We start from the raw sequence: 56,153 nt of genomic DNA, 5'->3' as shown, positions 1-56,153 counted from the left end.
GCCATCGCGGCCGCCTGACCATCGAGAGCGTCGTCGGCCAGGGCGCGACCTTCCGGGCGATCCTGCCGCGCCTGCCCGACGCGGTCCGTTAACGATTTGTGACGAAGGCGGGTCCGCTTTCATGACTGTCTGTCATGCAGCTGTCATATAGCCGGTGTTCTAGCAGGGCCGCTGCTCTTGCGACCCAGAGAGGACATCTCATGCGCAAAATTCTCATTCTCGCGGCCGCTGCCGTCGGCCTGTCGGGCGTTGCCCAGGCTGCCGACATCACCGGCGCCGGCGCGACCTTCCCCTTCCCGATCTACTCCAAATGGGCCGAGGCCTATAAGAAGGAGACCAATATCGGGCTCAACTACCAGTCGATCGGCTCGGGTGGCGGCATCCGCCAGATCAAGGCGAAGACCGTCGCCTTCGGCGCCACCGACGCCCCGCTCAAGGGCGAGGAGCTCACCAAGGAAGGCCTGATCCAGTTCCCGACCGTGATGGGCGGCGTCGTCCCGGCGATCAACATCGCTGGCGTCGAGGCCGGCAAGCTGAAGCTGACCGGCCCGGTCCTAGCCGCGATCTATCTCGGCGACATCAAGAAGTGGAACGATCCAAAGATCGCCGCCCTCAATGCCGGCGTCACCCTGCCGGATGCCAACATCAACCCGGTCTACCGTTCGGACGGCTCGGGCACGACCTTCGTGTTCACCGACTACCTCTCGAAGGTTTCGCCCGACTGGAAGTCGAAGCTCGGCACCAACACCGCCGTGCAGTGGCCGGTCGGCATCGGTGGCAAGGGCAATGAGGGCGTCTCGGCCTCGGTCAAGCAGGTCGCCAACTCGATCGGCTATGTCGAGTACGCCTACGCCAAGCAGAACAAGCTCTCCTTCGCCCTGATCCAGAACGCCGACGGCAACTTCCCGGCCCCGGACGACAAGGCCTTCCAGGCCGCTGCCGCCAACGCCAACTGGAACGAGGCTCCCGGCTTCGGCATCTCGCTGAACAACCAGAAGGGCGCCGAGGCCTGGCCGATCACCGCCGCGACCTTCCTGCTGATCCATGCCAAGCCGGAGAAGCCGGAAGAGACCCAGGCCGCGCTGAAGTTCGTCGACTGGGCCTTCAAGAACGGCGACAAGCTCGCCCTCGACCTCGACTACGTGCCGCTGCCGGCGGGCGTCAAGGACCAGGTGCGCAACGCCTGGAAGGGCGCCACCGACCCGGCGGGCAAGCCGATCTTCTGATCGCTCCCGCGCACGAAAACGGAACGGGGGCCGGCCACGGCCCCCGCTTCGCGACGACAAGAGCCTCGTTTCGCCCCGATAGTCGCCTTTCGAGACCGGAGTAACCACGGATGGTTGCCGTGACCGATCAGTTCGCCGCGCCGAGTGCGCCGGTGCGCAAGACCCCCAAGGGGACCTTCGATCTCATCTTCCGCAATGCCAGCTTCCTGGCGGCCCTGTTCGTGCTGGTGCTGCTCGCCGGCATCATGGTCTCGATGGTGATCGGCGGCTGGCCCGCCTTCAGCAAATTCGGCTTCGGCTTCCTGACCTCCAGCGTCTGGGATACGCAGAACGACCAGTATGGCGCCTGGCCGGCGATTGTAGGCACGCTCTCCACCGCCCTGATCGCCCTCGTTATCGGCGTGCCGCTCTCGCTCGGCATCGCCGTCTTCCTGACCCAGCTCGCGCCGCCCTGGTTCAAGCAGCCGGTCTCGACCGCGATCGAGCTGCTCGCCGCCGTGCCCTCGATCATCTACGGCATGTGGGGGCTGTTCGTCTTCGCGCCGCTCTTTGCCGCCTATGTCCAGATCCCGCTCTCGAACATCGTCGAGGGTATGCCGGTCGTCGGGACGATCCTCTATTCGCGCTCACCTTCGGGACTCGGAATCCTGACCGCCGGCATCATCCTGGCGTTCATGATCATCCCGTTCATCGCCTCGATCACCCGCGACATGCTCGATCAGATCCCGTCGGTGCTGCGCGAGAGCGCCTATGGCATCGGGGCGACGACCTGGGAGGTCGTGCGCCATGTGCTGGTGCCGCAGGCCGGTGTCTCGATCATCGGCGCGATCATGCTCGGCCTTGGCCGCGCGCTCGGCGAGACGATGGCGGTGACCTTCGTCGTCGGCAACGCCAACCGGCTTTCCGGCTCGATCATGGACCCCGGCTCGACCATCGCCTCGCGCATCGCCAACGAATTCAACGAGGCGCTCGGCCTGCAGCTCAATTCACTGATCGCGCTTGGCTGCATCCTGTTCTTCGTCACCTTCGTCGTCCTCGTCATCGCGCGCATCCTCGTCTCGCGCGTCAAGTCGTTCTGAGCGGGAGCCGATCATGAGCCTGACGACCCCCTCCACCGTCCGCCCGTTGCCCGAGGTCACCTGGGGCCGCGTTCGCCAGTCGCGTCGCACCGCCGACCGGCTGATGAAGGTCACGGCCACGACCTTCACCCTGCTCGCCATCTTCGTGCTGTTCTGGATCCTCGGCATGCTGGTCGTGAAGGGCCTTGGCGGGCTCTCCGCCGCGACCTTCACGCAGATCACGCCGGGGCCGGGCACGGAGGGCGGCGGCCTTGCCAACGCCATCGTCGGCTCGGTCGTGCTGACCTTCCTCGGCATCGTCGTTGCGACGCCGATCGGCGTGCTCGCCGGCACCTATCTCGCCGAATACGGCAAGGGCTCGAAGCTCGCCGACCTGATCCGCTTCATCAACGACATCCTGCTCTCGGCGCCCTCGATTCTGATCGGCCTGTTCGTCTACGTCATCATGGTCGAGCCGTTCCGCGGCTATTCCGGCTGGGCCGGCGGCGTCGCGCTCGGCATCATCGCGATCCCGGTGATCGTGCGCACCACCGAGGACATGCTGCGCCTCGTGCCCGGCCCGCTCCGCGAGGCCGGCTCGGCGCTCGGCGCCCCGCCTTCCGTGGTCATCACCTCGATCACCTGGCGGGCGGCGAAGTCCGGCATGGTCACCGGCATCCTGCTGGCGCTCGCCCGCATCGCCGGCGAGACCGCGCCGCTGATCTTCACCGCGCTGAACAACAATTTCTGGTTCTCGCCGAACCTGCTCGGCGGCGTCTCCAACCTGCCGGTGACGATCTACCAGTTCGCCTCTGCCCCTTACGAGAACTGGCAGCAGCTCGCCTGGGCGGGGTCGCTGATCATCACCGTCTCAATCCTCGTGCTTTCCATCATCGCCCGGCGCATCGTGCGCGGCGGCAAGTAATCAGCGTCCGATCGGAAGGACCATGCAGATGCTCTCGACCCTGGAACTGAGCCCGCAAACGCTGGACGCCGACGCTCCCGTCCGCATCGCCGTCAAAAACCTCGATTTCTACTACGGCGAGCACAAGGCGCTGAAGAACATCAACCTCGACTTCCGTGACCGCCACGTCACGGCGCTGATCGGCCCCTCGGGCTGCGGCAAGTCGACCCTGCTGCGCATCTTCAACCGCATCTATTCGCTCTATCCCGAGCAGCGCGCCACCGGCGAGATCATCCTCGACGGCCGCAACGTCATCTCGAACGATATCGACGTGAACGAGCTGCGTTCGCGCATCGGCATGGTCTTCCAGAAGCCGACGCCGTTCCCGATGTCGATCTACGACAATGTCGCCTTCGGCATCCGCCTCTACGAGAAGCCGCCGAAGTCGGAGCTCGACGACCGCGTCGAGGGCGCGCTGCGGCGCGCCGCCCTCTGGGACGAGGTCAAGGACAAGCTGAAGAGCTCCGGCATGGGTCTGTCCGGCGGCCAGCAGCAGCGCCTCTGCATCGCACGCACCATCGCGCAGAAGCCCGAGGTCATCCTGTTCGACGAGCCGACCTCGGCGCTCGACCCGATCTCGACCGGCAAGATCGAGGATCTGCTCGAGCAGCTCAAGACGGACTTCACCATCGTCATCGTCACCCACAACATGCAGCAGGCGGCCCGCATCTCGCAGTACACCGCCTTCATGTATCTGGGAGAGGTGATCGAGTTCGACGCCACCAACACCATCTTCATGAACCCGCACAAGAAGCAGACGCAGGACTACGTCACCGGCCGTTTCGGCTGAAGTTCTGAAGCGTCGGCCAGCCCCGAAGGATACGCCCCGATGTCCGACCATATCGTCCGCTCCTACGATGCCGATCTCGAGGGCCTGCGCCGCAGCCTCGCCGAGATGGGCGGCATGTCCGAGCGTATGCTCGGCGACTCGACCGTGGCGCTGGTGCGCCGCGACACCGCGCTCGCCCAGAAGATCATCAGCGCCGACCAGCGCCTCGACAATCTCCAGCGCGAGGTCGAGGAGAAGGCGGTGCTGACCATCGCCCGGCGCCAGCCGCTCGCCAACGACCTGCGCGAGCTGATCTCCGCGATCCGCATCGCCGCCGATATCGAGCGCGTCGGCGACCTCGCCAAGAACATCGCCAAGCGCGCCGTCGCGATCTCCGGCCAGTTCTCGCCGCCGCATCGTGCCGTGGTAGGCCTCGAGCATATGAGCCGCCTGGTCCAGGCTCAGCTCAAGGACGTGCTCGATGCCTACGCCGCCAGCAACGAGCAGAAGGCGATGGAGGTCTGGCGCCGCGACGACGAGATCGACGCGCTCTACACCTCGCTGTTCCGCGAGCTCCTGACCTACATGATGGAGGATCCGCGCAACATCACCTTCTGCACGCACCTCCTCTTCTGCGCCAAGAATGTCGAGCGCATCGGCGACCACACCACCAACATCGCCGAGACCATCCATTACCTCGTCACCGGTCAGTCAATCGACGAGACCCGGCCCAAGCTCGACACCACCAACATCCTCGTCGACCTGCCGGCAGCCAATGGCTGACCGGCGGACGTTTTGAACGGACGCTGACATGCCTGCACGCATCCTGATCGTCGAGGACGAGGAGCCGCTGACCCTGCTGCTGCGCTATAATCTCGAGGCCGAGGGCTTCGAGGTCGACAGCGTGGCGCGCGGCGACGATGCCGAGCTGCATCTGCGTGACCACACGCCGGATCTCGTCCTGCTCGACTGGATGCTGCCCGGTCTCTCCGGCATCGAGCTCTGCCGGCGCCTGCGCACAAGGCGCGATACCGAGCGCGTGCCGATCATCATGCTGACCGCCCGCGGCGAAGAGACCGAGCGTGTGCGCGGCCTTGCCACCGGCGCCGACGACTATGTCGTCAAGCCGTTCTCGCTGCCCGAGCTGATCGCCCGCATCCAGGCGCTGCTGCGCCGTGCCAAGCCCGGCCATGTCGCCGGATTGCTCGCGGCCGGTGATCTCGAGCTCGACCGCACGACGCGACGCGTCCGACGCTCCGGCATGGAACTGCATCTCGGCCCGACCGAGTTCCGCCTGCTCGAATTCCTGATGCAGGCGCCGGGCCGGGTCTATTCCCGCGCGCAACTGCTCGACGCTGTCTGGGGTCGCGACGTCTATATCGACGAGCGCACCGTCGACGTCCATGTCGGGCGCCTGCGCAAGGCGATCACGCCGGCCAACGCCAAGGATCCTCTGCGCACCGTGCGCGGCGCCGGCTATGCCTTCGACGAGACCTTTGCGCGCGGCTGATGGTTCTGGTCAGCGCGGCGCGGCGATGATGACAGCCGCACCGGCGAGGCAAAGTGCGGCGCCGGCGAGATCGTAGCGGTCCGGCGCGATCTTCTCGACCAGCGCCATCCACGCCAGCACGCAACGATGTAGATGCCGCCATAGGCGGCGTATGCGCGGCCGGCCGCGGGACTATCGACCAGCGTCAGCAGCCAGCCGAAGGCTGCGAGCGCCACCAGACCGGCTTGTCCAGCTTCAGCCAGGCCCAGAAGGCGAAGCAGCCGGCGATCTCGGCCAACGCCGCGCCTGCATAGATTGCGATCATAGCCAATACGTGCCCGGCCCTAAGGCTGCGGTGAGCCGGGCGAAGACAGGGCGGTAAGCCTCGGACGCCAGCGGTGTCAGCGATGGGGCCTCGCCGAACGTGAACCAGCGGATCTCGCTGTGTTCGTCATTACTGATCGTGGGATCGCCGCCCGCCCATTTGCTCACTGTGAACAGATGCCAGAGCGCGGGGGTGACGCCGTCCGTCTCCGTCGTCTCGATGGCCTCGAAGCGGCGGAAATCTGTCGGAGTGATGCCGGTCTCCTCCTGGAGCTCGCGGATAAGGGCGGACTCGGCGGTCTCGCCCGCCTCAAGGTGGCCGCCGATCGTGTCCCAGCAGGATGGGCGGTTCCGGCGATGCGGCGACCTCAGTCCCAGCAGGAGCCGCCCATCCCTGATCGGTAGGGCACAAGCATACTCAATCGGGCGAGGTCTGGGGGCGTTCATGCATGCCTCCTGCATCGAGCCGGGCTATCGACAAAAAAGCCGGCCTTTCGGCCGGCTTTTCGCATTCTGGAAGTCTCGCGTCGCTCGCTCAGGCGCGAATGATCTTGCGGTCGCGGCGGCGGTCGGCGGCCGGCTGGTAGGCGATGCGGGCATGATACGCGCAATAGGGCATTCCGGTCGCCGAGCGTCCGCCGCAGAAGCGGAACTCCGGCGTGGTCGGGTCGCCCATCGGCCAGCGGCACATATACTCGCGCAGCTCCATGATCGTGACCCGCTCGGAGAACGGCACGACCACGTCCTCGGACGGAGCCGGCTCGCGCGCGACCTGCGTCTCGGCCTCGATCTCCGGCGCGAACTGGGGAGCGAGCGCGGTATTGCCGCGGGTCAGCCCGGCGCTGCCGCTGCTGTGATGGCCGGCCGGATGGCTCGGCGGGCGAGCCACCGGCTTGCGCGGGCGAGGCGTGGCTGAACCCGGGCTCTTGGCGCGGCCTGACAGCCCAAGGCGATGCACCTTGCCGATGACGGCGTTGCGCGTGACGTTGCCGAGCTCGGCGGCGATCTGGCTCGCGCTCAGGCCGTCGTTCCAGAGCTTCTTCAGCAGTTCGACGCGTTCCTCGATCCAGGCTCCGGCTTCGGTCATGGAGTTGCACCTGTCTTCGTCATGTCCCGCCGGCTGGCCGGCGAGGCATAGGGAAAGATCATGGCGGAATCCGATACCGGCAGCGTCCGTCGCTGAACGGAAGCCGTTACGCCCGGAACTGACGATACTGGAGACGCCGCACGAGATGTCGTATCTGACGAGAGAGACCATACAAGATGGCCTGACTCGGCCACAAGAGTCGCCGAATCCTAATTCGGCTTTTCCCCAGCCAATCACTGCAGAGAGCTGCCCAGTGAGTCCAATTGGCAACGCTGCCGCGAGGTCAGCTGCGATTGACAGGGCAAGGACGGTTTTGCATAGTTGCTTCACGCAGCCGCCCCTATCGGGCGGCGCTTATGTTTTTGAGCGATCGGGACTTTCCATCGATGCGGCTTGACGCGCGACGAGACGGCGGGAACGGCCAGCGACGATAATGTCGCCGGCGGGTCGTATCATGCCGGCATCATGCCGCAAGCGCCCTGCATCTCCGTTCCCGACTTGAGGTTCCGCGCTTCCTCCCTGTTTCGCCGCAAGGATTTCGCTCCATGAGCACCGCTCCTGTTTCTGCCGCTTCCTCCGTTCTCCTGCCGACCTATGCCCGCGCTCCGATCGCTCTCGAGCGTGGCGAGGGTCCCTGGGCGATCACCGCCGATGGCCAGCGTTTTCTCGATTTCGGTGCCGGCATCGCCGTCAATTCGCTTGGCCACGCCCATCCGCATCTGGTCGAGGCGTTGACCCAGCAGGCTCAGCGCATCTGGCACACCTCGAACCTCTACACGATGCCCGAGGGCGAGAAGCTGGCGCGCCGGCTCTGCGAGGCGACCTTCGCCGAGCGCGTCTTCTTCACCAATTCGGGGGCCGAGGCGAACGAGTGCGCGATCAAGATGGCGCGCAAGTATCACGCTGCGAAGGGCCATCCCGAGCGCTACCGCATCATCACATTTGAAGGCGCCTTCCATGGCCGCACGCTCGCGACCATCGCGGCCGGCGGCCAGCAGAAATACATCGACGGCTTCGGCCCGAAGGTCGACGGCTTCGACCAGGTGCCCTTCGACGATGAGAAGGTGCTGAAGGCCGCGATCGGCCCGGAGACCGCGGCCCTGATGATCGAGCCGATCCAGGGCGAGGGCGGCCTGCGCTCGGTGCCGATGCGTGTCCTCAAGCAGCTGCGCGAGCTCTGCGACGAGCATGGTCTGATGCTGATCTTCGACGAGATCCAGACCGGTGTCGGCCGCACCGGCAAGTTCTTCGCTTATGAGCATTACGGTGTCGCCCCCGACATCATGTCGATCGCCAAGGGCATCGGCGGCGGCTTCCCGATGGGCGCCTGCCTCGCCACCGAGGAGGCGGCCTCCGGCATGACGCTCGGCACGCACGGCACCACCTTCGGCGGCAACCCGCTCGCCATGGCGGTCGGCAATGCCGTGCTCGACGTCATCCTGGCGCCGGGCTTCCTCGATCAGGTCCAGAAGACGGCGCTGCGCCTGCGCCAGTCGCTGGCCCAGCTCAAGGACCATCACCCCGCCGTGATCGAGGAGATCCGCGGCGAGGGACTGATGCTCGGCCTCAAGCTCAAGACCCCGAACACCGATTTCGTCGCCCAGGCCCGGGCCGCCGGCCTGCTCGTGGTCGCAGCCGGCGACAATGTCGTGCGCCTGCTGCCGCCGCTGATCATCGGCGAGAACGAAGTGGCCGAGGCGGTGGCACGGTTGGACAAGACTGCGGGCGCGGTCGAGGCCGAGCTCGCCCGGCCGGCGGCGGAATGAGCATGGGATCTCCAGTGCGTCACTTTCTCGATCTCTCGGATTTCTCCGCCGGGGAGCTCCGCTCCATCCTCAAGGCCGGCGAGGAGATCAAGACCCGCCGGCGCACCCCGGCGGCTGCCGGCGACCGCCTGCTCGAGGGCAAGGTCATCGCCATGATCTTCGAGCAGCCATCGCTGCGGACCCGCGTCTCCTTCGATGTCGGCATCCGCGAGCTCGGCGGCTCGCCGATGATGGTGACCGGCCAGGAGATCGAGCTCGGCGAGCGCGAGACCATTGCCGACACGGCGCGCGTGCTCTCGCGCTATGTCGACGCGATCATGATCCGCATGCTTGACCATGATGCCGTGGTCGAGATGGCGAAATACGCCACCGTGCCGGTGATCAACGGCCTGACCAAACGCCAGCATCCCTGCCAGGTCATGGCCGATGTCATGACCTTCGAGGAGCGCAAGGGCTCGATCAAGGGCAGGCGCATTGCCTGGACCGGTGACACCAACAACGTCCTGACCTCCTGGGTCCATGCCGCCGGCCGGCTCGATTTCGAGCTCGCCATCGCGACGCCCGAGGAGCTTGCGCCGCCGCCGGCCCTGCTCGACTGGGCCCGCAAGCAGGGCGCGAAGCTGCAACTGACCACCCGCCCCGAGGCGGCGGTCGAGGGCGCCGACTGCGTCATCACCGATTGCTGGGTCTCGATGGGCGACCAGGAAGGCACGCGCCACAACCTGCTGCGTCCCTATCAGGTCGACGAGCGCCTGCTCGGCCGCGCCGAAAAGGATGCGATCTTCATGCACTGCCTGCCGGCTTCGCGTGGCGAGGAAGTAACCGATCAGGTCATGGATGGCCCGCAATCGGCGGTATTCGACGAGGCTGAGAACCGGCTGCATGCCCAGAAGGGCATCCTGGCCTGGTGCTTCGGCGCGGTGGCGGCCTGATGGCCGAAGCCTCGCCAACGGGCGCACCCGATGACCGGGTGCTGCCCTTCGCCGTGCCGGAGCTCGATGTGCGCGGCCGGGTCGTCAGGCTCGGCCCCTCGCTCGACCAGGTCCTCGAACGGCACCACTACCCCGAGCCCGTCGCGCGCGTCCTCGCCGAGGCCGCGGCGCTGACCGTCATGCTCGGCACCACGCTGAAGGGCGAAGGCCGTTTCCAGCTGCAGACCAAGAGCGACGGGCCGATCTCGATGCTGGTCGTCGATTTCAATGCGCCCGACTGCTACCGGGCCATGGCCCGCTACGATGCCGACCAACTGGCGGCGGCGATCGACGCGAACGCGATCTCGACCGGCGAATTGCTCGGCAAGGGGCATCTTGCCATGACCGTCGACCAAGGTACGGAGGCGACGCGCTATCAGGGCGTGGTCGCGCTCGACGGACAGAGCCTGGAAGAGGCCGGCCACCAGTATTTCCGCCAGTCGGAGCAGATTCCGAGCCGCATCCGCCTCGGTGTCGGCACGGTCCTGACCGGCAGCGGTCTCGCCTGGCGCGCCGGCGGTCTGATCGTCCAGTTCATGCCGAACTCGCCGGAGCGCCTGCGCGCCGCCGATCTCCATCCCGGCGATGCGCCGGAAGGGCACGAGATCCTCGCCGCCGACAATGATGACGGCATCAGCGACGACGCCTGGGCCGAGACACGCTCGCTGGTCGGGACGGTCGAGCATCACGAATTGCTCGACCCGCTTCTGGAGAGCGAGCGCCTGCTCTACCGGCTCTTCCATGAGCGCGGCGCCCATGTCTTCGAGCCGGTCGCGGTGCACGAGGCCTGCCGCTGCTCGCGCGAGCGCGTGCTCGGCATGCTCAAGGGCTTCTCGGCCGATGATCGCAAGGCAATGATCGCCGATGACGGCACGCTCGGCGTCACCTGCGAGTTCTGCTCGCGCCGCTACAGCTTCGACCCGGCCGAGGTCGAGGTGGAGATTTCGGCTGGAGATTAGGGCGCGAGGAACCCCTCTCCTGGAAGGAGAGGGGCAGGGGTGAGGTGTTCGGACTGGAAACGCTGGCTTGAACCCGGCTGCGCGGTCAGGCCTCTCGCAACTGGTCAAACAGCCTACACCTCACCCTGCCCTCTCCTTACAGGAGAGGGTTCCCCACGCTTTTCCGTTGAACGGCGCAATCTATGCCCGGCACTCCGCCAGCAGCCGGCGCATGAAGGCCTCGCCCGCGGCGAACTGCTCCAGGGTGATGTACTCGTCCGGCTGATGCGCCTGGTCGATCGAGCCCGGGCCGCAGACGATCGTCGGCAGTCCCGCGCGCTGGAAATGCCCGGCCTCGGTGGCGTAGGCGACGGCGATGGTGCGGTTGCGCCCAGCAAGCCGCATCACCAGGGTCTCGGCCTCGGAGCCCGGATCGGGCGCCAGGCCCGGCACGTCCGAGCTCATCACCGTCTCGATCGCCGCCGACGGCGCGGTCTTGCGCATCCGTGCCAGCACCTCCTGCGACAATGCAGCGAAACGAGCCGGCACCGCCTCGGGGTCCGAGCCCGGCAGGGTGCGAACCTCCCAGGCGAGATCGCAGCGATCGGCCAGGATGTTGCGGGCGATGCCGCCATGGAACTTGCCGATATGGACGGTGTCGTAGGGTGGATCGAAGCGGCCGCTTTCGTCGATGCGGCCCTCGCGCTCATCGGCCATGGCGACGAGGCCGGCGGCGAGCCGGGTGCCGGCATGGACCGCGCTGGCGCCGAGATGCGGCTTCGAGGAATGCGCGGCGAAGCCGGTGATCGCGGTGAAGAAGGTGCGGATGCCCTTATGCGCGTCGGCGAGTTCGAGCGAGGTCGGCTCGCCGACGATGACGGCGCGCGGCCGCGGCAGGCTCTTGCCCATGGCGGCGATGCCATCGACGACGCCGAGGCAGGTTACCTCTTCATCATAGGAGAAGAACAGGTGGATCGGTGTCTTGAGGTCGGCGGCGAGGAAATCCGGCACGAGCGCCAGCGCGAGCGCGACGAAGCCCTTCATGTCGACCGAGCCGCGGCCATAGGCCCGGCCGTCCTCGACATGCAGCGTGAACGGATCGCGCGACCAGGCCTGGCCCTCGACCGGTACGACATCGGTATGGCCGGAGAGGACGATGCCGCCCTTGTCCTGCGGGCCGATCGTGGCGAAGAGCGCGGCCTTGTCGCCGGTCTCGTTCGGGAAGCGCACGCAGGGCACGCCCCAGCCCGTGAGATAGTCCTCGACGAAGGCGATCAGCTCGAGATTGGATTTGTGGCTCACCGTGTCGAAGGCGACGAGGCGGGCGAGCATGTCGAGCGGCTGGTAGCGCTGCCCGGTCGGGGTCGTGGTGTTCAATGCAGGACCTTCTTCACATAGGGCGAGTCGAGCGGGAAAAGCGGCACCTCGACATCGAAGATCACGCCGTCCTCGCCGAGCATGGCGTAGAAGCCGCGCATGCTGCCATCGGGGGTCATCAGCGGGCAGCCGGAGGTATAGCTGAAGCGCTCGCCCGGTTGCAGCACCGGCTGCTGGCCGATCACGCCGTCGCCGCGGACCTCGTGCATCTCGCCGCGCCCGTCGGTGATGAACCAGTGGCGCGTCATCAATTGCACGGTGCGCGGCGAGAAATTCTCGATCTCGATCGTGTAGGCCCAGAAATAGCGGCTCTGATTGGGCGTGGACTCGCTGTCCATGAACTTGGGCGAGGCGGTAACGCGCACGCCATGCGTTTCGGCTTGGTACATGATCGCGGCTCCGTGCCGCCGCGCGGCGGGAAGGCCTTGTTATGACTTGCTTCGGCGCAGCGTCAATGCCGCCCAGCGGTTGTACTTGCGCGCCAGTCCGGGTGCGAGCGGGCATGTGGACAACCCGCTGTCGGACTCGCCAGCAGCGTGCCGGCGCGGCAAGAAGAACGATCAATCTCGCGGCGGGCCGGCTTTGCGCCGCACTTCACAAGGTGGTCTGATAGCGCCATGGCGACATCGCCCGACATGCTAGCCGAGGTCGCGACCGCGCCGGCTTCGCTCGCCGGCCCTTCCGGCGTGCTGCCGCGCCAGGATATCCGCAAGCTCGTCCATCGCGGCATGGTTCGCTCGACCTCGGGTGCCTTCGCCGAGAGCCAGTACCAGCCGGCGAGCCTCGACCTGCGCCTCGGCCACAAGGCCTATCGCGTCCGCGCCAGCTTCCTGCCCGGGCCGAACAAGAGCGTCGCGCAGATGCTGGCCGATTTGACCCAGGACGAGGTCTCGCTTGAGGAGGGCGCGATCCTCGAGAAGAACTGCGTCTACGTCGTCGAGCTGATGGAGTCGCTGCATGAATTGCCGGCGACGATCTCCGCCTTCGCCAACCCGAAGAGCTCCACCGGCCGGCTCGACGTCTTCACCCGCCTGATCGCCGATCGCAGCGAGGCTTTCGACAGCGTCGCCGGCGGCTATTCCGGCAAGCTCTACACCGAGATCTCGCCGTCGAGCTTCTCGATCAAGGTACGCAAGGGCAGCCGCCTCAACCAATTGCGCTTCCGCCGTCGTAGCTCCGGCCAGGACGAGGCGGAGGGTTTCCGCGTCTCTGATCGCGAGCTGCGCGAGGTCCATCGCCGCACGGCGCTGGTCGATGGGCCGGCGACGATCCGCAACGGCCTGCTGTTCAGCATCCATCTCGGCGACGCCGAGGGCGAGATCATCGGCTACCAGGCCCAGCGCTTCACCGATGTCATCGATGTCGACCGGGTCGGCGGCTACGAGATCGACGATTTCTGGACGCCGATCCCGGCCAAGCGCAAGCGGCTGATCCTCGATCCGCACCAGTTCTACATCCTGGCCTCCAAGGAGAGGCTGCATATCCCGCCGGCTTTCGCTGCCGAGATGGCGCCGATCGACCCCGCCATGGGCGAGTTCCGCGTGCACTATGCCGGCTTCTTCGATCCAGGCTTCGGCGTCGGCACGGACGGCATGCCAGGCAGTCGTGGCGTGCTCGAGGTCAGGAGCCACGAGGTGCCCTTCCTGCTCGAGGACGGGCAGGTGGTCGGGCGCCTCGCCTTCGAGCGCATGGCGGCCGAGCCGGACGCCCTCTACGGGGCGATCGGCACCTCGAACTACCAGGGCCAGGCGCTGAAGCTCTCCAAGCATTTTCGCAGCTAGCCCGGCCGCAAAGATCCGCTCGCTCTGCGCGGCCGGCTCAAGTCTTCGTTAGCCGCAGATTCCTGTTTTGCCAGTGAATGTTACCCGAGCGGCAACCTTCGGGGCGACATGGTGGCGATTCCGTGTCAGATGGCTGCAAGCGCGGAGGACGCCGCCGGCCGCTGGCCTGCGGCGTGTTCATGCTTGTGTCACCGGCGGGGCGCAGTTGACGGCCTCCCGCTCAATGGCTTTTGTGGCCAAACGTCTACAGGGAAAGGATTTCTCATGCGCGCCCTCATCATTGCCGGCGTTCTTGCCGCCGGTCTGGCCGGCTGCCAGTCCGTCGAGCAATCGGCGGCCGAGTCCGACCAGGTCTGCCTCGATGCCGGCCATCGCCCCGGCACCCGCGCCTTCGAGCGCTGCCGCAGCGAAGTGTTCCAGAGCTTCCGCCGCTCCAACGCCCAGGCCAGCAACGCGGTCGCGGCCGGCGTCGTCGCCGGCGCGGTCGGCGGTGCGGTCATCGCGGCTTCGTCGCGCCGTAGCTACGGCTACTACGGCTACGGCGGCTGTGGCTATTACGGCTGCTGGTAAGGCGTTCCGCGTCTGAACCAAACCGCGCTGGGCGACAGGGGCTCGGCGCGGTTTTCTGTTCCACGGTCGGAAATCTCCGATCGGCCGGCTTGCGGTCGGCAGCCCGGCCCGGCTATACGGGCAGGAGTGCGGGTGTAGTTCAGTGGTAGAACGTCAGCTTCCCAAGCTGAATGTCGTCGGTTCGATCCCGATCGCCCGCTCCAAAAACCTCTTGGAACGTCAGCAGGTTACGACGGCCTACCGTTGAGCTCGCGTTCCTCACGTTCACCATGGGCTGTTCAGGCCCCGTTCTCACCGTTGCGGCGAGCGATTCTCTTGATCGCTACCATCCGGCTTTTCCCGATCGCACCGCGACTGTAGCGGGCGATCGTGGAAATCTGCATGTGGCCGAACTGAGCCACGAATCGTATCGAGATCTGCTCCGGCATCCTCGGCTTCCGTGATTGCATCGGCGTGGGCGTCGCTATTCGAGACCGCATCGGGCATAGGCGAATTCGGCATAGGGCCGTCCAGCTGTCTCGTCGACAATCAGCGCACCGATGCGCTGCTCAACTGGGATTTTCGCCAGCAGGTCCATGGTCAGCGAGAGCAGCTTCAGGTCGTGTGAGACAAGCGCGCCCGTCTTCGTCATCTCCTTCGAGATGACGAGGTCCTTGCCGAGACTGGCCCAGGTCAGCCCGTTGTTCCGCCGCCAGCTCTGCCGCGCCGATGATCATATTCCAGTGCAGCTTCCGTCCCTTCGGCTGGCTCGCGCTAGATCAAGAAATCGTCCGCGGTGAGGTTGGCCTTGGCGAAGCCCACGAGGGTGAGGGAAGCGGTTTCGCCGAACGAGATCACCGTGTTGGCCCCAACTTGGGTGGCCAATGCCATGACTTGAGCGAAGCTCGATGCCAGCGCGGGGTCGAGCGCTATGATGTCGCCAATTCCGGGGCCGCCCTGGAAATCGTCGATGACATCGTGACCGTACCCAGTCCGGAACACGAAGGTGTCGTTGCCGCCGCCGCCGAACAGCTCATCGTTGCCGGCTCCCCCCGACAGGACATTTCCCAAAGCATTGCCGATGAGCGTATCGTTGCCGGCATTGCCGATTGCAGTCTGGGCGCCGCCCTGGAGAATCAGGACCTCGACATTGTCCGGCAAGGTGAAGCTCGCTGTTGCAAAGACGCGGTCGGTGCCCTCGCCGGGGTTTTCAACCAGCGTGTCGTAGCGGCTGTCGACATAGTAGAAGTCGTGCCCTCGCCCGCCGAACATGGTGTCATTTCCACCGGCGCCGATGAGTTCGTCGATGCCGTCTCCCCCCGACAGGATGTTGTCGTCTACGTTCCCGATCAGAGCGTTGTTCTCGGTGTTGCCGATGCCGCTGGTCGCGCCGGCCAGCAGATAGAGATGCTCGACGTTATCAGGCAGCACGTAATTGATCGTGCTGTGCACCCAGTCGACGCCTTCGGCCGCGTCCTCGAAAATCTGGTCGCCGATATCGTTGACGCCGAAGGTATCATTGCCGGCTCGTCCCCTGAGGGTGTCGGCATCGAGCCCGCCGAGCAGGAAGTCGTTGCCGATCCCTCCGACCAGAATGTCTTCGCCGCGCCCGCCATCGACCACGACGCCGGCACCATCGGCGCCGATCTTCACGAGCACGAGGTCGGCACCATCGGCCGCGTTGATGACCTTCGCCCCGAGACCGAGGAAGATCGTATCGGCAAGGTTCGAGCCCAGGATCGTCTGGGCGCCATTCCCGACATCGAACGCGTCATAGCTGGTGTCCACGGATTGCGTTGCACCGGCAACGGGCCCCTGTATCCGCGCAGCCGGCGCATTCGGCCGGAAGATCACACCGTCACCCGCAATGATTTCTTCGATGCCACGCACAGTGCCGACCAACTGCTCCTCACGGTCAGCCTGAGTTTTGTAAGTGAGCTTGCTATCGTTGGCGTTCAGGGCTGTAAGCTGGATGGCAAATCCCCAAAGGCCAGGTAGAAGGAGTTTGTCTTTCAGCCCGGCGCCGCCGTCGAGCGTGCGAGCTCCAGATGCGAGCCAATTTTCGTCGACTAGAGTGATAGTATCGTTGCCATGCCCGGCGAGAACGAAATCGTCTCGGGAAAGGGCCTTCATTTGATCGTCGTTTGTCGTGCCGAGCATGACCTGAACATCTGTGCCGACATAAGCATGCCCGCTGCGAAGGCTGCTAGCGAGCGAAGATACATAAAACGAACTCGCGATATCGTTGGCGTGCTCAAGCAGGAGAATAGTATCTCTGACGTAAAATTCCTTCGAGTGCCCTTCGAAATCAAACCTTCCCTTGTCAACTACAGTATGAATGAAAACATCACTACCGGCCCTTACATTGTCGAAAGCGACACCCGCCCACGGTACTAGATCGTTGATATCCATAAAGTTGACGAACATGGGGTTACGCGGCAATAATTCGGCACCGGGCGAGCCCCACGTGAAGGCTTGGGCAGGCTTTGCGAGCGGCTCAGCCAGGAAGTATTGAGCCATGGCTCCCCCGAGGCTGTGCCCCGAAACGAGCACCTGCTCGATTCCATTGTACGGGTCGGCGATATACACCTTTATTCCGTCTATGAGCGGTTTATACTTGATATAATGAGTCAAAAACAACAGATAATCAGCGTAATCATCGTAGTTGTCAGTACCACGGAACGACACCGCAAGCGTCCGCTTGCCTCCCACTACGCCGGTCAGCACCAGCGCGTCCGCCTCGCCCGGCGTTACGCCCTTCGCTTGATACAAACCGTTTACGAACCTATGGCCAAAGACCCCGTTGACCGCGGGAGCAATCCCGAGCTCGATCGCCGCGACCGCGTGCCAACTACGGGAGACTGCGGCGCTCGCATCTACATAGCTCTCCAGCGCAAGCTGGGCGGCTTCGCCGACAATCCCGCCGGGACTCAGCATGACCTGCTTGTACACAGGCGCTGCGAAGCTGACCCGCTCGATGCCGCTCGTCCGCAGCGTGGCCAGCGTCGTTTCAATCTGAACTGTCGTCTCCTCCCAGCTGGGCGCCAACGGCTCCCAGCTGGACTTCACCCCGACCCTGATCAAATAGTCGGACGGAGAGCCCGGCAGCAGGAGCCGGTCTCCATTGATCGCGACCGGCTGATTTTCCGACGCCTCATCCTTCTGGCCGTAGACGTGCTGGACCGTACCGGGAGAGAAGCCCACGAATCCGTTGGTCCAATAGTCGAAGATGTCGCTGCCGTCGCCGCCATAGGTCGTATCCTGGCCCGGCGAGCCGTAGATTCGATCGTTGCCGGCTTGGCCCCACACGGTGTCGTCACCCTGCCCGCCGATGATCTGGTCGTTGCCATCACCTCCCACGATGACGTCCTTGCCGGGGCCGCCGTCGAACAACTGGTTGGGATCCCAGACGATTCCCGGAGCGAGCGTGTATCCTCCGAGCGAAGGCAAGTAGACTGTGTCGTCGCCAGCTAGCCCGTTGTATAGCGGCGCGAGGGAAGAGCCCGACTCGGGCAGGTCAAGACGCTGGGCCGGTGTCAGATTCGCGAAGTTGACGATATCATTGCCGCCGGTGAACAGGCGCGCCTCAGCTTCAATCGCGAGCCAATCCGCCCCCCAGAGGCTCGACCTGAGCCCGGTCGTATCCGTCCTGTTGGTCACGATGAACCGACCCATATCGATGTCGTCGGTCAGCCCCTCTTCCGGTTCATAGTCTCCGTAATTGCCGGACAGCGATAATACGGTATAATAACCTCGATCGACGACATCATAGCGAACATATTCGCTGTCCTGGTATTGAAAATCACTCCCAGTGCTGCTAATTACCGAACTGATTTTGGGATTTAATACAGGAGCCTTTGGATTTTTTAGGTTTTCCTGCGATGAATTCCAGATAGAAATTGCCTCAAAATCACCTGATTTTGTCATAACTAAATTTATTGATGAAATATCAACGGTATATTTCGGTTGACTGACGACCCACGGCGTATAAGAGCCATCCGGATTATATGATCTTGTAAATCGAGTTACATCCACATAATGGTATAAATGCATATTAACGTTGTAATTATAATTGTCGCGTAGTGTCGGCTCGTTAGCCGACTGAACAGATTGTCTAGAGAATCTATATTGATTCCACAGAACTCCATCTACATAACGATTGATATCCGAATCGAAGAACGAAAAACTCACATCTGGCAAAATTTTGAGATTTGCTATCTGCTGCTTGCTCTGAAGCTTCAGAATGACATTGCCAACTGAAGATTGAACGCTTCCGGGCAGCTGCAGATCCAGAGATCCTGTGAAATCGATCGCAGCCGCCATGAACGTTTCGGGGTTCCTATACAGAGCCTCGAATTCGAACGGGGTAAGCACTTTGCCGGCCACTCAAACTCTCCCCGCGCCCGCCATGGTTGCACAAACACTAGTGATGGTGATTGTGAAGCGCAACGCGCAGGTGGCAAGCTTTAGAATAATTTTCAGCAGGTCGAATATTCCAGAACCGTACGGAAGCTAGCCTTTCTTTGAAGCAACAATACCTCACGACCGAACCCGGCGCGGCCGGCCTAGCAACAAAGTGTCGTCACAGCGACAAGAAATGTTACGCAGCAGCCTCGTAGACGCCGCTCAGTGACCGGACAGGACCGTTTTCACCACGCTCGAGGGCGACCGACCTCAAGGACGCGTCATGACGCCGTGGCGTGACCAGGCCGCGATATCGCCGAGCTCTATTGGTTGCGCTCAGCGGGTGCAGCAGTGGCTGGTCGAGCGCTGACCATGCTTATCTCCATCGCTCGTTTTATCAAACTGTAGTATTTAAAAGCTTGTTCTCCCTGAGGCGCTCGCGCATCATTATGCTCTACGCAAATTCTTCCAAATGAAACGGTGCTTCGGAATTTAAGGGGGACGTATGTTCTATCTCTCAAAATACCTTCCGGAACTCTATTTGAGCACACCCTCCCTAACCGTGGGACGGCCCAAATACCAGACCATATCTGATAGCACCTACTTGGCGGGCGGTGCTTTCGTCGTCGCTTGGAAAGATACCCAGAGCGAAAGCGGCGTCACGAGATCGGAGGGCGCTGGCGCGACCATTTTCGATAGTTTCGGCAAAGTAATTGCAAGTCAGATTCTGGACCCCGGCTCACCGAATTTTTTCTCGGGAGAGCACAAGCCGTCGCTGACGACCTTGTCCAGCGGCAATTGGCTAGCGGCCTGGAGCCACACCGACAGCACTATGGGAGGTGCCCTGACCAGCGCGGCCTACGCTGCCATTTTCACACCGACGGGGCAGTTGCTCGGCTCGCAAATCATGATTCGACCGCAGACCAGTTCCCTCGGGGCCGCAGATCTTTCCTCCGTCGTCGTCACGGCGTTGTCGGGGGACCGTTTCGTGGCCACGTGGACGCAGCGTGAAGCGCTTGGCTTTCCGTTCACGTTCGAGATCCGCGGCCAGATCTATTCGGGTACAGGGCAAGCCATCGGTCCTCAGTTCTCCGTCGAGACAGGAAGTCCCACCGTGACGCCGATCATCGCGCTCTTGGCGAATGATCGATTCATATCGGCGTGGACCTACACGGACCAAAGTCAGCATACTCAGATCAAGGCGCAGATTTTCGACGCGTCCGGCGGCAAGGTCGGCTCGACGCTCTCGCTCGCTGTCACATCCCAGATGAGTGCGACCGCCAAAGCCAGCATTGCCGGCCTGGCTAACGGCACGTTCGTCCTTGTCTGGAACGACTCGTCCGGCGACTCTGATATCCGTGGACAAATATTCAATGCGGCCGGGCAAGCGATCGGCGCGCAGTTCACGGTCAACGCCACTCTGAGCGGCGACCAGACTGCGCCGCAGATCGTCGTGCTCCCGGATGATTCGTTCGTCATAAGCTGGACGGATACGAGCCACGTGGGAGGTGACAATAGTCAATCGGCTATCAAGCTCCGGCACTTCGATTCTACTGGCGCGGCTTTGGGGACGGATGTCCTGGTCAATACCTTCATTGCCGGGGGCCAGTCGGATTCATCTCTGACGCTGCTTTCCGACGGAAAGCTGTTCGTGTCCTGGACGGATTCCAATAGAGCTGCGTCGGACACCACGATAGCGCCAGGCATCAATGGTCAGATTTTCACGTTGTCGTCGGATGCTCCGTCGCCGCGACAGCTACACAACGACATCAATCGTGACGGCAACAGCGACATTCTGTTCTTTCGGGCGGGTGGATTGGCCGCCGCTTGGGAAACGGATGGCTCGCACATCAGAAAGGCGTCCGCGATCGGGGCACTCGATCCCGGCATGACCATCGTCGGCACCGGCGATTTCGACGGCGACCGGCAGTGCGATTTTGTCCTGCGGGCCAGTGACGGCACCATCGCCCTTTGGGAGATGAACGGCACGCGCATCAAGCTGGCCGCCGGTGTCGGCACTCCGGCAGAGGGCTTCGCGGTTGCCGGAACAGGCGATTTCAACGGAGATTACAAATCGGACGTCCTGCTGGAGCGAAGCGACGGATTCCTTGCGCTGTGGGAAATGAATGGAGCGACGGTCACAAGAGAGGCCGGGATCGGCTCGCTTCCTTCGACGTTCAAGGTTGCGGATATCGGCGATTTCAATGGTGACATGCACTCGGACATCCTGATGTTGAGCGCTAGCGGCGACCTGGCGATCTGGCAAATGGACGGCTCGACCATCAATCTGGCGGCCGGTATTGGCGCTTTACCCTCGGGCAACACGATTGCAGGGATCGGTGATTTCGATGGCGATGGCAAAGCCGACATCCTGTTTCAGGATGGTGCCGGTGTCGTATCCATGTGGGAAATGGATGGCTCGACCATCAAGCTCGCAGCCGGCGTGGGAGTATTGCCGTCCGGATTTGAGATTGCAGGGAGCGGCGACTTCAACGGTGACGGCAGGGCCGATATCCTGCTCAGGAACGGCGCCGGGTTTGTGGCCACTTGGGAAATGGACGGAGCGACGGTCAAGATGGAAGCGGGAGTCGGCGCGCTTGGTACGGACTGGTTTCTGCTTTGAGTGGAAGGCAATGTGAAGCTACGCCGGTCGTGTGTAGAGGGGTTTCCATGGCTTCCGTAGAGGCGACCTTCCACGAGCCGTTTCGCTATCGAGCCGGCGCGCAATTTTCAATGCGGTGGGCTCTTGCTCTTCAGGTGTTCGCTTCTTCAATTCGCGTTCCTTCCGTTACTAGCAACGGAGAACGTTGAGACGCTATTGCAAGGGACGGCTAGCGCTTCCCAAGCTGAATGTCGTCGGTTCGATCCCGATCGCCCGCTCCAAATTTCCGACATTGTCGAGCGTTCCGCTTCCGCGGTGTGCCCCTGCGGCATGAACGCCGCTTTCGGCTGAGCCTCCGCAGCGCTAGATTGCGCATATGAGCGCATCTCCGCAGATCGATACTCAGGATGCAGCCCCGGCGCATCGCGTCGGCCTTTGGCTTCTCGGCGGCGGCTTCGGCCTGTTGCTGTTGGCAGGCCTGCTGCTCTGGTGGCGCGAGGGTGATCGTCTGTTCACCGACTGGCTGATCGCCGCGCTTCTCGCCTGCTTCTGAGCGGCGCTTCGCCCGCATTCGAGGATGTCCCCCGTGAATCGCCGCCTGCTCCTGCCCTTGCTAGTCTTCGTGCTCGGCGCCGCCGCGCTCGCCGCAGCCGCCTTCATCACCTTCGCGCCCGGCTCCCGTCAGGGCGGACAGAGCCTTGCTTCGAGCGTCGGCGGACCGTTCGCGCTCACCAGCGGCGAGGGCAAGACGCTGACCGACAAGGATCTGCGCGGCGCGCCTTTCCTGGTCTTCTTTGGCTTCACCCATTGCCCCGACATCTGCCCGACCAAGCTGTTTGAGATCTCGGAGGTGCTGCGGGCGGCCGGAGCCAAGGGCGAAAAGCTCAAAGCGCTTTTCGTCACGGTCGATCCGGAGCGCGACACGGCCGAAACGATGAAGAGCTATCTCGGCTCCTTCGACCCGCGCATCGTCGGGCTGACGGGCGAGCGCGCCGCGATAGACGCGACGATCAAGGCCTACCGCGCCTATGCCCGCAAAGTGCCGCTCAAGGACGGCGACTACACCATGGACCATACCGCCCTGGTCTATCTGATGGACAAGAATGGCGGTTTCGTCGGCGCCTTCAATATCGAGCGCCCACCGGCGGAGGCGGCCCAGGAATGGCTGCGCCATCTCTAGGCACGGCAGGCTAGGTCCGATTGCGATAGCGCGAGGAGCGCGCGAGGCCGTGCGCCGTCTTGTGCCAGCCGAACCGGTCGTGAAAATAGTCATAGAGTGCGAGCCAGGCGGCCAGCGAGGCGAAGAGATAGTAGATCGGCAGGGCCGGAAGGCAGCGCCATAGATCGGCCGCGCCGCGCCGCCAGGCGCCGAGCGCGGGCACGAGGAAAGCTGCACAGATTCCGCTTCCGGCGAGTCCCAGCGCGAGTGCTGAAAGCACGAGTTCGAGTGGATTGCCTGGCGAGAACAGGGAGCCGTCGAGCACCGCCACCACCGTCGTCGCGACGAACAGCGGGTAGAGCAGCGTGCCGAGCAGGGTGCCCAGCACCAGCGACAGAAAGGTCAGCGCGGCAGTCAAACCGGCTTCGCGCAGGAGGCGGCTGGGCCGCAACAGGTGGCTGATCAGCGTCTGCAGATGGCCCTTGAGCCAGCGCCGGCGCTGCTTCAGCCAGGCTGGCAGGCGGTGCGGGGCCTCTTCGAGCGTTCGGCAGGGCAGGTCGGCCGTGTAGCCACCGGCGCGGACAAGGCGAAAGCCGATATCGGCATCCTCGGTGACATTCCAGGGGTCCCAGCCGCCGACACGCCGCAGCGCTTCGGTCCGGAAATGGTTCGAGGTGCCGCCGAGCATGATCGGCAGACCCGATTGCAGCAGGCCGGGGTTGAGCACGTCGAACAGCCCGGCATACTCGAGCGCAAAACAGCCGCTGAGCCAGTTGTCGTCTGGATTGTCGATGACGAGATGGGCTTGCAGGCAGACCAGCGCGGCTTCCGAGCGCAGGAAGCGGGCTGCCGCCAGGCGCAACTGCCGTGGGTCGGGAATGTCCTCGGCGTCGAAGATGGTGAACAGCTCGCCGCGTGCTTCGGCCAGTGCCAGGTTGAGGGCGCGGGGCTTGGTTTGCGGAAGCCCGCGTGGGACGATCACGACCTGCATGAAGGGTGGAACCACACGCGCTGCAAGGGCGCGACGCAGGCCCCAGTCGACCTCCTCGACGAGAATACGAATGTCGAGCTTGGCGGCAGGGTAGTCGATAGCCGCCAGAGCTCCGATCAACTGATCGAGCACGGCTTCTTCGCCGAAGATCGGGACGGCGATAGTGTAGACCGGCAACCGGCTATCATCGATCTGCCAGCAGGCTTCGCGCCCGAGATTCACGGGGGGCCTCTCCATTAGGGCGGCGATCCGCAGGACCACGGTAGCGAAGAAGAGCGGACCCAACGCCAATGCCGCGCCGGTCACCGTCGTGACCGGTGCCAGCATGCCGATCGCGCCAAGGAAGCCGGTAAGGAAAATGGCCAGAACCTTCTGGCCCCAGCTCATACCGGTTCTGGCACTGAAGCGCTGTAGCCCCGCTTCATCCACCCAAGCCACTTCGCGGGCTAGTTGTTCGGCATTGACGCGCCGCAACTCGGCCGCCAGCGTCGAGGGGGTCATGACTACAATATCCTTGCGGCCATGGGGTTTCGCCGCGAGGAAGCGGCGTAGCGCTGGCCCAGGTGGAGGCGCGGCGACAAAGCGCATCGGGCTTTCCGAGTGAGCGCTGACGACAGCCATGCCCTCGCGCAGGGTTGCCGAGACGTTGCCGCCGGGCTGCAAGGGAGGTGGGCGCGATTGGAAACGCAGTCCGAGATCGGCGGCCAGCGCCCGGTAGAACAGCTCTTCGCTGACGAGACCGGATGCGATCACCTGCCTGCTGGGAGAGACAGCGATCCGCTCTGCCAGCTGGGCGCTCCTCAGCAGCTGTGCGGGGGGTACGCCATAATCGGCCAGAAATGCGATCTCGGCCGGCAGGCCGAGCGCGCGCGCCTGGTCTGTGTCGGCTTGCGGCCAAGCTTGAGCCCTCATGCCCGCCCCCCAGCCGCGGCTGGCGGCTCATCCAACCGACGGCAACTTATGGTTGCTTATCGTAACGTCAGAGTCGAGTCTGGGGCGGTCGGATCAGCAACGAGACTTGCTCCTGAAATCCGCCGCGGATGGTGCGAGCGGCGGGGGGTGGAAAACGCTCGGTAATAATTTGCATACAAATGAGGCGCGGCTGCCAATCCAGGCGGCGGCGGTCGATCCCCCGCAGATGTTGGCAGTCGGGGGTGGAGCGCCTTGTGCTCCATGCCTCGACGCAGGTGGTCCAGTACTTGCTCCAAGCCTTTCATTCTACGCCGAATCTGCGCCGCATGCGGCGATTAGGGGTCGACCTCACTTCGCAGTTGCGAACGAGTTTGTGCGCGATAGTCTCGCTTCCCTGCTGCGGTCTGCAGTTTGCAATTCGTCGGTCTCAAATCGCTTGACAAGCTTCAGATCCGTTGAGATCGTTGTTTGCATACAAATGAAATTTGAACGTGAACGCCCGGCCTGCTGCAACGATAACGATCGGCGGCGTGCCTCAATGGGAGAGTGACATGACCGCTTGGCTTGGCCTGACTTCATTCAACCGTCTCGCGGCCCTGGCCGCTGCGGCCGTGCTCACTTGGCAGGCGCCGGCGCGCGCCGAGGAGATTTCCGTCACCCAATGGGGCGCGAGCCTCTATGGCGCGCCCTATGCGGTGGCGATGGAGAAGGGTCTGTTCAAGCAGGCCGGCATCGACATCACCGGCATCATCGGCTCGGGCGGCGGCGGCACCACGGTGCGCAACATTCTCGCCAGCGCGACGCCTTATGGCGAGGTCGCGGTCTCCGCCGCGCTCGCCGCCAAGGCGCAAGGCCTCGACCTGATCATCGTCAACACCGGCACGCGCAGCGTCGCCGAGGCCTCGATGGTCGTCATGCCGAGCTCCGAGCTCAAGAGCGTCGAGGACCTCGCCGGCAAGAAGGTGGCGATCACCTCGCCGAAATCGGTCTCGGAAATGCTGCTGCTGATGGTGCTGCGCGAGAAGGGCGTCGACCAAAGCAAGGTCCAGCGCGTCGCCGCTGGCGGCTATGTGCCGGCCCTCACCATGCTCGAGCAGAACGCGGTCGTCGGCTCGGTGCTGATCGAGCCGCTCTCAATCATCCGCAAGGACAAGTATCGCACGCTCTACAAGGCCGGTGACATCCTGAAGCCGATGACCACCTCGGTCGGCATCACCACGCGCAAGTTCGCGCAGGAGAATCCCGAGAAGCTCAAGGCAATCATCGCCGGCCGCCGCGCGGGCGTGCAGGCGATCTACAAGGACCCGGCCGAGACCGCCAAGATCATCGAGAAGCTCTACAAGCTTGAGCCGGCGATCGCCAAGGAAGCGGTCGACAACATGATCCCGCCGAAGATGTGGAGCGAGGGCGAGTTCAGCGTCGCCGAGCTCAACCGCATGGTCGAGGGTCTCAAGCTGATCGGCGAGGTCAAGGCCGATGTTGACTGGTCGACCGTCCTCGACAAGTCCTATCTGCCCGCCGACCTCCAGGCGAAGCAATGAGCGCGGCATCAGGGGCCAAGATCGTGACGCTCGCCCCCCACGCCGCGGCTATCGAGGCTCACGCCAGGCTGCGCGGCGTCACCCGGGTATTCCAGCTGCCCAAATCGACCTTGCATGCGCTCGGCCCGGTCGATCTCGACCTGGCCAAGGGCGAGTTCTTCTCGGTGGTCGGCCCGTCCGGCTGCGGCAAGTCGACCCTGCTCGACATCCTTGCCGGCCTGAGCGAGCCGCAAGCCGGCACGGCCGAATTCGAGGGCAAGCCGATCAGGGGCGTGCCTGACGGTGTCGGCGTCGTCTTCCAGGAGGACGCGTCGTTTCCCTGGCTCAATGTCCGCGACAATGTCGCCTTCGGTTTGCGGCGCGCCGGCATGGATCCGGCCGAGATCACCCGGCGCGTCGACTACGCGGTCGGCTTCATGGGGTTGAAGGACTTCGCCGGCTCCTATCCGGCGCAGCTCTCCGGCGGCATGCGCCAGCGCGTCTGCATTGCGCGGACTCTGGTCCTGCAGCCGCGATTGATCCTGCTCGACGAGCCTTTCGGCGCGCTCGACCAGCAGACCCGCCTGTTGATGGGCGACGAACTGCTCCGGCTTTGGCGCGAGACCTCCGCCACCGTGCTGCTCATCACCCACGCGCTCGACGAGGCGGCGATGCTGTCGGACCGCGTCGGCGTGATGTCGACGAGGCCCGGCACCTTCATCGATTTCGTCGAGACCGGCTGGGAACGGGATCGCGACAGCCGCGTCGTCTCGACCCCGCATTTCGGCGACATCACCGCCCGGCTCTGGGAAAAGCTGCGCATCGAGGCGCTGAAGATCATGTCGGCCGGAAAGGCCTGAGTCATGTCCGAGAAATGGCTGCGTGTTGCGGTCGTCACCGCGATGATCCTGCTGGTCGAGGCGCTCTGCCGGGTCGGCGTCATCCCGCGCATGGTGATGATCGCCCCCTCCGATATGGTCGTCGAACTCGGCAAGATCCTCGCCTCCGGGCAGTTCTCGGCCGATATCAGGATCACCTTCACCAATATCGCGATCTCGACCGTGCTCTCGGTCCTGCTCGGCTTCGCGGCTGGCGTGATCATCTACTCGCTGCCGAGCCTGCGCGATGCGATCGAGCCGCTGCTGGCGAGTTACTACGCCGTCCCGACCTTCGTCTTCTATCCGATCTTCATCACCCTGTTCGGCGTCGGCTCGGCCTCGATCATCGCGATCGCTGTGCTGCTCGCCGTGGTCTCGATGGTGACTGCGACATTGAACGGGCTCGACCGCATCCCGCGCGTGCTGCGCAAGACCGGCCAGATCTACCGGATGTCGCGGACCAAGACCGCACTGCTGATCGAGCTGCCGGCAGCGATGCCCTATCTTTTCACCGGGGTGAAGCTTTCGGTCGCCTATTCTTTCATCGGCGTCATCGCCTCGGAGTTCATCCTGTCCGGCGCCGGCCTCGGCTACGCCATCGCCTACGCCTACAACCTGTTCGAGAACGGGCACATGTACGCGCTGATGCTGCTCGTCCTCATCGCAGTGACCGTCGTCAACACCCTCCTCAACATTGTCGATCGGCGCCTCCAGGCGCGCCGGCAGCGGTGACGTCATGACAGCTCTCATGCCACGGTCGGCCGGCACGCTCCTCGTTCTCCTCGCCCTCATCGTTCTCTGGCAGGGGCTGCACCTCCTGGTCGGCGCCTCCTCGCTAGCCTCGCCCGTGCAGACGGTCGCGAAGCTCGCTGCCCTGCTCGCGACCGGAGAGTTCTGGCTCAACGTCTCCGAGACGATGCGCGCCTTCGTCGCCGCCTTCGCGATCTCGCTCGCCGGCGGCATCACGCTCGGCATCGTGCTCGGGGTCCGCAAGCTCGCCGGCAACGTCGCCGAGCCGATCCTGACAACGCTCTATTCGATCCCCAAGGTCGTGCTCTACCCGCTGGTGCTGCTCTGCTTCGGCCTTGGCATCTCCGCCAAGATCGCCTTCGGCGTAATGCACGGCCTCATCCCGATCACGCTGTTCTCGATGAACGCGATTCGCCAGATGAAGCCGGTCTACCGCCGGACCTCGCAGGTGATGCGGCTGTCGCCTTCGCAGAACGCCTTCACCGTGATCATGCCGGCGATTTTGCCCGAGATTATCTCTGGCGTCAGGCTCGGCTTCTCGCTGACGTTGCTCGGCGTCCTGATCGGCGAGATGTTCGCCTCGCAGCGCGGCCTCGGCTTCATGCTGACGAGCGCGATCAATATCGGCCAGATCGACACGATCATGGCAATCGCGCTGCTGCTGACCATCTTTGCCGTCACCTGCAACGCCTTGATGATGCGCTTCGACCGGCGTCTGACGCACCGCTAAAGCGCCTTCCGGCGGCTTGCGCCGGCCGGGCCAGTCATGCAGGTTGCGGCTGACTCGTCCCGCTCGCCGCGGACTGCGCCCTGCACTGGAAAAACCATGAGCCTCCATCATTTTGGCGCCGCCGCCGTTCTCGTCGCCCTGCTGGGCGGCTGCGTCTCGCGCGAGGAGCCTGTCGGTGTCTCGGAACCGGCCCCGGTGCGGACGCGCGTCGTGCGGTCCGCGCCGCCGCCGGATGGTGGCACTCTTGATCTTGGCCTGCCCCCGGCCCGTGAGGGCGGGCCGGCCTATGTCCGCTCCGGCATCAGCAGCTCGCCTCGGCAAGGCGAGCTTTATGGGGCCGGCACGCTGCCGCAGGGCTTCTGAGGCAGGCCCGCCCCGCAGCCAACGGCTGCCGGGTCGGCCGGAAGACGATCTCGTTGACGTCGACATCGTCGGGTTGGCTCATGGGGCGATGCGCCGCCCGTCTCCAGCAGGAGGCTGGCGATCGCCTCGGGCCGCAAGGTGTAGCCCAGCCCTAGGAAGGGCGCTTCCCCGGTCGCTTCGCCGAGATGCGCGTCCAGCGGCAGGTCGACCGAGACGATGAGATACTGACCTCTACCGTAGTCGAAGCTCTGCCCCCCGAGGCCGGTCCGCTTGGCGCCAGCCCTTTTCGTCTCAGCGAGGGCTGCTTGAAACCCGGCCCTGATGCCCACTGGAAAGGAACTGCATGAAAGCCGGCGGGATCTCAATGAAGCCGAGAGCTTCCTGGCGGATATCGAAATCCGCGATAGCCTCGGTCAGCATCTCGAATTCCCGCTCACCGTCAGAGCCCCTCGAGGATGAGATCAGCTGTGCAGCTCGCAGCACAGCAGCCTTTCGCTGTTCATAAGACGAGATCACCACGGCGTCGGCGTTGGGCATGACACCACCTCATCGCTACGCAACTCACGCCCGCTACGCTAGCGACCCAATCGCTGGAATACGAGTCGCTTGTACAAGATTGCTCGGTATGTGGTCCCAGGCGCCCAGAATGGAGTTAGCTTCCGGCCTGCGCTCGGAGACATGGGCCGTCGTAACGCGCCAGGAGCGGAACCTGGAGTATTGGCCGCAAGCTGACATTGCCGAGTGGTGGCCTGACTTCTGTTCCCGACCCATCTCGGAGATTTGCTTCGATGAAAAAGCCCAGCTCGCCGAAGCGAGACCGGGCTTCCGTCATGCGACAACAGATTGTCGGTATCGTTCAATAGCTCGCCTCGTCAGATCATCTTCGTCTACAGCGACGATCACCAGCGCAGCTACGATGTAAGCTAGCCGGGTTCGCTCCGTTCATCAGACGCATCGGGAATGTTCGATCTGACTTCATCCCATGCGGCTTCCAACGCCGCCTGCGCACGAGCGAGGTCAACTGGATCATTCAGCGATGAGAATGGCATGACTCCTTTCCTCCGCAAGGATTCTGCGAGGAGAAATTTAGGCAATCAGCATCCAGCGGCAAGGGGTTTCAAACCCCAGAAGCTCAGCCTCGCTCGAACGATGCCGGGCCAGCATATTTCTGCTTCCCAGCCTGAGCGGAAGTCAGCTGGGTTGGCTTGCCCACTAGGTGCGGTGCCTCCAAACCTTCCCGAAGACACTAGCAGGATGCCTACCGGAAAGCGGACATGATCACTCCATGAGCCGCTACCGTATTAATTAGCAAGGCTTATCAGCCCTATTGAATCCAGATGGCTAATCGAAGAGTGGGGAGGTGACTAGGTTCCTCGCGAGCTGATGCTGCGACCGAGGGGCGAATGCCTGCTATCGATACCAAATTCCTTATTCCGCCCTTCCTTTTCGCTGCGGGTTTCATCGGCTCAGCGCCGGTGCCCGCGCAACAGGCGGCCAAGCCTGCGCCTTTTACGATCCAGGAGCAGGGTAGTTTCGCTGTCGGCGGGACGGTGGCGAAGACCCCCGGAACCTACGATAACAACAAGCCGACTGTCGCCGGGCAAAGCCTGCACGGCGACCACCTCTACGCCTTCTATCAGGTTCCGCAGACCCCCAAGGCGCTGCCGATCGTCATGCTGCACGGCGCTTTCCAGTCGGCGCGGAGCTGGGAGACCACCTCGGACGGGCGCGAAGGCTTCCAGACCCTCTTCCTGCGCCGCGGCTTCCCGGTCTATCTCGTCGATCAGCCGCGTCGCGGGCGCGCCGGCAACAGCACCGTCGCGACGACGATCGAGCCCACTCCCTACGATCAGCTGTTCTTCGATCAGTTCCGGCTCGGCAAGTGGCCCAACTACTTCGACAACGTCCAGTTCGACCGCAAACCTGAGACGCTGGACCAGTTTTTCCGCTCGGTCACGCCGAACACTGGAGCATACGACGCCGGCGTCGTTTCCAACGCGATGACGGCGCTGTTCGCAAAGACCGGCCCAGCCATCCTGTTCACCCACTCGCAGGGCGGTGGTCCGGGCTGGCTGACCGCGATCAAGAGCCGCAACGTCAAGGCGATCGTCGCCTTCGAGCCGGGCAGCGGCTTCATCTTCCCGGAGGGCGAACTGCCCCCGGCCATGCCGAGCGCGGCCGGCACTTTGTCGCCCGAGGCGGTGCCGCCGGCGGATTTCCAGCAGCTCACCCGCATCCCGATCGTCATCTATTACGGCGACAATTTTCCGGTCGAGCCGACCACGGAGCGCGGGCAGGACAACTGGCGGGTAAGGCTCGCCATGGCCAAGCTCTGGGTCGCCGCCGTCAACAAGCATGGCGGTAACGCGCGCCTCGTGCACCTCCCCGAGATCGGCATCAAGGGCAACACGCACTTCCCCTTCTCCGACCTGAACAATGTCGAGATCGCCGATCTGGTCTCGAAGTTCCTGGCCGAGAAGAAGCTGGATTGAGCCGCCTGCGGGCGTCGGCGCTGCGGGCAGCGCGCTCCCCACAGATCAAGGTTTGGAGGTCGAAATGACCAACGCAGTCATCAACACGAACAGACGTGAGTTCCTCGGAGCCTCCGGGCTGGTTCTCACAGGCGCAATCTTAGGAGTTCCTGCAATGACCAGTGCCACCGCTGTCGCAGCCGACTACAAGCAAAATCCGTTTGGCTTGGTCTATGGCGGCGCCATCACGCAGAACGAGCCGGGCAAGGTCAATATCCACCCGGTCACCTACAAGCTGGGCGGCCTGGACATCGTCGCCAACGTCTACACCCCGGCGAACTACGATCCGAAGCAGACATATCCCGCGATCGTCGTGGCGCATCCCAATGGCGGCATCAAAGAGCAGGTCGCAGGCCTCTATGCCCAGCGCCTGGCCGAACAGGGCTACATCACGATCACCATGGATGCGGCCTATCAGGGCGGCAGCGGCGGCCAGCCGCGCAGCATCGACAAGTCCCAGTTCCGCATCGAGGACATCCACGGTGCGGCGGACTTCATCACCCGCTACGCGGGCGTCGATGCCGGGCGTCTCGGCCTGCTCGGCATCTGCGGCGGTGGCGGCTACGCGTTGTCCGCGGCGAAAGCTGACAAGCGCTTCAAGACGATCGCGACCTTGAGCATGTTCAACTCCGGACGGGTTCGTCGCAACGGCTTCGCAGACTCGCAACTGAAGACGATCCAGGAGCGCCTGCAACAGGTTTCAAAGGCCCGCGCCCAGGAGATGCGCGGCGGCGAAATTCTCTATGCCGGCGATGCCAACCTGACCGACGAGCAAATCGCCAAGCTGCCGTTCGAAATGTACCGGCAGGGTTACGAGTACTACTGGAAGACGCACGCTCATCCAAACTCGACCTTCAAGTATACGATGAGCAGCCTGCTCGACCTGATGCGCTGGGACGCCACCGACCAGCTCGAGCTGATCGACCAGCCGTTGCTGATGATCGCCGGCAGCAAGGCCGACAGCCTGTACATGACCGAGGATGCCTTCCCCAGGGCCACCGGCACCAAGGACAAGGAACTCTTCAAGATCGAGGGCGCGACGCATATCGAGACCTATTGGGTTCCCAAATATGTCGACGCCGCGCTGGGCAAGCTGACGCCGTTCTTCGTCCGAACCCTTGTTTCCGGCCGCTCATAGCCTGCGTCCCGAGCCTTTCCCGACGCGCCACATTCTCCCCGTGAGGAGTCACGCATCTTGAAGACGCTCACCAGACATCTGCTCGCCGCAGCCGGCCTGCTTCTCTCCGGAGGATTTTCCCCCATGGCGATCGCCCAAAGCCAGCCCCCTGCCCCGTCCACCGCGGCTCCTGCCAAGCCGCCCTCCCGGGCCCAGCAACTGATGGGCGACATCGCCCCCAAGCTGGCCGAGCTCACCGACGAGGTGCTGTTCGGGGATGTCTGGGCGCGGCCCGGCCTCTCCCAGCGCGACCGCAGCCTCGTCACCGTCAGCGCGCTGATCGCCATGAACCGGCCCGACCAGCTCCGCTCGCATATCGCTCGGGCGCGGCAGAACGGCGTGACCGAGACGGAGATCGTCGAAGCGATCACGCAGCTCGCCTTCTACGCGGGCTGGCCGAACGCCATCGCGGCGGTCGGCGTCGCGCGCGAGGTTTTCAAGCCGAAATGATGGCCAGGATGTTCACGCCAGCACTCACACTCATCGCAATGCTGACGCCCGTGGCTTCGGCCCTCGCCCAGACCGGCCAGGAGGTCGTCGTCCAGCGCGCCGACTCCCAGAAGCCCAGCGTCGGCGCCGCCCAGAACTTCACTGGCGCTGTCCGTGTCGACGGCCGCTTCCAGGGCAGCGCGCCGGCGCGGGTCAGTGGCGGCACGGTGACCTTCGAACCCGGAGCGCGTACCGCCTGGCACACCCATCCGCTCGGCCAGACGCTCATCGTCACGGCCGGCACCGGACTGGTGCAGCACTGGGGCGGTGCGATCCACGAGATCCGCCCCGGCGACGTCGTCTGGATTCCGCCCAGTGTGAAGCATTGGCACGGCGCAGCGCCGACCACTGGCATGACGCACGTCGCCATCTCGGAGGCACAGGACGGCAAGACCGTCGACTGGCTGGAGCGCGTCTCGGACGAGCAGTACCGGCGCTAGAAGCGAGACGAAGATGAAAATCCCTGCATTCCAGATTGCCCTGGCGAGCCTGTCCATGGCGGCCGTTCTCACCGTCGGCTGGCAGGTTCATGCCGAGGCGACGCGGGCCACGTTCCCGCAGCTCGACAAGCTCGTGCACTACACCACCGTGCGGCGCGGCAACGTCATGGAGCACATCATGACGACGCCCGAGGCGATCAAGGCGATCAAGGACCGCCAGCCCGTGCCCGCCGGCACGCATTTCGTGCTTGTCGACCACCGCGACGGCAAGCTCTTCCGCTATTTCGTCATGGAGAAGGGCCAGGGCTGGGGCGCGGACTACGACGAACGCCGCCGCACCGGCGACTGGCAGTTCCAGTGGTTCTGGCCCGACAAGACGATCAATACCGCGGAGAACACCGCGCGCTGCCAGTCCTGCCACAGCAGCCAGTCGGGAGCGGAGTATCTTTTCACCGGCTCCCGGATTCCCCGCTTCAACGGCACGCCGATCGAGTAGGCGGGGGAATCGCGAGGTGAGCCGTCTTTTTCTCTCCCGGTTGTGGCTCGATGGCCTGACCGCGGCGCTACTGCTGCTCGGCTTCGCCTATTGGTGGCTGGGCAACGCGGTCCATGAGCTGGCGGGAACGGCGATGTTCCTGCTCCTCTTCGCGCACAATCTCTTCAATCGGCGCTGGTGGGGCGGGATTGCGCGGACACGGCGCGAGCCCCGCAGCCTGTTCAATGTGGGAGTGACCTTCGCGCTCCTGATTGCCATGCTGGCGCTGCTCATCACCAGCGTGCTGATCTCGAATGCGCTGGCGCCATACCTGCCGCCCTGGGGTGGCTTCACCGTGCGGCAGATCCACACCCTCGCCGCCTATTGGGTTCTGGTGATCGTCGCGGTCCATCTCGGCCTGCGCTGGCCGATGCTGATGGGGGTGGCGCGCAATCTGTTTGGAATCTCCGGTCCCAACATCGCTCGGACGATCACTCTTCGGGTTATCGCAGCAGCAATCGCGGTTCTGGGGATATGGAGTTCGTTTCAGCTCGGCATCGGCGGCAAGCTTTCGATGCAGATGACGCTCGACTGGTGGAATTTCGAGGAATCAGTCGCGGGCTTCTTCATCCACTGCATCGCGATCGCCGGGCTCGTGATGGTCGTCACTTATTACGGGCTCAGGCGCGATAGCGCAGGACGTCGACGAGCACCGACAGGGCCGGCGAGAAATGCCGCCGGCTTGGATAGTAGAGATGGTAGCCGGGAAATGGCGGACACCAATCCTCTAGCACCCTTATGAGCCTGCCCGCGCGGGCATGCGGGATCGCTTGGTCCTCCGGCAGATAGGCAAGGCCGAGACCGTCAAGCGCCGAATTCAGGCGCAGCGCGAGGCTGTTGAACACGAGTTGCCCCTCACCACGCACCTTGACCTCGCGACCATCTTTTTCGAGACCCCAGGGAAACAGCCCGCCATAGGTCGGGAGACGTGACGCGATGCAGTTGTGGGACGTCAGGTCCTGCGGCGTTTCCGGAAGGCCATAGCGCTTGAAATAGGCCGGCGATCCGACCACGGCCATGCGCATCTCGGGGCCGATCCGGACGGCGATCATGTCCTTCGCGACCTGCTCGCCCAAGCGCACCCCCGCATCGTAACCCGCCGCCACGATGTCGACGAGGCCATAGTCGACGATGATCTCGACCTTGATATCGGGATGATCTGGTAGGAAGCGCCTCAGGGCGGGCTGCAAGGCCGAGATCGCAGCATGTTCTCCGGCCGTGATGCGGACCGTCCCGGCCGGCTTGCCCCGCAATTCGCCAAGCGCCGCGATCTCCGCCTCGATCTCGTCGAAGCGCGGCGCGACGGCTTCGAGAAGTCGCACGCCGGCTTCGGTGGGGGCGACACTTCGAGTCGTACGCGTCAGAAGCCGCAGCTTCAGACGTTCCTCGAGAGCCTTGATGGTCTGGCTCAGTGCGGACTGCGAGACCCCCAGCTTGGCCCCAGCCTTGGTGAAGCTGCGCTCCTTTGCGACCATGGCGAAGGCGGCGAGGTCATTGAAGTTCGGCTGCGCCATTGATTAGGGTGCCTTATGAGCTTAGGCGAATTATAGCTCATGATCCTTAGGATCGGCACTCGCTGGCTATGCCTCATCAACATGCCAATTCAATATCCTGACGACCGGGGCTGAGTCGCGCCAAGTGCAGACATTGGATAACCACCCGGAAGCAGACATGGCGGGTGCGATGCGCAAAGCTTCGTCAAACTCGACGCTACACCAATAACTGGCTCAGTTGACCAACATACGCGCTCAGGAGGTTTGACGCGCGACACCAAGGCTCCAAAATGTCGCGCACCTGCCCGCGCGGAGCGCGCACCAACCACATAAAGGTTCTCTTTCGCGCGCGTGGTCGCGGCGTTGAAAAGATTCGGCGCCGCCGCTCAGGGCGACGCCTGCGCCTGCCGCGTCGCGCGCAGCACCTCGCGCGGCAGCGCGCCGGTCTGGCGCTCGACCATGCGGTGCACGACCGGCGGCTCGGGCCCGATATGCAGATCCCTGACCCGGTCGCCGATTTCGGCGTCAGCCTGGGTGACGCGCTGGGCCTGGCGGACATATTCGACCCAGGTCGGGCTGTCGTAGCGCTCGATCCAGAGCTCGGCATCGGTCAGGTCGCGCAGCAGCGACCAGTGGCGAGCACCGTCGCGGCGGCGGATGCGCCGGCGTTCCTCCATCGCCTTCAGGAACTCGACCACGTCCTCCTGCCGGATCCGCCATTCGATGGTGACGAAGACCGGGCCGCTGCGCGGCTCGATATCGACCGCGACCTCGGGCTTTCGCCAGCGGCCGAGCGGATCGAGATTGAGCGCCTCGAGCGGCGGCAGCTGATACCGCAGCCCGGCGGCCGCGCCGAAGACGAGTGCGACCGCTGCCGCGATGAGGCCGCCGGCCGGGCCGGAATGGAGGGTGACCCAGCCCCAGGCCCAGCTGCCCGCGGCCATGCCGCCGAAGGCCGCCATCTGGTAGAGCGCAAGCGCGCGTCCCACCACCCAGCGTGGCGCCGACAGCTGCACCGTCGAATTGAAGGTCGAGAGCGCCAGCACCCAGCAGGCGCCGTCGACGGCAAGCGCCGGCATGGTGAGCCATAGGGTCGGGCTCAGCCCTACCACCAGGGCCGCGGCCGCATAGGCCAGGAAGGTCAGGCGCACGAGGGTCTCGGTGCTGAAACGACGGCGCAGCCGGGCGCTGACGAAGGCCCCGGCGACGGCGCCGGCGCCGAAGGCTCCCAGCAGGATGCCGTATGTCAGCGGGCCGCCGCGCACGAGATCGCGCGCGACCAGCGGCATCAAAGCGAGACCGACGACGCCGCCGAAGCCGAAGAGGAAGGCGCGCAGGATGACGGCGCGGATATTGGGCGACATCGCGACATAGCGGAGGCCGGCGCTCATGGCGATCAGGAACGTCTCGCGTGGCAGCAGGCGCTCGACGCGCGGCGGCTGCCAGCGGGCCAGCACGACGAGCAGGCCGATATAGCTGAAGGCATTGACGATAAAGGCCGCGACTGCGCCGAAGGCGGCGACGATCGCGCCGCCGATCGCCGGGCCGACGCTGCGAGCGATGTTGAAGGCGACGCTGTTCAGCGTCACCGCCGCTGGGACTTCGGCTCGCGGCACCATGTCGCCGACCGAGGACTGCCAGGCCGGGTTGTTGAGCGCGTTGCCGCAACCGAGCAGGAAGGTGAGGGCGAGCAGCAGCCAGGGCGAGAGCAGCCCATACCAGGCGAAGACCGCCAGCATGATCGAAACAGCGAGCATGAAGCCCTGCGCCGTCAGCAGGATGCGGCGACGGTCGTAATTGTCCGCGATCGCGCCGGCGGCAAGCGAGAACAGCATCACCGGCAGCGCGGTCGAGGCCTGGACGAGCGCGACCATGTCCGGCGAATTGGAGAGCGAGGTCATCAGCCAGGCGGCGCCGACCATCTGGACGAGGCCGCCGAAGTTCGAGGCAAGGCTTGCGATCCAGACCGCACGGAAGATCGGCTGGCGCAGCGGCGCAAAAGCCGAATAGCGCCCGTCATGAGGCTTCAGGCCCTCGGCGGCGAGGTCGGCTTCGGCGGTCTCGGCCGTGGTCTGCGTGGCGGGCTCATGCGGCATATCACAGTTAGAGCATGCCGGCGGGCGATGGGAAGCCGCGCTGCGCCATTGTCCGTCATCAGATGATTTGAGACCGTTTTCGGGTTTCAGGAACGGAGGCTGTGGCTCATCTGGGTTTCAGGGGCTGCTTCGGGCCGATGATACGCCTTGTGTTCCAGGCTGGGCGCTGATGGAGCGGTCGAGCTTCGACAAGCATGGTGCATCCTCCATCGGGATGCCGCACCCGAAACTAAACCCATCCGCCATCGACGATGTAATGCTGAGCCGTGCAGGCTGAAGCCTCGTCCGACGCCAGGAAGACGGTAAAGCGCGCGACCTCGTCGGGGTCCAGACGGCGCTTCAGGCATTGCCGCCGCATCAGTTCCTCTTCGCCCTCGGGCGTAAGCCATTTCTCGATCTGCCGTTCAGTCATGATCCAGCCGGGCGCTATCGCGTTGACGCGGATGTTGTCGGCGCCGTAGTCGCGCGCCAAAGATCGCGTCAAGCCGATCACGCCCGATTTGCTGGCTGTATAGGCCGCCATGCCCCCTTGGCCGGCCAGCCATGATGTCGAGCCGAAATTGATGATGACACCGGCCTTGGCGGCCCTCATGCCGGGCAGCACCGCCTGCGCCGCAAAGAACTGGTGCTTCAGATTGACCGCGATCCGCTGATCCCAATACTCGGGGGTCACCGTCTCGGTCTGATGGCGTTCGTCATGTGCGGCATTGTTGACGAGGACATCGATCCGGCCGTGTAGGGAGCAGGCTTGTTCGATTCCGGCCCGCAGTGCCGGGACATCCGTCAGATCGACATGCTGGAAATGAGCCGAGAGGCCGGCCTCGGTCAGCTCCTGTGCCAGCGCTTCGCCTGCATCGCGCAGGAGGTCGAACAAGATCACGATGGAGCCCTGGCGGGCAAAATGTCGTGAAATCGCTGCCCCGATCCCGGATGCGCCGCCCGTAACCAGAACGATCTTTCCGGCAAGGTCGGAATAGACGGCAGCCATGATCAACTCCAGAGGCAAGGCCAAAACGGCGGCGTGCTCCGAAACGGCGCTCGCCATCGGACATATAACTCATATTTTGAGTTGCGCACCTCAGATTTTGAGCTACGCTGCCCTCAACTCGATAATAAGTTCGGGATTGGGAGGACGAGAGATGAGTTTCCTGAGGACGCTTGCATTCGCCGCCGCCGTTTCGACTCTCGCCGCAGGCGCCGCCGCGGCCCAGACGACAGTCAAATGGCTCCACCTCGAGCAGAATCCGGCCCAGGTGAAGATCTGGGATGAGGTCGCCCGCCGCTTCGAGGCGAAGAATCCCGGCGTCAAGGTCGAGATGCAATTCCTTGAGAACGAGGCCTACAAGGCCAAGCTGCCGACCATCCTGCAGTCGAAAGACCGGCCGCACATCCTCTATTCCTGGGCCGGCGGCGTGCTCAAGGCCCAGGTCGAGGCCGGAGTGCTAGAGGACATCACGGCCGCCGTCGCTGGCTACAAGGACAATCTTTCCGCCGGCGCGGTCGAGGCCTTCACGATCGACGGCAAGATCTACGGCCTGCCGCACAACGTCTCGCAGGTCGGGTTCATGTTCAACCGGGACCTGTTCGCCAAGGCCGGCGTCGACGGCGGCACGATCAAGAGCTGGGACGAGTTTCTCGATGCGGTGAAGAAGCTGAAGGCGGCCGGCATCACGCCGATCTCGGTCGGTGGGCAGGACAAGTGGCCGCTGCACTTCTACTGGACGCATCTCGCCGTGCGCCTCGGCGGCAAGCCGGCTTTCGAGGCCGCGTTCAAGGGCCAGAACGGCGGTTTCGAGGGCGAGACCTTCCAGAAGGCCGGCGAGCTGATGAAGCAGCTCGTCGACCTCGAACCGTTCCAGACCGGCTTCCTCGGCTTCAAGAACCCGCAGGCGCTCGGCTTCTTCGCCGACGGCAGGGCGGCGATGAATCTCGCCATCTCGCATCATTCGGCGACGCAGCGCGCGCTCGCCGCCGACAAGAAGGGCATTCCCGAGGACAAGCTCGGCTGGGTCGATTTCCCGATGCCGGCCGGCGCCAAGGGCCAGCCCTCGGACACGCTCGGCGGTGTCAATGGCTGGCTGTTCACCAAGGGCTCTCCGAAGCAGGCGCTCGAATTCGTCAAGTTCTTCATCTCCGACGAGGTCCAGCGCGAGCTCGCCAAGCAGAACTTCATCATCCCGACCTATAAGGGTGCCGAGGCCGCGCTCGGCTCCGCCTTCATGCAGAACATCGCGAAGAACATTGCCGCCTCGAAATACCACCAGAATTTCTACGATCAGGATCTCGGTCCCTCGGTCGGCCGGGTGGTGAACGACGCGACCGCCGAGATCGCCGGCGGCTCGATGACGCCCAAACAGGCGGCCAAGGCGATCCAGGACGCCTTCAAGCAGGGCAACTGAAGCGACGGGCAGCAAGGCCGGAACCGGGATCGACGGATGAGCCAACGCGGCGGCACAATCGCGATGCGGCAGGAGGCGCGCGCGCCAGCGGCCAGGGCCAGGCGCAGCACGATCGATACGCGCCTCGCCACGCTCCTGCTGTTCCTGCCGCCGGCGCTGATGCTGTTCACGCTGTTCGTGGTGCTGCCGATCGCCGAGGCGGCCTGGTATTCCGGCTTCAACTGGAACGGCTTCGGCAGCCCGACCAAATGGATCGGCCTCGACAACTACCGCTTCGTCTTCGACTCGCGCGGCTTCGGCACGGCCTTCCGCAACAACCTGCTGATCATCGCGGTCTCGCTCTTGATCCAGCTGCCGCTGGCATTGACGCTGGCGCTGATGCTCGCCGACAAGTTTCGCGGCTCGGTCGCGCTCAGGATGCTGTTCTTCCTGCCCTATGTGCTGGCCGAGATCGCGACCGGCCTGATCTTCAGCTTCATCTATGACGGGAATTACGGCCTGCTGGCTTCGGTCTACCGGGCGTTCGGCGCCGAGGCGCCGCATCTGCTCGCCAGTACGCAGACCTCGATGCTGGCGATCCTGATCGTGATCGTCTGGAAGTATTTCGGCTTCCACATGATGCTGTTCATCGCCGCCCTGCAAGGCATGGACCGCAACTTGGTCGAGGCGGCGCGGATCGACGGCGCCTCGCGTTGGCAGGTGCTGCGCTATGTCGTGATCCCGCTGCTCTACCCGACGATCCGGCTTTCGGTGTTCTTCGCCGTCGTCGGCTCGCTGCAGCTCTTCGACCTGGTGATGCCGCTGACACGCGGCGGGCCGGCGGACTCCTCCAACACCATGGTGAGCTTCCTCTACAATCATGGCGTGGCGCGCATGCGCGTCGGCTATGGCAGCGCGATCGGCGTGATCCTGTTCGTGATCTGCGTGAGCTTCGCCTTCACCTATAAACGCTGGTTCATGCGCAATGAGTGACGCTTACGCCACCGGCCGCCGGCCGTTCGACCTTGTCCCGCTCTACAAGGGCCTGTTCCTGGCGCTGATCGCCGCCTTCGTCGCGGTGCCCTTGCTGGCGACCGCGCTCGGCGGCCTCAAGACGCTGGGCGAACTGCGCACCAACCCGTTCGGCCTGCCCGAAACCTGGGAATGGGAGAACTATACCGGCATCCTGTTCTCGGGGCGCTATTGGCAGCTTTTGTGGAACTCGCTGGTGATCTCGAGTCTAACCGTGGTGCTGACGCTGATCGTGGCGTCGATGGCGGCTTTCGTCTTCGCCCATATCCATTTCTTCGGCAGCTCGATGCTGCTGAGCTATCTCACCATGGGCCTGCTGTTCCCGGCCGCGACGGCGATCCTGCCGCTGTTCATCAAGGTGCGCGATCTTGGCCTGCTCGACAGCTATTTCGGCGTGGTGCTGCCGCAGGTCGCCTTCAGCCTCGCCATGAGCATCCTTTTGCTGCGGCGCTTCTTCAAGGACCTGCCGCATGAGCTGCTCGAGGCGGCACTGGTCGACGGCTGCAGCTATATCGACTTCTTCCGCTATGTGACGATGCCCTTGTCGCGGCCGATCCTGGCGACAGTCGGCACCATCACCTTCGTGCATAGCTGGAACAGCTATCTGCTGCCGCTGGTGATGCTGAACTCCGACGCGCTCTATCCCTGGCCGCTCGGCATCATGGTCTACCAGGGCGAGTTCTCGGCGGACTGGCACCTGATCCTCGCCTTCATCACGCTGACGATCCTGCCGACGGTCATCCTCTTCATCCTCGCGCAGAAGCACATCGTCGCCGGGCTGACCGCCGGCGCCGTCAAAGGCTAGGCCGCGGGCACTGATCACGTCGAAACTGGAGAACGGGAATGCGGAAGGTCGGAATCGGTGTCGTCGGCTGCGGCAACATCAGCACGAAATATCTTGAGGCGATGCGCCGCTTCCCGATGCTGGAACTGAAGGCCGTGGCCGATATGCGCAGCGCCGCGGCCGAGAAGCGCGGCGCCGAGTTCGGCGTGCCGGGCCTGCGTGTCGGGGAACTCCTGAAGCGCGACGATGTCGAGATCGTCGTCAATTTGACCGTGCCGCTCGCCCATACCGATGTCAGCCTGGCGGTGCTCAATGCCGGCAAGCATGTCCATTCCGAAAAGCCGCTCGGCATCAACACGCTTGAAGCTCGCAAGGTCATGGATCTCGCGGCCCAGAAGAACCTGCGCGTCGGTTGTGCGCCCGACACCTTCCTCGGCGGCGGCCACCAGACGGCGCGAAAGCTGATCGACGACGGGGCAATCGGCAAGCCGGTTGGCGGCAGCGCCTTCTTTGGCTGCCCGGGTCATGAAAGCTGGCACCCGGCGCCTGGCTTCTACTATCTGCGCGGCGGCGGGCCAATGCTCGACATGGGCCCCTACTATCTCACCGATCTCGTTCAATTGCTTGGGCCAGTCGCCAGCGTGATGGGCTCGACCGCACGGCCGCGCCTGGAGCGGCTCGTCACCAGTCAGCCTATGAATGGCGCGCTGATTCCGGTCGAGGTTTCGACCCATGTCGCCGGCACGGTCGAGTTCGAGAACGGCGCTGTCGTCTCGATCACGATGAGCTTCGACGTGCCTCAGCACGCCCATGCGCCGATCGAGATCTATGGCGACAAGGCGAGCCTTCTGGTGCCGGACCCCAACAAGTTCGGCGGCGAGGTCAAGCTGGCGAAGCCGCGCGGCGCCTGGGAGGCGGTCGCGCTGACACACGGCCACGCCGAGGGCGAGTTCCGCTCGATCGGCGTCGCCGACATGGCGGCCGCCATCCTCGCCGATCGCCCCCACCGCGCCAGCGGCGCACTCGCCTTCCATGTGCTGGAGGTGATGGAGGCGTTCCAGGAATCGGCCGACGAGGGACGCAGGATAACCATCGAGAGCCGCGTCGAGAGGCCGGCGGCGTTGCCGGCCGGGCGCGATGTCGGCCAGATCGATTGAGCGAGGGAATGGCGACGATGCGCAAGGCGATGATCGTATGGGGCGGCTGGGCTGGGCATGACCCCGACCTGTGCGCCTCGATGATGCGGGGTTGGCTCAAGGCGGAGGGCTTCGATGTCCGCATCGAGACCTCGACATCGGTTTTCTCCGATCCGGCGATCCGCGATCTCTCCCTGATCGTGCCGATCTACACCATGTCGAAGATCGAGAAGGAGGATGCGCTGGCGCTCTGTTCGGCGGTGCGCGGCGGGGTCGGCCTCGCTGGCCATCACGGTGGCATGTGCGATGCCTTCCGGGAGTCTGTGGACTACCAGTTCATGTGCGGCGGGCAATGGGTTGCCCATCCCGGCAACATCATCGACTACAAGGTCGACATCACCCGGCCCGACGACCCGATCATGGCCGGGATCGACAGTTTCGAACACCGATCGGAGCAGTACTATATGCATGTCGACCCGGCCATCGAAGTGCTCGCGACCACTACCTTCGGTGGTGAGCATTCGCCGTGGATCGAGGGCACGGTGATGCCGGTCGCCTGGAAGAAGCCCTATGGCGACGGGCGTGTGTTCTATTGCTCGCTCGGCCATCGCGCCTATGAACTCGACGTACCGGAGATCCGGACGATGCTGACGCGCGGGATGCTCTGGGCAGCGCGCTGATGGCGGATACGGGCGCAGCAGCGGGGATCGGCAGGGCGACGCTCGAGGACGTCGCACGCGCCGCCGGCGTCTCGGTCGCAACCGTCGACCGGGTCGTCAACCGCCGCGACGGCGTACGCGACAAGACGATCGCGCGGGTCGAGGCCGCCGTCTCGCGGCTCGGCTATCGGCCGGACCCGGCGGCGGCCCGCCTCGCCCGCAACCAGAGCTTCCGTTTCCTGTTCATCCTGCCGTCCGGGGCCAACAGCTTCATGACCCTGCTGGCCGAGCAGGTCGCCCGCACCGCCGACTGGCTCGCCAGCCAGCGCGCCGTCATAGACGTGCAGCATGTCGACGTGTTCGACCCGGACGCGCTGGCGCGGGCGCTTGAGACGGTCCTTCCCGGCTATGCCGGCGTCGCCACCATCGCCCTGGACCACCCACGGGTGCGTGCCGCGATCGACGACCTGGCAGAGCGGGACATCCCGGTCGTCACGCTGGTGTCGGACGTGCCGAGCGCCAGGCGCCTGCACTATGTCGGCATCGATAATCCCGCCGCCGGGCGCACGGCCGCGACGCTGATGGGTCGTTTCCTCCACGGCAGGTCCGGGGCTGTCGGCGTGATTGCCGGATCGCTAGCGCTGCGCGACCATGCCGAGCGCCAGTTCGGCTTCAATCAGGTTCTGACGGTCGAGTATCCGCAACTCACCGTGTTCCCAGCGGTCGAGGGCCGGGACGACAACGAGCTCACCTACCGCGCCACCGTATCGCTGCTGCGCGAGAAGCCCGACCTCATCGGAATCTACAATGTCGGCGCCGGCAATCGCGGTATCGCCGCGGCGCTGAACGAAGCGGGCCGCAGCAACGCCATCGTCTGGATCGCCCATGAACTCACCGCACACACCCGTCGCTTCCTGGTGCGCGGGGAGGTCGACGCGATCATCAGCCAGAACCCCGGTCACGAGGCGCGTTCGGCGGCACGCGTTCTCCTCGCCTATTGCTCCGGTGATCCGCTATTTCCGGATCAGGAGCGCATCGGCATCGATATTTTCCTGCGGGACAATCTCCCCTGATCAACAGGCTCTGAATGCCCGCTTGCTGAAACAGGGCATCAAGAAAAAGCAATGAAAATCAGTGAGATAAACACTCAATATCTGACCTTCTGATATGGATCACATCCGTCGTTGCCCCGATTTTGGGCGACGCCTAAGCTCCCGATATGAAGGGCGAAAACGCCCCGTTCAGGGAGGTGACGATGACGCGTTTACGCGCCTGGCTGCTTGCCGCTGCGCTCTTGGCTGCGACAATGCCGCTCTCGCCCGCACCGGCCACGGCGCAGGGCATTCCACAGAATATTCCCCGCAATGAGCTCCTGATCCTCGAAAATCCGGAAGGGACGATCAAGAACGCCGGCTGGTTCAACATCTGGGCGATCAACGCCGGCAGCCAGTCGAACGGGCTGCAGCAGGCGGCGCTCGACACCCTCTGGTACATCGACCCCGAGAAAGGCCTCGACGGCCCCTGGTATAATTCGCTCGCCGCCGACAAGCCGGTCTACAATGCCGACTTCACCGAGATGCGGGTCAAGCTCCGGCGCGGCCTGTTCTGGAGCGATGGCGTGGAGTTCAGCTCCGCCGACGTCAAGGCCACCGTCGACATCCAGGTCAAGAACGCGAACATGCGTTTCTCCGCGGTGCTGGCGAACAACGTCGCCTCCGTCGAGGCGCCCGATGCGGAAACGGTGATCTTCAAGTTGAAGAAGCCGAATTCCCGCTTCCACACCAATTTCACGGTGCGCTGGGGGGCGATCTGGATCCTGCCGAAGCACGTCTTCGACAAGGTCGAAGATCCCCTGAAGTTCGACTTCAACAAGCCGGTCACGCTCGGCGCCTATACGCTGCAATCCTTCGACCCCGACGGAAAGTGGTACATCTGGCAGCTGCGCGAGGACTGGCAGCGCACCTCGCTCGGCAGCCTCGGCAAACCTGGGCCGAAATACCTCGCCTATGTCGATCCCGGCCCACCCGACAAGCGCGTCATCGCCCAGCTCAACCACGAGCTCGACGTCATCCATGACATCGCGCCCGAGGGCATGTTCACGCTGGCGAAGCAGGACAAGGGCACGCGCGCCTGGTTCAAGGGCTTTCCCTATGGCCATCCGGACCCGACGCTACCGGCAGTCATCTTCAACACCCAGAACGAGAACCTCAAGAACCGCGACGTGCGCTGGGCGCTGGCGCTGATGATCGACGTCAAGGCGGTGTCGATGGCGGCCTATCGCGGCGCGGCGACCATCTCGGCGATCGCCGTGCCGCCGACCGGCATCCATCCCGAGGCCTATCACAAGCCGATGGAGGCCTGGCTCAAGGATTTTGAGATCGATACCGGCACGAGCAAGGTCAAGCCCTACGATCCGACGGTCGGCAAGCAGATCGCCGACATGCTGCGCCCCTCCATGGGTGATCAGATCCCGTCCGATCCGGCGGTGATCGGCAATTCCTTCGGCCTCGGCTGGTGGAAGACTAATGTCGCCGCGGCCGGCGAACTGCTGACGCGCGCGGGCTTTCGCAAGCAGGGCAACCAGTGGCTGACGCCCGACGGCAAACCCTTCGTGGTCAGGCTCATGGTCGAGGGCGATCTGCGGCCGGTGATGACGCGGGCCGGCACGATGATCGTGCAGCAATGGAAGCAGGCGGGCATCGATGCGCGCATCGACGTTGCACAGGGCACGCTGCTGACGCGGCGCGCGGCCGGCGATTTCGACGCCTTCATCGGCTGGAGCGTCGAGACCTGGGGCGGGCACCAGGATCTGTCCTATTTCATGGACAGCTGGCACTCGCAGTTCGTCGCCCAGCCCGGCCAGCCGCAGCCCTTGCGCAACTGGCAGCGCTGGACGCATCCCGAGCTCGACAAGATCATCGAGGACATCCGCAGGATCGGCTTTGACGACCCCAAAGGGGTCGAGCTCGGGCGCGACTACGTCAAGCTGATGACGCGCGAAATGCCAATCATCCCGCTGATGGCCTACAATGTCTTCACCGCGATGGATCAGACCTACTGGACCGGCTACCCGACCTCCGACGACCCTTACGCCAATCCGGTCACGAACTGGGGTAACTCCCGCTACATGTTCGTCCGGCTGAAGCCGACCAAGTGATCCGACAGGGGCCGCGCCTCGAGGGGCGGCCCCACCTCCTTCCCAGGACAATCGCCAGCCGGCGCGCGGCCGTTCGCCGCCGGCCAGGTGGAGCTTTCGGGATCGCATGAACGCTTACATCGCCTATCTCGCGAAACGCTTGGTCCAGTTCGTCGTGGTCGTCTTCATCGGCGTCAACCTGGCCTTCGTGATCACCCATGCCTCCCCGATCGACCCGGTCGAGCAGTCGATCTCGGCCGTGACCTCCTTCGGCAGCACCTCGCCGGATGCGATCGCGGCGATGCGCGCCTCGCTTCAGGAGCTCTATGGCCTGAAGGGAACGCCGAGCGAGCAATACGTCACGTTCTGGAGCCGGGTGCTGCGCGGCGATTTCGGCCCCTCGCTCTCCGCCTTTCCGACCCCGGTCTCGGCCCTGATCGCCCGGGCCCTGCCGTGGACGGCCGGACTGCTGATCGTCTCGACGCTGATCACCTGGGTGCTCGGCAACCTGCTCGGTGGGCTCGCCGGTTATTATCAGCGCAACCGCACGCTGAAGCTGATGGGCGTGGTGGCGATGGGGGTGCATCCGATCCCGTATTACATCGTCGCGCTGCTGCTGCTCATCATCTTCGGCTTCCTCTGGCCGGTGCTGCCGATCACTGGCGGGTCGGCGATGAACCTGCAGCAGGGCTGGAACTGGCCTTTCGTTTCGAGTGTCGCCCGGCATTCGATCCTGCCAGCGCTCTCGCTGATCCTGATAGGGCTCGGCAGCTGGTTCCTCGGCATGCGCTCGCTGGTCTCGAACATCGTGACCGAGGACTATGTCGTCTATGCCGAGACCGCCGGGCTCGACAGCCGCCGCGTGCTCGGCTCCTACGTCATGCGCAATGCGCTGGCGCCACAGGTCACCGGGCTCGCCATGTCGCTAGGCGGCATCTTCAACGGCGCCGTGATCACAGAGAAGGTCTTCGGCTACCCCGGGGTCGGCACGCTCCTCGTCGACGCGGTCTATGCCGGCGATTACGGGCTCGTTCTTGGCGTCACGACCGTCTCGATCATTGCCGTCTCCATCGGCGTCCTCATCATCGACCTGCTTTATCCGCTGATCGATCCGCGTGTGGAGCTGCGTTGATGTTGACCATCCTGCGCGACCTCCTCCGCTACAATATCGAGTTCAGGATCGGCCTCGTGCTCGTATCCGTCGTGCTGGTGATGGCGGCGCTGTCCTTCGCCGCTCCCTATCCGCCGGGCGATGTCTATCTCGTGCCGCCCGATCTGCCGCCCTCGTCCGTCCACTGGCTCGGCACGACCTCGCGCGGACAGGACGTGTTCTGGCACCTGACCTTCGCGATCCGCAACACGCTGAGCTTCGGCATCATGGTGGCGCTGCTGTCGCGGGTCATCGCCCTCGTGGTCGGGCTGCTCGCCGGCTACAGCGGCGGCTGGATCGACCGGGTGCTGATGTCGATCAACGACACCTTCATCATCATCCCGCTGTTCCCGATCCTGATCCTGTTCTACTTCGTGCTGCGCGACACGATGTCGACGCCGCTGCTCGCCACAATCATGGCCTGCCTCGGCTGGGCCTATGACGCCCGCCTGATCCGCTCGGTCGCGCTCAGCCTGAAAACCCGCGAATTCACCCAGACAAGCATCTTCTCGGGCATGAAGACGCACGAGATCCTGGCGCGCGAGCATCTGCCCTATGTGATGCCGATCGTGTTCTCGACCACGATGAACAACATGAACTGGTCGATCGGCATCGAGGTCACCCTCGCCGTCCTCGGCTTCACCGACATCAACACTCCGACCATCGGCGGCATGATCTACTGGGCGAACCAGCACACCGCGCTGGTCGCCGGCATCTGGTGGTGGATCGCCTTTCCGGTCGGGCTGGTGGTGATGACCTTCGTCGGCCTCTTCCTGCTCGCGGTCTCGATGAACGAATACATCGACCCGCGCAGCCGGCTGGCCCGCATGGGGGGCAGCCGATGATCGGAGCGGCCGATCAGGCGCCGGTGCTGGAGGTCCGCGATCTCCAGGCGCATTTCCGCACCCGCTATTTTGGTGTCAATCGCGAGGTCCGGGCGGTCGATGGCGTCAGCTTCGATGTTCGCCGCAACGAGATCTACGGGCTCGCCGGCGAATCCAGCTCCGGCAAGACGACACTGGTCAAGACGATCGCTGGGCTGCTGAAGCCGCCGCTCGAAATGGTTGGCGGGTCGGCCCGCTTCTCTTTTCTGCCGGAATGGGATGCGATCGGCCGGGCCCCGCAGGAGGTCGTGCGTCGTATCCGCTGGCGGCACCTGTCCTACATCATGCAGGGCTCGATGAACGTGCTGAATCCGCTCAGGCGGATCAGATACAGCTTCCGCGACTTCGCCTGGCGCCATCTCGGCGGCAGCAAGGCCGAGTTCGACCTGAGGGCGGCGGCGCATCTCGAACGCGTCAAGCTCGACCCTTCCGTGCTCGCCGCCTATCCGCACGAGCTCTCCGGCGGCATGCGCCAGCGGGTCACCATCGCGCTCGCGACGATCTGCAAGCCGGAGTTCATCATCGCCGACGAGCCGACGACGGCGCTCGACGTCGTCGTACAGAAAGATGTGCTGGGGATGATCCGCTCGATCCAGCGCGAGATCGGTTCGAGCATGCTGTTCATCACGCACGATATGGGCGTGCATGCGGCCCTGACCGATCGACTCGGCATCATGTATGCGGGACGGCTGGTCGAGGATGGCGAGACGGCCGAGATATTCGCTGAGCCGCTGCATCCCTATACGCTGCACCTGATCGCAAGCCTCCCGCGCATCGGCGACGTCAAGCAGCGCGAGGGCCTCGAGGGCACTCCGCCCAACCTCGCTGCCCCGCCACCGGGCTGCCGTTTCCATCCGCGTTGCCCGCTCGCCATGCCCGTCTGCGCGACGACCGTGCCGGCCATGATCGAGACGCTGCCCGGCCATCGCGTTGCCTGTCACGCCGTCAATCCCGGGGCGGCGGCATGAGCGCGCTGCTCGAACTCGACAAGATCAGCAAGAGCTTCTCGCGCGGCGGGCTGTTCTCGACGCAGCGCGTCGATGCGGTGAAGGAGGTGAGCTTCGCGCTACAGGACGACAAACCCGAGATATTCACCGTGATCGGCGAGTCCGGCTCGGGAAAATCGACGCTGGCCCGCATGATTCTCGGAATCCATGCGCCGAGCTCCGGCCGGATCAGGCTCGCAGGGCGCGATGTCGCAGCCTATGAGCGCCGGGCCTTCATGGCCGAGGTGCAGCCGATCTTCCAGAATCCGTTCGAGGCCTTCAATCCGCTGAAGCAACTCGACCGTTATCTGTTCATGACGGCGGAGCGCTTCGGCGGCGCCTCCGGCCGGCAGGCCGCCGAGACGCAGACGGACGAGGCGCTCAGGCAGGTCGGGCTATCCCTGGCGGAGATCGCGGGGCGCTTTCCGCACGAACTCTCCGGCGGCCAGCTCCAGCGTGTCGCGATCGCGCGCGCGCTCGTGGCCAAGCCCCGGCTGATCGTCGCCGACGAGCCGGTCTCGATGGTCGACGCCTCGCTGCGCATGTCGATCGTCAACCTGTTCGGCCGGCTGCGCGACGATCTCGGCCTGTCGATCGTCTACATCACCCACGACCTCGCCACCGCCTACTACATCAGCGACCGGCTGATCATCATGCAGAAGGGCGTGGTGGTCGAAGAAGGGCCGGCCCGCGCCGTGCTCTCCGCCCCCACCCATCCCTATTCCCGCCAGCTCCGCGACGCCGTGCTCACGCCCGACAGCGCTGGAGCCTTCCGGGCCACCCATTCCACGAAAGCCGTTGCAACACCCGGAGCCAGCTCATGAGACAAGCCAACATCACCTTCGACCGCGCCTTCGCCATCGGCGAGACCGATCCGCGGCTCTTCGGTGCCTTCGTCGAGCATCTCGGCCGCTGCGTCTATGGCGGCATCTACGAGCCCGGCCATCCGACTGCCGACAAGCGCGGTTTCCGCAAGGACGTGCTCGACCTCGTCAGGGAACTCGGGCCGACGATCATGCGCTATCCCGGTGGCAACTTCGTCTCCGGTTATAATTGGGAGGATGGCGTCGGCCCGGTGAAGGATCGCCCCGCCCGGCTCGACCTCGCCTGGTTCACCACCGAGCCTAACAGCTTCGGAACCAACGAGTTCATCGACTGGTGCCGCGCGGCGAAGATCGAGCCGATGCTTGCGGTCAATCTCGGCACGCGCGACGGTGACGCGGCACGCAACCTCGTCGAATACTGCAACCATCCCGGCGGGACCGCCTGGTCGGATCTGCGCATCAAGCACGGCTGGAAGAAGCCCCACGACGTGAAGTTCTGGTGCCTCGGCAACGAGGTCGACGGCCCCTGGCAGATGGAGCACAAGACGGCGACGGAATATGGCCGCGTCGCCCATGAGGCGGCGAAGATGATGCGCTGGATCGACCCTTCGATCGAACTCGCCGCCTGCGGTTCGTCGGGTCGCAACATGCCGACCTATGGCCGCTGGGAAGACGAGGTGCTGGAGCACACCTTCGACCAGGTTGAGTTCATCTCGCTGCACACCTACTTCAACAACTATGCCGACGACACCAAGGCTTTCCTGGCCAGTCCCGACCTGATGGACAACTTCATCGAGGAGGTGGTCGCGATCTCGGACGCGGTCGCAGCACGGCGGCGCTCGGACAAGCGCATCATGCTGAGCTTCGACGAATGGAACGTCTGGTACCGCACACGCCGCGTCCGGGCCGATCGCGTCAAGGAGGGCTGGCCGGTGGCCCCGCCGATCCTCGAGGAGATTTATTCCATGGAGGACGCCCTGGTCTTCGGCGGCGCCTGCATCTCGCTCCTCAATCATGCCGACCGGGTCAAGGCCGCCTGCCTCGCACAGCTCGTCAACGTCATCGCACCAATCATGACCGAAACCGGCGGCCCGGCCTGGCGGCAGACGATCTTCTGGCCGTTCGCGCAGATGAGCCGTCTCGGGCGCGGCACTGTGCTCAAGGCCATCGTCAAATCGGAGACCTACCAGGCCAGCTACTTCGATCCGCGCGGCAAGCAGGACCTCTTCTATCCGATCGACGCCCCCTATCTGAAGGCGTCGGTGGTGAGCGACGACAAGGGCGTCTCGCTCTTCCTGCTCAACCGCGACCTGGAACAGAGCATCGACGTCGCGATCGATGCACGGGGCTTCGGCAAGCTCAAGGTCACGGAGGCGACGGAGCTGCGCCACAGCGATCTGAAGGCGGTCAACAGCAAGAAGGAGCCGCTCAGGGTCAAGCCTGCGACGCTGAAGGGTGTTTCCACGAAATCGGACAGGATCACTCTGGAATTGCAGCCGGCCTCGTGGAATGTGATCAGGCTCGAGAGCTGACCGAACGGCGCCCGCAAAGATGGACCAGAGCCCGACAGCCTCAACTCGCGGCCGCCGCCGCAATGGCGGCAGCGCTGCATCACGGGCCGAGGGTCGGCAGGGCCAAGGCTTCCTCGTGGTCGATGCGGGGCGGCAGTATCAGGTGCTGCGCGGTCTGGCCTCCCCGGTCAGGCTCCGCATCCTGAAGCTGCTCAACCGGCACGGTCCCAAGAACATCAACCAGATCGCCGAGGCGCTGGGCCTGCCGCAGTCGACGATCGCGACCAATGTCCAGGTCCTGGAAGAGGCCGAGCTGATCTCGACCTCGCTCGGCAAAGCGGCCAAGGGCCAGCAGAAGATCTGTGCCGCGCGCTATTCCGAGATCGTCGTCAATCTCGATCCGGACGACCCGAGCCGCGAGAACAACATCGTCGAGGTCGAAATGCCGCTCGGGCTCTATACGAGCTCGAACGTCTCGGCGCCTTGCGGCCTCTGCTCGACCCAGCGGATCCTCGGCGTGCTCGACGTTCCCGAGCTCTTCCTCGATCCGCGCCGGGTGCAGGCGGCGCTGATCTGGTTTGGCCGCGGCTATGTCGAATACAAGTTCCCGAACAACGCGAAGGTGCTGAACCGGGCGATCGCCGCGCTCGAATTCGACATGGAGATGTCGTCGGAGGTGCCGGGCACCAACGCCGACTGGCCGTCTGACATCAGCCTCTGGGTCAACGGGCACAAGGTCGGCACGTGGACTTGCCCTGGCGACTATGGCGATCGGCGCGGGACCTACACCCCGCCCTGGTGGAAGCTAGAAGGCTCCCAATACGGTATTCTGACGACCTGGCGCATCACATCCGATGGCACCTTCCTCGGCGAGCGTCGGCTGGGCGACGTCGTACTGGCAGATCTTGATCTCGATCGCCATCACTCGATCCGGCTGCGTATCGGCATCGATGAAAAGGAAGGCCGGCCGGGAGGTATCAATATTTTCGGGCGCGGATTTGGTAATCACAACCAGGACATCAAGATGCGGCTGCATCTGCATGGCGTGAACGCCTTGCCTCATGTCGCAACCTAGCACGTCCCAAAATAGGGCCCTGCGAACTCTAAAGTGGCCAAGTGTGGAATTCTAATTTTGGGGACGATTCAGCTGAGCGGCGCGGCGTAGCCCACGCGCGCTGCCTGAGCTGGCTCGCAAACCGCGATCACTAGGTTGCTCCGAGCAGGCGCCCAAAATGTCGTGCTGGCGCCAAGTACGGACTTTGGCAGGCGATCCGAACGCGGACATTAGGATTTTTGATGCCAATGCCGGAGTTTATCTCCGACCCTTTTCGGGCCTTGGCAAGATTCCCTACTGACTACCGTTTCCCCAGGGCAGTATCTGGAGGGATTCAATTGGAGCTGCCGAGTCCGCGCCATCGCGCTTTTGCAAGCTCCTGCTAACGCACGTCGAGCCCGAATTGCCTCAGTATTTGGCTGGCCTGATCGCGGGAGATTGTTGCTCCCTCGAGCACCCTGGCATGGGCGAGATCGATGCCGCCCAAATCGGCTCCGCGCAGATCTACCCCTTTGAAACGAGCATCCTGAATGATCGCCTCGCGTAGCTTCACGCGGTCCATAATCGCGTTGCGGAAGTCACACCCCGTCAGATCGGCCTCGGAAAGGTCGAGGCCTTCCAATCGTTGATCCCGGAACGAGAGCTTCGAGAGTTTCGCACAGACGAGGAGGCTGTCCTTGAACGAGGCGCCCAACGCCTGCGCCTGAGACAGGTCGGCGCCGGTCATCCTGCAGTCGGAAAACCACGATGAGCCGAGCCTCGCGCCGCTCATGTTGGCGTTGTTGAGATCGCAGGACGAAAAGGTCGCTTCGCGCAGATCAGTTCCCCGGAAATTGGCGCCCGCCGCCGAGCACGACGTCCATTTCGTTCCTTCCAGGGTCGCACCATTCAGCGCGGTCTTCGCCATGTTGCAGCGATGGAAGGTCCAAAGAGAAAGGTCGAGGCCGGGCAAGTCGGCTTGGCTCAAATCGCACTCCGACAGACGGTGCCGGTCAGGTATCGACGGTCGCGTTCAACGCGTTGGTCTGAATAAATTCGCGGCGCGGCTCGACAACGTCACCCATCAGCTTGACGAAGAGGTCGTCGGCCTCGTCGTTCTGGTCATTCTTGACGCGCAGCAGCGAGCGCACGTCGCGATCCAGCGTCGTCTCCCAGAGCTGACCGGGATTCATCTCGCCGAGGCCTTTGTAGCGCTGCAGCGAAACACCCTTCTTGCCGATGGCGTTGACCGCGTCGAAGAGGTCGCTCGGCCCGTTGACGATGTGGTCGTCGCCCTTGCGGCTGAGCACGCCCGGCCGGCCATAGGCCTCCTGCAGCGAGACGGCGGCGGCGTCGAGCTTGCGCGCCTCGGCGCTGGCGAGAAGTCCGGAATCGAGCGAGACGACCTGCTTCACGCCACGCACCAGCCGTGAGAACCCGAAGCCGCCATCGGCCGCCTTACCTTCCCAGCCGCGCTCGATCTCGTCGGAGATCGCGTCGAGCCGGCGGGCGACATAGGCCGCCGCCTCGGTGAGTTCGGCCTCGCCGCGCTCGCCCTGCGGACGCAGCGCGCCGGCGATGGCGGTCTGCTCGACGACGCGCCGATCATAGCGCGAATGCAGCTGTGAAAGCGTGTTGCGGACGCTGCGAGCCTCTTCGATCAGGGCGCGCAGATCGGCGCCGCCGCGCTCGCTGCCCTCGCCAGTGCGGAAGACCGCGCCGTCGAGCGCGCTGTCAACGAGATAGTCCTCGAGCGCGCGCTCGTCCTTGAGATAGGTCTGCGACTTGCCGCGCGCCGCCTTGTAGAGCGGCGGCTGGGCGATGAAGAGATGGCCGTGATCGATCAGCTCCGGCATCTGCCGGTAGAAGAAGGTCAGCAGCAAGGTGCGGATATGGGCGCCGTCCACGTCCGCGTCAGTCATGATGATGATCTTGTGGTAGCGCAGCTTCTCGATGTTGAAGGCGCCGGAATCCTTCTCGTCGCGGCCGATGCCGGTGCCGAGCGCGGTGATCAGCGTGCCGACCTGGTCGGAGGACAGCATCTTGTCGAAGCGCGCCCGCTCGACATTGAGGATCTTGCCGCGCAGCGGTAGCACGGCCTGATATTCGCGGGCGCGGCCCTGCTTGGCCGAGCCGCCGGCCGAGTCACCCTCGACGATGAAGAGCTCGGATTTGGCCGGATCGCGTTCCTGGCAGTCGGCGAGCTTGCCAGGCAGTGAAGCGATGTCGAGCGCGCCCTTGCGGCGGGTAAGGTCGCGCGCCTTGCGGGCGGCCTCGCGGGCGGCCGCGGCTTCGGCGACCTTGCCGACGATGGTCTTGGCCTCGTTCGGATGCTCTTCGAGCCAGGTCGAGAGCGCCTGGTTGACGACGTTCTCAACGACGGGGCGGACTTCCGAAGAAACCAGCTTGTCCTTGGTCTGCGAGGAGAACTTCGGATCGGGCACCTTGACCGAAACGATCGCGGTCAGGCCCTCGCGGCAATCATCGCCGGTGAGCGAGACCTTCTCCTTCTTCGAAATGCCTGATGTTTCGGCGTAGCCGGTGACCTGCCGGGTCAGCGCCGCGCGGAAGCCGGCAAGATGGGTGCCGCCATCGCGCTGCGGGATGTTGTTGGTGAAGCAGAGTACGTTCTCGTGGTAGCTGTCGTTCCACCACAGCGCGACGTCGACGGTGATGCCGTCCTTCTCGTTCGAGAGCATCACCGGCTGGCTGATAATCGGCGTCTTGGCGCGGTCGAGATAGCGCACGAAGGCTTCGACACCGCCCTCGTACATCAGCTCTTCGCGGATGACCTCGGCATGGCGGGCATCGGTCAGGACGATGCGCACGCCCGAGTTCAGGAAGGCGAGCTCGCGCAGGCGATGTTCGAGCGTCTTGTAGTCGAACTCGATCATCGTGAAGGTTTCTTGGGAAGGCGTGAACGTCACCTCCGTGCCGCGCCTGTCGCCGGCCGGCCCGACGATCGCGAGCGGGGCAACCGCGTCGCCATGGCGGAACTCCATGAAATGCTCATTGCCGCCGCGCCAGATCCGCAGCTTGAGCGAGATCGAGAGCGCGTTGACGACCGAGACGCCGACGCCGTGCAGGCCGCCGGAGACCTTGTAGGAGTTCTGGTCGAACTTACCGCCGGCATGGAGCTGGGTCATGATGACCTCGGCCGCCGAGATGCCTTCCTCGCTGTGGATATCGGTGGGGATGCCGCGACCATTGTCGCTAACCGTGACTGAACCCTCGGCGTTCAGCGTCACCGTGACAAGGTCGGCATGGCCGG

53 protein-coding genes, 1 tRNA gene and 2 pseudogenes (2 of these 56 only partly in view) are annotated in these 56,153 nt (G+C 64.2%); 40 read left to right on the top strand and 16 right to left on the bottom strand.

The window, feature by feature from the left end; genetic code table 11:
• From BLM15_RS20720 to phoB, 7 genes are all read left to right on the top strand, one after another.
• Positions 1–92, top strand: partial view of an ATP-binding protein gene (locus BLM15_RS20720; protein WP_126114532.1) — the final stretch only. It extends 961 nt beyond the left edge of the window; only the last 92 of its 1,053 coding nucleotides appear in the window; its start codon lies beyond the left edge, outside the window; the stop codon is at positions 90–92.
• 108 nt (positions 93–200) lie between these two features.
• Positions 201–1,226: a phosphate ABC transporter substrate-binding protein PstS gene (gene pstS / locus BLM15_RS20715; RefSeq protein WP_126114531.1), complete on the top strand. Its 1,026-nt coding sequence runs from the start codon at positions 201–203 to the stop codon at positions 1,224–1,226.
• A gap of 110 nt (positions 1,227–1,336) precedes the next feature.
• Positions 1,337–2,305 (top strand): phosphate ABC transporter permease subunit PstC, encoded by a 969-nt coding sequence (gene pstC, locus BLM15_RS20710; RefSeq protein WP_126114530.1) that lies wholly within the window; start codon positions 1,337–1,339, stop codon positions 2,303–2,305.
• A gap of 13 nt (positions 2,306–2,318) precedes the next feature.
• Positions 2,319–3,209: a phosphate ABC transporter permease PstA gene (gene pstA / locus BLM15_RS20705; protein WP_126114529.1), complete on the top strand. Its 891-nt coding sequence runs from the start codon at positions 2,319–2,321 to the stop codon at positions 3,207–3,209.
• A gap of 22 nt (positions 3,210–3,231) precedes the next feature.
• Positions 3,232–4,038 carry a phosphate ABC transporter ATP-binding protein PstB gene (gene pstB, locus BLM15_RS20700; protein ID WP_442859385.1) on the top strand — a complete coding sequence of 269 codons (807 nt, stop codon included), beginning with the start codon at positions 3,232–3,234 and terminating at the stop codon, positions 4,036–4,038.
• 39 nt (positions 4,039–4,077) lie between these two features.
• Positions 4,078–4,800: a phosphate signaling complex protein PhoU gene (gene phoU / locus BLM15_RS20695; protein WP_126114527.1), complete on the top strand. Its 723-nt coding sequence runs from the start codon at positions 4,078–4,080 to the stop codon at positions 4,798–4,800.
• A 28-nt stretch (positions 4,801–4,828) separates the two neighbouring features.
• Positions 4,829–5,527 (top strand): phosphate regulon transcriptional regulator PhoB, encoded by a 699-nt coding sequence (phoB, locus tag BLM15_RS20690; protein ID WP_126114526.1) that lies wholly within the window; start codon positions 4,829–4,831, stop codon positions 5,525–5,527.
• A gap of 9 nt (positions 5,528–5,536) precedes the next feature.
• Here the strand turns inward: phoB and BLM15_RS20685 are convergent.
• The 3 genes and pseudogenes from BLM15_RS20685 to BLM15_RS20675 all read right to left on the bottom strand — a co-directional run bounded on the left by BLM15_RS20685 (position 5,537) and on the right by BLM15_RS20675 (position 6,917).
• Positions 5,537–5,831, bottom strand: a pseudogene (locus BLM15_RS20685) (YnfA family protein).
• On the bottom strand, positions 5,828–6,277 hold the full coding sequence (locus BLM15_RS20680) for an NUDIX hydrolase (protein ID WP_126114525.1): 450 nt from the start codon (positions 6,275–6,277) through the stop codon (positions 5,828–5,830). Before BLM15_RS20680 ends, BLM15_RS20685 begins: the two are co-directional and overlap by 4 nt.
• Before the next feature lie 88 nt (positions 6,278–6,365).
• Positions 6,366–6,917 carry a GcrA family cell cycle regulator gene (locus BLM15_RS20675; protein WP_126114524.1) on the bottom strand — a complete coding sequence of 184 codons (552 nt, stop codon included), beginning with the start codon at positions 6,915–6,917 and terminating at the stop codon, positions 6,366–6,368.
• Between the two features lie 545 nt (positions 6,918–7,462).
• Here BLM15_RS20675 and BLM15_RS20670 point away from each other — a divergent pair.
• The 3 genes from BLM15_RS20670 to BLM15_RS20660 are packed head-to-tail and all read left to right on the top strand — an operon-like array spanning position 7,463 to position 10,613.
• Complete coding sequence (locus tag BLM15_RS20670) at positions 7,463–8,683, top strand: aspartate aminotransferase family protein (protein WP_126114523.1); 1,221 nt, start codon at positions 7,463–7,465, stop codon at positions 8,681–8,683.
• A 2-nt stretch (positions 8,684–8,685) separates the two neighbouring features.
• The gene (gene argF / locus BLM15_RS20665) at positions 8,686–9,615 is read left to right on the top strand and encodes an ornithine carbamoyltransferase (protein ID WP_126114522.1); all 930 of its coding nucleotides are present in this window, start codon (positions 8,686–8,688) and stop codon (positions 9,613–9,615) included.
• Positions 9,612–10,613 (top strand): Hsp33 family molecular chaperone, encoded by a 1,002-nt coding sequence (locus BLM15_RS20660; RefSeq protein ID WP_442859466.1) that lies wholly within the window; start codon positions 9,612–9,614, stop codon positions 10,611–10,613. The genes argF and BLM15_RS20660 overlap by 4 nt, the downstream gene beginning before the upstream one ends.
• Positions 10,614–10,793: 180 nt before the next feature.
• Here the strand turns inward: BLM15_RS20660 and argE are convergent, their stop codons facing one another.
• A complete protein-coding gene (gene argE, locus BLM15_RS20655) occupies positions 10,794–11,924 on the bottom strand; it encodes an acetylornithine deacetylase (RefSeq protein ID WP_126116274.1) in 1,131 nt (376 codons plus the stop codon).
• 41 nt (positions 11,925–11,965) lie between these two features.
• Positions 11,966–12,358, bottom strand: coding sequence for a Co2+/Mg2+ efflux protein ApaG (apaG, locus tag BLM15_RS20650; protein ID WP_126114520.1), 393 nt, complete (start codon positions 12,356–12,358; stop codon positions 11,966–11,968).
• Positions 12,359–12,586: 228 nt separating this feature from the next.
• On the opposite strand from apaG, the gene BLM15_RS20645 reads away from it, so the two are divergent.
• The 3 genes from BLM15_RS20645 to BLM15_RS20635 all read left to right on the top strand — a co-directional run bounded on the left by BLM15_RS20645 (position 12,587) and on the right by BLM15_RS20635 (position 14,523).
• Positions 12,587–13,750, top strand: a complete 1,164-nt coding sequence (locus BLM15_RS20645) for a 2'-deoxycytidine 5'-triphosphate deaminase (protein ID WP_282567864.1) — start codon at positions 12,587–12,589, stop codon at positions 13,748–13,750.
• A gap of 264 nt (positions 13,751–14,014) precedes the next feature.
• The gene (locus BLM15_RS20640; protein WP_126114519.1) at positions 14,015–14,320 is read left to right on the top strand and encodes a hypothetical protein; all 306 of its coding nucleotides are present in this window, start codon (positions 14,015–14,017) and stop codon (positions 14,318–14,320) included.
• Between the two features lie 128 nt (positions 14,321–14,448).
• A tRNA-Gly gene (locus BLM15_RS20635) sits at positions 14,449–14,523 on the top strand.
• 75 nt (positions 14,524–14,598) lie between these two features.
• Here BLM15_RS20635 and BLM15_RS31450 read toward each other — a convergent pair.
• The 3 genes from BLM15_RS31450 to BLM15_RS20630 form a co-directional block, all read right to left on the bottom strand.
• Positions 14,599–14,748: a hypothetical protein gene (locus tag BLM15_RS31450; RefSeq protein ID WP_164547595.1), complete on the bottom strand. Its 150-nt coding sequence runs from the start codon at positions 14,746–14,748 to the stop codon at positions 14,599–14,601.
• 35 nt (positions 14,749–14,783) lie between these two features.
• Complete coding sequence (locus BLM15_RS31445; protein ID WP_164547594.1) at positions 14,784–14,951, bottom strand: hypothetical protein; 168 nt, start codon at positions 14,949–14,951, stop codon at positions 14,784–14,786.
• Positions 14,952–15,073: 122 nt separating this feature from the next.
• Positions 15,074–18,685, bottom strand: coding sequence for a hypothetical protein (locus BLM15_RS20630; protein ID WP_126114518.1), 3,612 nt, complete (start codon positions 18,683–18,685; stop codon positions 15,074–15,076).
• Positions 18,686–19,208: 523 nt separating this feature from the next.
• Here BLM15_RS20630 and BLM15_RS20625 point away from each other — a divergent pair.
• The 3 genes from BLM15_RS20625 (at position 19,209) to BLM15_RS20620 (ending at position 22,485) form a co-directional block, all read left to right on the top strand.
• A complete protein-coding gene (locus BLM15_RS20625; protein WP_126114517.1) occupies positions 19,209–21,326 on the top strand; it encodes an FG-GAP repeat domain-containing protein in 2,118 nt (705 codons plus the stop codon).
• A 355-nt stretch (positions 21,327–21,681) separates the two neighbouring features.
• Positions 21,682–21,858: a hypothetical protein gene (locus BLM15_RS31440; RefSeq protein ID WP_164547593.1), complete on the top strand. Its 177-nt coding sequence runs from the start codon at positions 21,682–21,684 to the stop codon at positions 21,856–21,858.
• A gap of 24 nt (positions 21,859–21,882) precedes the next feature.
• Positions 21,883–22,485 carry an SCO family protein gene (locus tag BLM15_RS20620; RefSeq protein ID WP_126114516.1) on the top strand — a complete coding sequence of 201 codons (603 nt, stop codon included), beginning with the start codon at positions 21,883–21,885 and terminating at the stop codon, positions 22,483–22,485.
• A 10-nt stretch (positions 22,486–22,495) separates the two neighbouring features.
• Here BLM15_RS20620 and BLM15_RS20615 read toward each other — a convergent pair whose 3' ends face one another.
• Complete coding sequence (locus BLM15_RS20615) at positions 22,496–24,367, bottom strand: glycosyltransferase family 2 protein (protein WP_126114515.1); 1,872 nt, start codon at positions 24,365–24,367, stop codon at positions 22,496–22,498.
• 551 nt (positions 24,368–24,918) lie between these two features.
• Between BLM15_RS20615 and BLM15_RS20610 the strand changes: the two genes are divergently transcribed.
• The 5 genes from BLM15_RS20610 (at position 24,919) to BLM15_RS20590 (ending at position 28,608) form a co-directional block, all read left to right on the top strand.
• Positions 24,919–25,908: an ABC transporter substrate-binding protein gene (locus tag BLM15_RS20610; protein WP_126114514.1), complete on the top strand. Its 990-nt coding sequence runs from the start codon at positions 24,919–24,921 to the stop codon at positions 25,906–25,908.
• Positions 25,905–26,747: an ABC transporter ATP-binding protein gene (locus BLM15_RS20605; protein ID WP_126114513.1), complete on the top strand. Its 843-nt coding sequence runs from the start codon at positions 25,905–25,907 to the stop codon at positions 26,745–26,747. The genes BLM15_RS20610 and BLM15_RS20605 overlap by 4 nt, the downstream gene beginning before the upstream one ends.
• Positions 26,748–26,750: 3 nt before the next feature.
• Positions 26,751–27,497 carry an ABC transporter permease gene (locus tag BLM15_RS20600; RefSeq protein WP_126114512.1) on the top strand — a complete coding sequence of 249 codons (747 nt, stop codon included), beginning with the start codon at positions 26,751–26,753 and terminating at the stop codon, positions 27,495–27,497.
• A gap of 16 nt (positions 27,498–27,513) precedes the next feature.
• Positions 27,514–28,245 carry an ABC transporter permease gene (locus tag BLM15_RS20595; RefSeq protein WP_126114511.1) on the top strand — a complete coding sequence of 244 codons (732 nt, stop codon included), beginning with the start codon at positions 27,514–27,516 and terminating at the stop codon, positions 28,243–28,245.
• 96 nt (positions 28,246–28,341) lie between these two features.
• On the top strand, positions 28,342–28,608 hold the full coding sequence (locus BLM15_RS20590; RefSeq protein ID WP_126114510.1) for a hypothetical protein: 267 nt from the start codon (positions 28,342–28,344) through the stop codon (positions 28,606–28,608).
• On the opposite strand, the gene BLM15_RS32335 is transcribed toward BLM15_RS20590, so the two are convergent.
• Complete coding sequence (locus BLM15_RS32335; protein WP_206438548.1) at positions 28,575–28,937, bottom strand: AraC family transcriptional regulator; 363 nt, start codon at positions 28,935–28,937, stop codon at positions 28,575–28,577. The genes BLM15_RS20590 and BLM15_RS32335 overlap by 34 nt on opposite strands.
• On the bottom strand, positions 28,900–29,145 hold the full coding sequence (locus tag BLM15_RS20580; protein ID WP_126114509.1) for a hypothetical protein: 246 nt from the start codon (positions 29,143–29,145) through the stop codon (positions 28,900–28,902). Before BLM15_RS20580 ends, BLM15_RS32335 begins: the two co-directional genes overlap by 38 nt.
• A gap of 866 nt (positions 29,146–30,011) precedes the next feature.
• Here BLM15_RS20580 and BLM15_RS20575 point away from each other — a divergent pair.
• The 6 genes and pseudogenes from BLM15_RS20575 to BLM15_RS32240 all read left to right on the top strand — a co-directional run.
• A complete protein-coding gene (locus BLM15_RS20575) occupies positions 30,012–31,100 on the top strand; it encodes an alpha/beta hydrolase (RefSeq protein ID WP_126114508.1) in 1,089 nt (362 codons plus the stop codon).
• Positions 31,101–31,254: 154 nt separating this feature from the next.
• Entirely contained in the window at positions 31,255–32,277 is a 1,023-nt protein-coding gene (locus BLM15_RS20570) for an alpha/beta hydrolase (RefSeq protein ID WP_236846777.1), read from the top strand.
• Between the two features lie 123 nt (positions 32,278–32,400).
• Positions 32,401–32,766, top strand: a complete 366-nt coding sequence (locus tag BLM15_RS20565) for a carboxymuconolactone decarboxylase family protein (RefSeq protein WP_126116270.1) — start codon at positions 32,401–32,403, stop codon at positions 32,764–32,766.
• 8 nt (positions 32,767–32,774) lie between these two features.
• A complete protein-coding gene (locus BLM15_RS20560; protein WP_126114507.1) occupies positions 32,775–33,245 on the top strand; it encodes a (R)-mandelonitrile lyase in 471 nt (156 codons plus the stop codon).
• A gap of 13 nt (positions 33,246–33,258) precedes the next feature.
• Positions 33,259–33,741: a cytochrome P460 family protein gene (locus tag BLM15_RS20555; RefSeq protein ID WP_126114506.1), complete on the top strand. Its 483-nt coding sequence runs from the start codon at positions 33,259–33,261 to the stop codon at positions 33,739–33,741.
• 133 nt (positions 33,742–33,874) lie between these two features.
• A pseudogene (locus BLM15_RS32240) lies at positions 33,875–34,087 on the top strand (DUF4405 domain-containing protein); the annotation flags it as partial.
• A gap of 313 nt (positions 34,088–34,400) precedes the next feature.
• Here the strand turns inward: BLM15_RS32240 and BLM15_RS20545 are convergent.
• The 3 genes from BLM15_RS20545 to BLM15_RS20535 form a co-directional block, all read right to left on the bottom strand.
• Entirely contained in the window at positions 34,401–35,294 is an 894-nt protein-coding gene (locus BLM15_RS20545; protein WP_126114505.1) for a LysR family transcriptional regulator, read from the bottom strand.
• Positions 35,295–35,659: 365 nt separating this feature from the next.
• A complete protein-coding gene (locus BLM15_RS20540) occupies positions 35,660–37,369 on the bottom strand; it encodes an MFS transporter (RefSeq protein ID WP_126114504.1) in 1,710 nt (569 codons plus the stop codon).
• A 229-nt stretch (positions 37,370–37,598) separates the two neighbouring features.
• Entirely contained in the window at positions 37,599–38,357 is a 759-nt protein-coding gene (locus BLM15_RS20535) for an SDR family NAD(P)-dependent oxidoreductase (protein WP_126114503.1), read from the bottom strand.
• Positions 38,358–38,508: 151 nt separating this feature from the next.
• Between BLM15_RS20535 and BLM15_RS20530 the strand changes: the two genes are divergently transcribed.
• From BLM15_RS20530 to BLM15_RS20470, 13 genes are all read left to right on the top strand, one after another.
• Entirely contained in the window at positions 38,509–39,768 is a 1,260-nt protein-coding gene (locus BLM15_RS20530) for an extracellular solute-binding protein (protein WP_126114502.1), read from the top strand.
• A 36-nt stretch (positions 39,769–39,804) separates the two neighbouring features.
• A complete protein-coding gene (locus BLM15_RS20525) occupies positions 39,805–40,740 on the top strand; it encodes a carbohydrate ABC transporter permease (protein ID WP_126114501.1) in 936 nt (311 codons plus the stop codon).
• Positions 40,733–41,584 (top strand): carbohydrate ABC transporter permease, encoded by an 852-nt coding sequence (locus tag BLM15_RS20520; RefSeq protein ID WP_126114500.1) that lies wholly within the window; start codon positions 40,733–40,735, stop codon positions 41,582–41,584. The genes BLM15_RS20525 and BLM15_RS20520 overlap by 8 nt, the downstream gene beginning before the upstream one ends.
• Before the next feature lie 38 nt (positions 41,585–41,622).
• Positions 41,623–42,720 carry a Gfo/Idh/MocA family protein gene (locus BLM15_RS20515; protein WP_126114499.1) on the top strand — a complete coding sequence of 366 codons (1,098 nt, stop codon included), beginning with the start codon at positions 41,623–41,625 and terminating at the stop codon, positions 42,718–42,720.
• A 17-nt stretch (positions 42,721–42,737) separates the two neighbouring features.
• On the top strand, positions 42,738–43,379 hold the full coding sequence (locus tag BLM15_RS20510) for a ThuA domain-containing protein (protein WP_126116269.1): 642 nt from the start codon (positions 42,738–42,740) through the stop codon (positions 43,377–43,379).
• Positions 43,376–44,431, top strand: coding sequence for a LacI family DNA-binding transcriptional regulator (locus BLM15_RS20505; RefSeq protein WP_442859465.1), 1,056 nt, complete (start codon positions 43,376–43,378; stop codon positions 44,429–44,431). Before BLM15_RS20510 ends, BLM15_RS20505 begins: the two co-directional genes overlap by 4 nt.
• A 233-nt stretch (positions 44,432–44,664) precedes the next feature.
• Entirely contained in the window at positions 44,665–46,515 is a 1,851-nt protein-coding gene (locus tag BLM15_RS20500; RefSeq protein WP_206438688.1) for an ABC transporter substrate-binding protein, read from the top strand.
• A 106-nt stretch (positions 46,516–46,621) separates the two neighbouring features.
• Positions 46,622–47,626, top strand: coding sequence for an ABC transporter permease (locus BLM15_RS20495; RefSeq protein WP_126114496.1), 1,005 nt, complete (start codon positions 46,622–46,624; stop codon positions 47,624–47,626).
• A complete protein-coding gene (locus BLM15_RS20490; protein WP_126114495.1) occupies positions 47,626–48,489 on the top strand; it encodes an ABC transporter permease in 864 nt (287 codons plus the stop codon). The genes BLM15_RS20495 and BLM15_RS20490 overlap by 1 nt, the downstream gene beginning before the upstream one ends.
• Positions 48,486–49,496 carry an ABC transporter ATP-binding protein gene (locus BLM15_RS20485; protein WP_126114494.1) on the top strand — a complete coding sequence of 337 codons (1,011 nt, stop codon included), beginning with the start codon at positions 48,486–48,488 and terminating at the stop codon, positions 49,494–49,496. The genes BLM15_RS20490 and BLM15_RS20485 overlap by 4 nt, the downstream gene beginning before the upstream one ends.
• Positions 49,493–50,338 (top strand): ABC transporter ATP-binding protein, encoded by an 846-nt coding sequence (locus BLM15_RS20480; protein ID WP_126114493.1) that lies wholly within the window; start codon positions 49,493–49,495, stop codon positions 50,336–50,338. The genes BLM15_RS20485 and BLM15_RS20480 overlap by 4 nt, the downstream gene beginning before the upstream one ends.
• Positions 50,335–51,870, top strand: coding sequence for an arabinosylfuranosidase ArfA (gene arfA / locus BLM15_RS20475; protein WP_126114492.1), 1,536 nt, complete (start codon positions 50,335–50,337; stop codon positions 51,868–51,870). The genes BLM15_RS20480 and arfA overlap by 4 nt, the downstream gene beginning before the upstream one ends.
• 19 nt (positions 51,871–51,889) lie before the next feature.
• Positions 51,890–52,924 (top strand): ArsR/SmtB family transcription factor, encoded by a 1,035-nt coding sequence (locus BLM15_RS20470; protein ID WP_126114491.1) that lies wholly within the window; start codon positions 51,890–51,892, stop codon positions 52,922–52,924.
• Positions 52,925–53,285: 361 nt separating this feature from the next.
• Here BLM15_RS20470 and BLM15_RS20465 read toward each other — a convergent pair whose 3' ends face one another.
• Entirely contained in the window at positions 53,286–53,870 is a 585-nt protein-coding gene (locus tag BLM15_RS20465; RefSeq protein WP_164547592.1) for a pentapeptide repeat-containing protein, read from the bottom strand.
• Positions 53,871–53,895: 25 nt separating this feature from the next.
• Positions 53,896–56,153: the 3' portion of a DNA topoisomerase (ATP-hydrolyzing) subunit B gene (gyrB, locus tag BLM15_RS20460; protein ID WP_126114489.1), read on the bottom strand. The gene runs 181 nt beyond the window's last position; only the last 2,258 of its 2,439 coding nucleotides appear in the window; its start codon lies beyond the right edge, outside the window; the stop codon is at positions 53,896–53,898.

It is taken from the genome of Bosea sp. Tri-49, assembly GCF_003952665.1.
Lineage (GTDB): Bacteria > Pseudomonadota > Alphaproteobacteria > Rhizobiales > Beijerinckiaceae > Allobosea.
The sequence above is the reverse complement of the archived record's forward strand: the minus strand, read 5'-3'. Positions and strand labels throughout refer to the sequence as shown.

What these genes read in the sequence shown, in the direction of transcription:
- pstS (WP_126114531.1), top strand. Translation starts at nt 201, where the DNA reads ATGCGCAAAATTCTCATTCTCGCGGCCGCTGCCGTCGGCCTGTCGGGC.
- pstC (WP_126114530.1), top strand. Translation starts at nt 1,337, where the DNA reads ATGGTTGCCGTGACCGATCAGTTCGCCGCGCCGAGTGCGCCGGTGCGC.
- pstA (WP_126114529.1), top strand. Translation starts at nt 2,319, where the DNA reads ATGAGCCTGACGACCCCCTCCACCGTCCGCCCGTTGCCCGAGGTCACC.
- pstB (WP_442859385.1), top strand. Translation starts at nt 3,232, where the DNA reads ATGCAGATGCTCTCGACCCTGGAACTGAGCCCGCAAACGCTGGACGCC.
- phoU (WP_126114527.1), top strand. Translation starts at nt 4,078, where the DNA reads ATGTCCGACCATATCGTCCGCTCCTACGATGCCGATCTCGAGGGCCTG.
- phoB (WP_126114526.1), top strand. Translation starts at nt 4,829, where the DNA reads ATGCCTGCACGCATCCTGATCGTCGAGGACGAGGAGCCGCTGACCCTG.
- BLM15_RS20680 (WP_126114525.1), bottom strand. Translation starts at nt 6,277, where the DNA reads ATGAACGCCCCCAGACCTCGCCCGATTGAGTATGCTTGTGCCCTACCG.
- BLM15_RS20675 (WP_126114524.1), bottom strand. Translation starts at nt 6,917, where the DNA reads ATGACCGAAGCCGGAGCCTGGATCGAGGAACGCGTCGAACTGCTGAAG.
- BLM15_RS20670 (WP_126114523.1), top strand. Translation starts at nt 7,463, where the DNA reads ATGAGCACCGCTCCTGTTTCTGCCGCTTCCTCCGTTCTCCTGCCGACC.
- argF (WP_126114522.1), top strand. Translation starts at nt 8,686, where the DNA reads ATGGGATCTCCAGTGCGTCACTTTCTCGATCTCTCGGATTTCTCCGCC.
- argE (WP_126116274.1), bottom strand. Translation starts at nt 11,924, where the DNA reads ATGCTCGCCCGCCTCGTCGCCTTCGACACGGTGAGCCACAAATCCAAT.
- apaG (WP_126114520.1), bottom strand. Translation starts at nt 12,358, where the DNA reads ATGTACCAAGCCGAAACGCATGGCGTGCGCGTTACCGCCTCGCCCAAG.
- BLM15_RS20645 (WP_282567864.1), top strand. Translation starts at nt 12,587, where the DNA reads ATGGCGACATCGCCCGACATGCTAGCCGAGGTCGCGACCGCGCCGGCT.
- BLM15_RS20640 (WP_126114519.1), top strand. Translation starts at nt 14,015, where the DNA reads ATGCGCGCCCTCATCATTGCCGGCGTTCTTGCCGCCGGTCTGGCCGGC.
- BLM15_RS31450 (WP_164547595.1), bottom strand. Translation starts at nt 14,748, where the DNA reads ATGCCGGAGCAGATCTCGATACGATTCGTGGCTCAGTTCGGCCACATG.
- BLM15_RS31445 (WP_164547594.1), bottom strand. Translation starts at nt 14,951, where the DNA reads ATGACGAAGACGGGCGCGCTTGTCTCACACGACCTGAAGCTGCTCTCG.
- BLM15_RS20625 (WP_126114517.1), top strand. Translation starts at nt 19,209, where the DNA reads ATGTTCTATCTCTCAAAATACCTTCCGGAACTCTATTTGAGCACACCC.
- BLM15_RS31440 (WP_164547593.1), top strand. Translation starts at nt 21,682, where the DNA reads ATGAGCGCATCTCCGCAGATCGATACTCAGGATGCAGCCCCGGCGCAT.
- BLM15_RS20620 (WP_126114516.1), top strand. Translation starts at nt 21,883, where the DNA reads ATGTCCCCCGTGAATCGCCGCCTGCTCCTGCCCTTGCTAGTCTTCGTG.
- BLM15_RS20615 (WP_126114515.1), bottom strand. Translation starts at nt 24,367, where the DNA reads ATGAGGGCTCAAGCTTGGCCGCAAGCCGACACAGACCAGGCGCGCGCG.
- BLM15_RS20610 (WP_126114514.1), top strand. Translation starts at nt 24,919, where the DNA reads ATGACCGCTTGGCTTGGCCTGACTTCATTCAACCGTCTCGCGGCCCTG.
- BLM15_RS20605 (WP_126114513.1), top strand. Translation starts at nt 25,905, where the DNA reads ATGAGCGCGGCATCAGGGGCCAAGATCGTGACGCTCGCCCCCCACGCC.
- BLM15_RS20600 (WP_126114512.1), top strand. Translation starts at nt 26,751, where the DNA reads ATGTCCGAGAAATGGCTGCGTGTTGCGGTCGTCACCGCGATGATCCTG.
- BLM15_RS20595 (WP_126114511.1), top strand. Translation starts at nt 27,514, where the DNA reads ATGCCACGGTCGGCCGGCACGCTCCTCGTTCTCCTCGCCCTCATCGTT.
- BLM15_RS20590 (WP_126114510.1), top strand. Translation starts at nt 28,342, where the DNA reads ATGAGCCTCCATCATTTTGGCGCCGCCGCCGTTCTCGTCGCCCTGCTG.
- BLM15_RS20580 (WP_126114509.1), bottom strand. Translation starts at nt 29,145, where the DNA reads ATGCCCAACGCCGACGCCGTGGTGATCTCGTCTTATGAACAGCGAAAG.
- BLM15_RS20575 (WP_126114508.1), top strand. Translation starts at nt 30,012, where the DNA reads ATGCCTGCTATCGATACCAAATTCCTTATTCCGCCCTTCCTTTTCGCT.
- BLM15_RS20570 (WP_236846777.1), top strand. Translation starts at nt 31,255, where the DNA reads ATGACCAGTGCCACCGCTGTCGCAGCCGACTACAAGCAAAATCCGTTT.
- BLM15_RS20565 (WP_126116270.1), top strand. Translation starts at nt 32,401, where the DNA reads ATGGCGATCGCCCAAAGCCAGCCCCCTGCCCCGTCCACCGCGGCTCCT.
- BLM15_RS20560 (WP_126114507.1), top strand. Translation starts at nt 32,775, where the DNA reads ATGTTCACGCCAGCACTCACACTCATCGCAATGCTGACGCCCGTGGCT.
- BLM15_RS20555 (WP_126114506.1), top strand. Translation starts at nt 33,259, where the DNA reads ATGAAAATCCCTGCATTCCAGATTGCCCTGGCGAGCCTGTCCATGGCG.
- BLM15_RS20545 (WP_126114505.1), bottom strand. Translation starts at nt 35,294, where the DNA reads ATGGCGCAGCCGAACTTCAATGACCTCGCCGCCTTCGCCATGGTCGCA.
- BLM15_RS20540 (WP_126114504.1), bottom strand. Translation starts at nt 37,369, where the DNA reads ATGCCGCATGAGCCCGCCACGCAGACCACGGCCGAGACCGCCGAAGCC.
- BLM15_RS20535 (WP_126114503.1), bottom strand. Translation starts at nt 38,357, where the DNA reads ATGGCTGCCGTCTATTCCGACCTTGCCGGAAAGATCGTTCTGGTTACG.
- BLM15_RS20530 (WP_126114502.1), top strand. Translation starts at nt 38,509, where the DNA reads ATGAGTTTCCTGAGGACGCTTGCATTCGCCGCCGCCGTTTCGACTCTC.
- BLM15_RS20525 (WP_126114501.1), top strand. Translation starts at nt 39,805, where the DNA reads ATGAGCCAACGCGGCGGCACAATCGCGATGCGGCAGGAGGCGCGCGCG.
- BLM15_RS20520 (WP_126114500.1), top strand. Translation starts at nt 40,733, where the DNA reads ATGAGTGACGCTTACGCCACCGGCCGCCGGCCGTTCGACCTTGTCCCG.
- BLM15_RS20515 (WP_126114499.1), top strand. Translation starts at nt 41,623, where the DNA reads ATGCGGAAGGTCGGAATCGGTGTCGTCGGCTGCGGCAACATCAGCACG.
- BLM15_RS20510 (WP_126116269.1), top strand. Translation starts at nt 42,738, where the DNA reads ATGCGCAAGGCGATGATCGTATGGGGCGGCTGGGCTGGGCATGACCCC.
- BLM15_RS20500 (WP_206438688.1), top strand. Translation starts at nt 44,665, where the DNA reads ATGCCGCTCTCGCCCGCACCGGCCACGGCGCAGGGCATTCCACAGAAT.
- BLM15_RS20495 (WP_126114496.1), top strand. Translation starts at nt 46,622, where the DNA reads ATGAACGCTTACATCGCCTATCTCGCGAAACGCTTGGTCCAGTTCGTC.
- BLM15_RS20490 (WP_126114495.1), top strand. Translation starts at nt 47,626, where the DNA reads ATGTTGACCATCCTGCGCGACCTCCTCCGCTACAATATCGAGTTCAGG.
- BLM15_RS20485 (WP_126114494.1), top strand. Translation starts at nt 48,486, where the DNA reads ATGATCGGAGCGGCCGATCAGGCGCCGGTGCTGGAGGTCCGCGATCTC.
- BLM15_RS20480 (WP_126114493.1), top strand. Translation starts at nt 49,493, where the DNA reads ATGAGCGCGCTGCTCGAACTCGACAAGATCAGCAAGAGCTTCTCGCGC.
- arfA (WP_126114492.1), top strand. Translation starts at nt 50,335, where the DNA reads ATGAGACAAGCCAACATCACCTTCGACCGCGCCTTCGCCATCGGCGAG.
- BLM15_RS20470 (WP_126114491.1), top strand. Translation starts at nt 51,890, where the DNA reads ATGGACCAGAGCCCGACAGCCTCAACTCGCGGCCGCCGCCGCAATGGC.